Consider the following 55,617-nt stretch of genomic DNA (forward strand, 5'->3'; position numbering starts at 1 on the left):
ACCAGGCCTTCGAGCAGCTCATGGCTGACATAAGGCTCGAGGGTCGGTTTGACCCAGGCGAGGCCCTGCTCCGCTGCGAGAGCGTTGGCGGTTTCGTCCATTTTTGCCGCCGCAAGGCTCTCGAGGAGCGCGACCTCAGCCCAGGCTTCACTTTCTTCATTGTCGAACAGTTCGCGCTCGATCCGCCCGCCAGCGGCGAGATAGGCGTCCCGCCCGACAAGCCGCGCCCGCGGGTCGCTGCCACGCACCGTGCCCGAGAGGACCATGCGCCGCACGCTGTCGGGATTGGGCGCATAGTAGCCCGTCGAAACCTGCTCGAAGACGCGGGCCTGGATCTCTTGATCCGATGTCGCGCCATAGGCTTTAGCCATGTCGAGCGTGATCTCACCTGTGCCAAGCGCAGCGAAAACCAACGGTGCCAGCTGGGCGAGCCGGAGGCGGCCATCGACGAAACGAACGGTCAAGCCAAAGCGGCGCGCAACCTCGTCGCTCGAAGCACCCGCTTCGATCAGTGCAGCAAAGGCCTCCGCTTCGTCGGCGGGGTTCATGGCAAGCCGGTGGAAGTTTTCGGCCAAGCTGGCGGTGCACGAGCTGTCAGCCTTGTCGAGCACCAGGCACGTCACCGGATGGTTGCGGGGCAACGCTTTGTCCTCGGCCAGGCCCAGCATCGCGCGGCGGCGACGTTCGCCCGCCTCGACCTCGAACTTGCCCTTGGCGGCTGGGCGCACCACCAGGTTTTGCAGCAGGCCGCAGGCGGCAATGCTCGCCTTGAGTTCGGCATCAGCGGCCGCATCGGCATGCTTGCGCACATTGCGCGGGCTTGGCACGAGCTTACTCAGGGGAATTGTCTGGAACATGGTTTTACTCCTGAATTGAGCCCGGCACGCCGACCATCGACGCCCGATTGGCTCGAACAGGCCAAAGCCTCCTCCCCTCTCCCGATTCTGAGTGTAACGACCGGCGATGCGGATCGCCGACCTGCACTCGCCGATTACAGTCGTTTAGTGCGCCCAAATTGGGCATGGCGCACTCAGGAGACAAATCCACTGAGGATCACTCCGGCGCGATCGGTCGGCACAAACAGCCGGGTTTGGTAGCGGATTATCTCGGTGAAGCAGCCTTTGGACTTATACCAGTCGAGCCGCGCCGCCGACCAACCCGCAAGTTCAAGACGCTGCGTGCCGTTGACGAGACTGCGCTTCAACCTGAGCTGATCCGGCCCCTTGATCTCCATCGCGCGGCCGGTTGCCAGCACCGACGCAGCGATGTCATGCGGCAGCAGATTGAGCTCATCGGCAAGGCCAAGAGATTGACACAGTTCTGGCACTGCATGGAGCGGGACTTCGCGCCCCAGGAGCGAACGCCCGCCGCCTGCCGCAATGCGGCTGACCCGGACGTAGTCGGAAGGAAGCTTGTCCCAGATGGGTAAAAGGAGTCCGGTGGCGAGATGGAGGCGTTCACGTTTGCGGCTTGATGCGGCTTCAAAAGCCTCGGTGCGCCAGGTTTTTTCGAACGCCGACGGATCGACTGGCTCCCAGGCGCTTTCCGCAAGCTGATCGGAGGTGAGATGGCCTCGTTTCAAAGGCCGCACCAGTTCGAAGCGCGAAACTCGCGTGCCATCGTCGCCAAGGAGGCTGCGTGCCGGAACGAGCAGTCCGACCCGGCCCGAGCGGGAATTGCGCAAGCGCCGATGGATTGGTGCCGCTACTCCGTAGTGTGCCTCAAGGCATTCGAAGCTCAGCGGCTTGAGCGCACGCGCTATTTCGATTTCGAGCAGATGCGTGGTCGCGCCAGAAACTGTATCGGTTCGCAGCAAGGTGTCCGAAATTACCTCGAACGCCTCGACCGCGATAGTCTCGACCCCCAGGTCAAGCGTCCCGGCTTGCCGGGCAGCATCGATCCGCGCCTCAACCAGTCCCGAGAATTCGTCGAAGATCGCGTTCTGCAGGGCTATGGGAAGCGCAAGGATCCGGTTGAGCCAGCGCTGGATCGTCGGCAGGTCTTCGACCAGCGAGCCATCGGAACCTGCGACCCTCAGGCCGGTCAGCTCCTCGAACTTGGCCAGGCTCACGGCGTCGAGCTTGCCCATGAACAGCAGGCCGAACCAGCGATGAAGCGCATCCTTGGCGTATGAACTTTCGAGATTATCGGCGGGATCGAACAGGTTCTGCCCGCCGGTCTGGCGCTGGCCGCGGGTGAGCGCGCCAAGGCTGTCGAGCCGCCGGGCGATGGTCGAGATGAACCGGCGTTCGCCGCGCACATCGGTCGTGACCGGACGGAACAACGGGGCCGAAGCCTGGTTGGTCCGGTTGGTCCGGCCCAAACCCTGGATCGCGGCATCCGCGCGCCAGCCCGGTTCGAGCAGAAAATGGACCCGCCTCGCCTGATTTTTGGCGGCGAGGTCGGCGTGGTATGAGCGACCCGTGCCGCCGGCATCGGAGAAGACCAGGACGCGCTTGGCACCGTCCATGAATGCCTGGGTTTCGGCGACATTGGATCGCGGGCTGCGCGATTGCAGCTTCTGGCGTCCGTCTGCCCCAACGATCAGGCGGCGCGACCGGCCCGTGACCTCGGCAACCTGGTCGACGCCGAACCGCTCGATGATCGCATCGAGCGCAGTTGCGATCGGTGGCAGCGCGCAGAGCTGTTCGATCATCCGGTCGCGCGCGGCGAGCGCGGAGCGGCACAGCACCGGGTGGCCAGCCTCGTCGAGCATCGGCTCGGAGCGGGGATTGCCGTTTTCGTCGGTGAACACCGCCATCAGCCAGACCGGAAAACTCTTGGCGAGATAATCGATCACGTATTCGCGGGGAGACAAGTCGATCTCAAGTGCTTCGCGTTCCTCGTCGCTGAGAATTGCCAAGCGCCGATCGAGCATGGCTTCCGCAGTGGTGACCAGTTGGACGACGACCGCGTTGCCCTCGGCGAGTGCCGTAGCGATCGCAGGGAGCAGGCTCGGGAGTTTGAGCGAGAGCAAAAGCTGCGCAAAGAACCGCTGCTTGGTGCCTTCGAAAATCGAGAGCGCAGCTGCCTTGGCGCCGCTGTTGAGCGTGTCGCCGCTATCGGCATCGACAATCCGTGTCGCCTCGAGCGCTTCGCGCAGATTTGCGTGGATGATCGCCCAGGCGCCGGCATAGGCGTCGTAAACCGCGATCTGGTTTTCGCTCAGGCAATGCTCAAGAATCTCGTATTCGACCCCGGCGAACGACAGCGCGCGGGCCGTGTAAAGCCCGAGTGCCTTCAAGTCGCGCGCGACCAGTTCCATCGCAGCGATACCGCCGTTCCGGATGTCCGCGACAAATGCCTCGCGGTTGGCAAAAGCTGTCTCCGGTCCCCACAGCCCGAGCCGCGTCGCGTAGGCGAGATTGTTGACGTCCGAAGCGCCGGTTGCCGAAGCGTAAATCACGCGGGCGCGCGGGAGCAGGTTTTGCAGGCGCACCCCGGCGACCCCCTGCTCCGATCCCTTGACCTTGCCGCGCGACCCCTCGCCGCCTGCGGCATTGGCCATGGCGTGGGCTTCGTCGAAAACGATCACGCCGCCAAAGTCGTCGCCGGCCCAGGCCAGGAGCTGGTCGAGCCGGGTGGCATCGCTCCGCCCGGATCGCAGGGTTGGATAGGTCACGAACAGGATGCCTTCGCGCATCGCGATGGCGCTGCCGAGCTTCCATTGCCCAAGCGGCTGGATGTCGATCGGCAGACCGCCCAGCGCAGTCCAGTCGCGCCGCGCGTCCTCAAGCAGGGCCTCATTCTTCGAAACCCAGATATGGCGGCGCTCGCCCCTCACCCAGCGATCGAGGATCACGCTCGCGACCTGGCGCCCCTTGCCCGCACCAGTGCCGTCGCCAAGAAAATAGCCTTGACGATAAGCTGTGCCCTCCTCGTGCGGTATCAGCGCGCAGCCTTTGTCTTCAGGCATGAAGCGCCCTGGCACATCGCGGGCATGCGCGCTGGCCGCATAGATCAGCGTCTCGACCTGAGCTTCCGACAGGAGCCCTTTGGAAACAAGGCCCGCTGGCAGCTGCGGGATTTGAGTTGGGATTGGCGCAGTAATCGAGCCCATCGCAACCGATTCCACCAGCGGCGTCGGATGGGCGAGCGCGTCTTCGATTGTGATGCGACTGGGCCGATAGGGCAGGTAGTGGCCCAGCTGCTCGGCGATCGGCGCGGGTGCTGCAAGGGCAGTGTAATTACAAGGCTCGTGTCCAACAGCTGAGGCGGCGCGCAAGGGCGGCGTGGGCAGGACAGGCCGGGTACCGGCAACGAGCCGCAGAGCTAGCGGCTTCGATGACGCGAGGTTCGGTGCGGCGACATGCGTTTCGGCGCGCGGCGGCAGGGCATCGATGAGCGCGCTGAGCTCGGCAAAGGCGTTGGTGCGCGCCAGCACCGGCTCGGCCTCGCTGGCTGCCTTGTCGAGTACGAGCAGCCTCGTCGTGATCGAGGTGCCGTGCCGGACGAAACCCCGCTCGATTCCGGCATTCAGGTGCAGAGATACCGGGCCGGTCAGGCTGGCGAGGAAGCGGCGGGTGTCGAACCATTCGGGCATGATCGCGACCAGGCGCCCGCCCGCAGCAAGCCGCTTCCAAGCCGACCGTAAGTGACGGGCACCGGTCTGGCCATCGTGACCGCGTTCCAGCCCGTGCGAATAGGGCGGATTCATCAATACCAGGCTCGGCACCAGCGCGGGTTCAAGCAGTTCGTCGATCAGTTCACCATCGTGGCCAGAGAGAACAGCGTCGGGGAATAGCGAGGCCAGGCAGTCGCGGCGCAGCGGCGAGATCTCGTTGAGCGCAAGTCGCACAGTGGACCTTGCCCCCCAATGGGCCAGCATGCCAGTGCCGGCCGAGGGCTCGAGCAGGATCTCGTTGGCGGAAATTGCGGCAGCGCGCGCGGCAAGCCAGGCGATCCGGGGCGGCGTCGCAAACTGTTGCAGTTCAATTTGTTCCTCGCTGCGGACGGTCTGGGCCGGCAGCAAGGCGCTGAGCCTGCCGAAATGGCGCTCGGCGATTTTGACGGAAACGGCCGGGGTCAGCTCATCGATTTGGCGTAGCCAAAGGACCTGGGCAAATTCGAGTGCGGCATGCGCGTCGGCAATCCGCCAAAGACCCTGGGCATCGCTGCCGCCACAGATGCGGCCAAGTACGCCGTTGAGGCACGAACGGGTGACCTGCTCGCCGCCTTCGAGGAAAGCGGCGATCTCGCGGGCAGCGCGCAGGACCATGGGTTCGGGGCTCGCTGGAAACGCAAATGCGGGTGAAGACTGAAACATCGGGGAACTCCTGACGAGGCCGCTGGAGCTTCAGGGCCTCGCAAGGCCCAAAGCCCCCTCTCCTCTTGTCTCGTTCAGGCTGTTGCTGATTGTCTCGCGACGAGCACATCGTTCCAGTCTTGCCCGTCGGTCGCTGGTCTGCGGGTCAGTATACGGCGACCCTCGCGGGCATAGCTGTCACGGGCCCGCTCCTCGGCGAGCGCTCCGCCGCGATCGGCGTCGATAAACAGATGCAGCTCGCGCACGCTTTCCGGGATAGTGACAAGGCCAAACCGTTCGTTGCCGAGCGTAGCCCAGCACGGAATACCATACAGCTGCTGCGCCGAGAGCGCGCTTTCGATCCCCTCGGCCAGACCAAGGCGGCCCCCGCGCGGCATCGCAAGCCGGACCGCGCCTGTCGCCAGGCTGCCCAGTGCGCGCTTCGGACGGTCAAAGCCAGCCAGCCTGCCGCTGCGCGCATTGAGAAACGTACGGTGCACTGCGAGGATTTCGGCATCGTTCCGCACGGCCGCGAGCATCGCAGGCAGAAAGCGGACTGTGCCCCTTGGCCCAAGCGGCGTGCGGGCGTGGTAACGCAGGTCAGGCGAATGAAGGCAAATGCCGCGACTGACGAGGTACGTGTCTGCCGGGCTGACCGCGAATGCCGTGGCGCTGCGCCACAGCCGCTGGGCATTGGCATCGGCGGCTTCCTTGCGTTTCATCGACGTGATTGGATCACCCCGGCCATCGAACAGATCCGATGGCTTAACTCCGAACCGGGTGAGGCCCGCGATAACCGCATCATTCGCGCAACCGGCGAAGCAATGCAGCAGAATCGCCCGTTTGCCCAAAGTGACGCTCAGCGAGGGCGTGCGGTCGTCGTGCGCCGGGCAGCAGCACATGCCCTTCGAGCGGGACCAGGTCCCGCCAAGCGCTTCGACGATCTGACGGGCTCGTCTTTCAAGGCGATCCGACACTTGGGCACAATGCATGGGCACATCTCCAGTCCACTATGCCTCCACCGCGCAGCCTCCACTCTGCGCCCCGTCACAAGTCAGTTTCCTACAACGTATGTTCTTTATATGTTCCAATCCGATTCGGCTAGATGAGGAATGACATATGTCACGAAAGTTGATCACAGCCCTTATCTTGAGCGCCAGCCTTGCGCTCGCGTGCCCTGCCTTGGCGCAGGAAGCATTCGCGAATGCGCGCACGGTTCCTGAGCAGCAGCCACCGGGCATCCGCGTTGACGAGGCCAGTGGCGGATTCCAGCTGGTAACGCACGGGGTCTGGGCGCAACCGGCAAATGCTTGGGCTGACGCACCTAAACCAGCAATTCCAGCGCAACCATCTACCTCAGCCCAGCACTGGCAGCGGGAAACCAAGCACAATTCGAATTTCCGCCGCTCCGCCTTCCTTCCGCATGTTCGTGCCGCCGAGGCGCGGTATGGATTGCCGATTGGCCTGCTGGACGCGCTGATCTGGACCGAGTCTCGCTACAATCCGCTCGCCGTGAGCGGTGCGGGAGCAGCTGGGCTTGGTCAACTGATGCCGGGCACAGCACGGGAGCTTGGCGTTGCGAACCGGTTCGATCCCCGTGCTAACCTGTGGGCTGCAGCGAAATACTTACGCCAGATGTTGGACAAGTTTAGGGTCGTGCATCTAGCGGTGGCAGCCTATAACGCTGGACCAGGCGCAGTTGAGCGCGCTGGCGGCATTCCGCTCAACGGTGAAACTCCGTCCTATGTGCGGCACGTCCTTGCTTTCTGGGGAGCCAAATGAGTTTGACCTACGGAAATGGCAGCAGGCAGCGCAAACGGGTGAGCGGAGTGCTCAATCACGGTGGACGTGGGCTGAATATCCTGACTGACGCAGGCGACCTCTGGGTTATCGATCGCGATGATGTCGATCCAAATTTGCTGGGACGCCGTGTGACTGCTGAAGGAACCCAATCTGGTTATGACCGCCTCCAAGTGGAATGGATCGGAGAAATCTAACGCGCGGGGTAGCCCAGCACCTTAATGGGTTCGGGAAAGCTTTCTAAAATCATTCGCCCCCACTCTTCTGCAAGCTCCCGTCGCCGTTCCATGAATGCGGCGCGGTTGTACGCTCCTTCTGATGCAGAGACGCCATCCGGGACGTGCGCAAGCATCAGGTCGATAATGTGTCGATCGCTGGCCGTTCCATTTCTCTCGGCCCATTCATTCATGATGGTCGAAAAGCTTGACCGCCATCCGTGCGGAACATGCCGACCTTGATACCCGCAGCGATTGTAGAAATAGCTGAGAGTGTTTTCGCTCATTGGCCTCCAGCCACTCCGATTGCCCGGAAAGACCAGCGGGCCAAGTCCCGAAATGCTATGAGCGACCCTCAGAACTGCGACTGCTTCCGGACAAAGCGGAACCATGTGCTCAAACTCCTGATCCTGCTTCAGTTCGCTTGCGAGTTTCATGCGTGAAGCCGGAATCCGCCACTGGGCTTGTGGACAGGGGTCATCGGAGTTCCAGTCAATGCTCTCAAGTTCTACCCACGGCATTGCTCGGACTGTGCCTGGTCGCTGCGCAGTGAGCGCAAGAAATCGCGACGCCAATTTCGTCAGTGCCGATCCCTTTTCCCACTCGGTCTTGCGAAGCATTTCGTGGAGTTGATCCAACGTAAGCAGTGCGGGCCGCTTGCGTTTCCGGGGGACGGGCTTGAGTGCCTTTCCGATGCTCGCTGCTGGATCGCGACTTGCAGCGCCTTCCGCAATTGCATGGACAAACACGGCCGAGACTCGCTGTCTCACCCGGTGCGCGGTCTCGATCGCTCCCCGCTTTTCGATCTTGCGAAGAACCATCAGCAACATCGGTTCGTCGATCTCGGAAATGGGCAACTTCCCAAGCCAGGGAAATATCTCGTTCTCTAAACTCTTGATGACATCATTGGAGTGCACCGACGTCCACCGCGTTTCCTGGACGGCGAACCAAGTGCGAGCCAAAGATTCAAAGGTGTTCGCGTTAGCTGCTGCACGCTTGACCGCCTGCTTCTTCGCTTCGACGCCAGGATCGCGTCCTTCCTCGAGCAACCGTCGAGCTTCGCATTTACGTTCCCGCGCCTCCTTGAGGGAAACTGTTGGATAAGAGCCCAAAATGAGACGTCGCTCCTTGCCAGCGAAACGATACTTGAGGCGCCAGCTCCGATGGCCGGACATTGCGACGAACAGGTGAAGACCTTCTGCATCGGAAAGCTTGTAGCCCCGGTCCTTCGGCTTGGCTTGTCGTACTGCAATTTCGCTGAGCATCAGTGCCCCCAGTTTTGGAATTCGATGCCCCCACCAGTGCCCCCAAAACGGAGTGGATGCACATGGAAGCAAGCGAACAAATCAGGAACGCATATTGCCTGAAAATGGCAGAAAATCAAGGAAAAATGGTGGCTTATGGAACTCCGCGGAAGCGGCTCTGGCGGAGAGGGTGGGATTCGAACCCACGGTACGGTTTCCCGTACACTGCATTTCGAGTGCAGCGCATTCGACCTCTCTGCCACCTCTCCGCAGAAGTGATGGGCGGGCCAAGCGGCTTACCCCGGTCGGGAAGCGCGCGGTTAGCCCAAGGCGCTGCGCTTGCCAAGGGGTAAAACCCACACATTCGGGGACATTTCAAAGCTTGGCGTTGTTTCGCAGGCGCAGCACGCCTATATTGCCGGAGCAATGGACCGTGCTTCGTTCTTCTCTCCCCAGGCCGGCCGCTTTGTCGATGCGCCGCTTTCGTCAAAGGCGCGCTTTGCGATCGGCGATGTGGTGCGCCACAAGGTGTTCGATTTCCGCGGCGTGATCTACGATATCGACCCGGTCTTCGCCAACAGCGAGGAATGGTACGATTCGATCCCCGAACACGTCCGCCCCGCGCGCGAACAGCCGTTCTACCACCTGATGGCCGAGAACGGCGACAGCAGCTACACCGCCTATGTCAGCCAGCAAAACCTGCTCGGCGATGGCGATAGCGGCCCGGTCGATCACCCCGGTGTCGATGAACTGTTCGAACCGTTCGCCAAAGGCCGCTACCGGCTGCGGCGCTCAATGAGCCATTAGCAGCGCTCTAGCGCTTGTTCTGCTTGCGCGCGGCATAGCGTGCATCACGCGCCGCCTTCTTCTCGGCCTCGGTCAATTCCACCGGCTGCGCAGCCTGCGCCGCGGCGATCTTTTCGGCCTTGGCCGCAATGATAGCCGCCTTGCGCGCCGCGCTCTTCTCCGCCGCCGCCGCCTCACGCGCGGCCCGCGCTGCAGCGCGCTCGGCCACCAGCGCCGGATCAAGCGCGGGCTTTTCGGCAAGCCGCTTCAGCGCCTTCTCGCGCGCCTGCTGCGCCAGCGCGGCGCGTTCCTGGTGGCTGGGCTCTTTGTATACGGCCATGGTGCTGCTCGTTCTCTCGTTAGTTGCTTGGACTCGGCGCAAGCCTGCGCCGCTGTCCGCCCCTAGCCCAGCCGACACCGCAACGCAGCAAAAATCCATTGTCCTGCTGCGCGGGGTTTGCGCGATGATTCCGGGGCCACCCGCAAAGCGCCCCGCACACGGGGCCGCCGCACCCGCCAATCACAGGACACCCCCATGAGCACCCGCGAACTGCCGTATTTCCTGAAGCACGGCGATCATGCCCTGCAAGCCCCGATGCCCCGCAGCCCGGTCTGCAAGATCGGACGCGGCTTTCCGGAGCTGCGGCCAGCGCCCGAGGGAGGGTGCGGGGATGTGCTGAACTTGCGCGAGGAGGCGGTTTGCGGGTGGCTCAGGGCGGTGGAGATGGGGTTGATTGGGGGGTGTGAAAGGGGGTGAACGGGGACATGCTAGTGCGTGTCCCCGTCCGAATGAACTGCCTCTATTCAAACGCCAGTGCGCCGGGCCTTGTGATTGCAAACCTTGCGGATGCAATCTCGCATGCCATCAAGATTAATACCCGAGTGGCGCATCCGCTTCACGAATTCGTCCGAGAAGTTCTTTTCGTGGACCAGGCAGTTGAGCAACTTACACAACTCTTCACCTTGCTCTGCATGCGGTGGCCTGTATGGCCCGTCGCCTCCGCTCCAAACCGCTGCACTGGCTAGCTCTTCGCGGGTAAACGGTGTCCCACGAATGGTTACGCCCTTGGCCAGAAAGCGGACATGATAAACGCCGCTCCAGTCCGCCCGGTAACCTCCAGCGAATTCGCCAGGCTGGGTTTCGGCGAGCGAAACTGTTTCGACCTGCCCGTTGGGTCTGGTCAGTTCAGCCACCACCACAGCCCGCCGCTCGACTGGCAATCCGTACTCGCTGAGAGAGGTTAGCAGATTCAGGTTCGCGCCCGGTTCAAAGCTTGATTGCTCGACCCGGTTGGCCATTTTCAGATTCGAATAAGTGTGCACAACGACCGAGTATCGCGCGCCATGCGCAGCCATCGATTGGAACTGCACCCGGTCGCGTTCGCGCAACCTTGTCAGCACCTTCTTGAATTTGGTCTTGTCGATTTCAAGTAAGGCGCGCCAAACACCGGCGTGTTGTCCAGTTCCGATGGCGGCTGGCAAGGTGAATCGATAGCTTTGGGTGCGCGATCCTTGTCCATGCTCGATGCCGAGACCAGCTGCGGAGGCGGGTGTAACTATCGAACCATCGGGAGCCTCAAGCGCAAAATTGACAACATCCTCGTCCAGCATCGCCAGCATGGTGCAATCGATATCCGCTTCATTGACGTAGAACGGAATTCTAATCGTCGAGCCTGGCGCAATATATCCGGATGGATCGAGAATTACGTTGTTGTTTGTTACTCCAGCCAAAATTTGCATGAAGTATTTGCTAAGCCGGAAGAAGTCGTCGATCGAACTGCTGAGCAAGCCGGTGAGGAGCAGATAGCCACCAGTGCCATTGGCGAGAGCTCGAAGCGCGGTGGTATTGACTTGGCTCTCACTGCCCAGCCCGATCGCGAACGTGCGATTGTCGATGGAGCCAGCAACGTCCGAAATCCACAGCGGATCGTTTTCAAGCCCGTCAGTCAGTACGATTAAGGCTTTCTGCTGGAAAGCCCCGGCTGGGATGGCATTGAGCAATTGTCGCGCTCGATCGACACCATCGCCCACCGAGGTATAGCCTGCGGGATTGGTGACGTGGCTGTTGACCGCAGCTATCGCGGCGACGCGACCTGGATCAAACACGTTGTTGCTGGCGATGTTCGTCATTGCAAGTCCGGGGAATGTCGCATCGTTCACAGCATAGGAATTGTGATCGAACCTGATCAGACCAACTCCATTTCCTGCCGGAATCAGCTCCATGAACTTGCGTGCCGCATCCTTGAGGACCGCAACGCGTTTGGATCCCGATGATCCGGCGTCCAGGTCCATGCTGCCCGACTGATCGAGCGCCATCATGACTGCCACCGTCGGTCTGGCAATCGCGTTCGCCTTCAGAATGAAGGTGAATTCCTTGCCGTTTTCGGGGCATTCGAAAGTAACGCTGCCATCCGGCACCGCGAATCCGGCTGCCGCCGCAGTGTAGGCAAGCCAAATTCGCGCTTCGGCAAAAGGGCCGACGCCATGATGGACGGTGGTCGATCCTGAAGCAGGAAGAAGCACAGAAAACGGTCCAGCAGGTCCGGTTCCGGCTTTCACCCGGATCGTCGCCTCGCCGCAACCGTAAACGCGGAATACTGCTGCTCTGACCGCGGTCTCACCGGTTGGCACATCATTGAAATTTACGGCGGGCGGCGAGCCGACGTTGGCCACTTCGACGAATGGCACCGCATTGCCGTTGGTATCATAGCAAGGCGGGCTCACAATAGAGGGGTGCTTGTAATTCTTCGGCACGCCCAGGTTTTCGGGGGACGCCCAAGGCCGAATTCCAATTCCTCCTGACCACGGCTCGATATTGCTGTTGATTTCCAAATCACCGCTTTCCGAGCCATAGACCAACGCGGGGTCAAGCCGATCGGGGTGGCCGGGATCAGTCTGCCATTTGGAAAACAAACGGTCGACATTCGAATGCAGCAGGAACACGAAGGGATCGCGGAAAGAGATGTGCCTCCCGCCCATATTCACGAAACCGTGCATCGCATCATGTACGTCTTCTATCGCCGTCCTGAAGTCAGTAAAGTCGGCGTTCAGGAGAATTGCCGTGTCACCAGACGTACTGGCTGGAGAACCGCCGATGCTGCGATTGACTGAGGCAGGGGGATCAGCAGGGTTTCCAGTCGAATCACGATCCAACGCAGCTCCGGGTCCGTAATAGCCGGCGCTGCTCCATGGTTCACCAATCGCCGCGAGACTGCCGCCTCCGTAGCCCATAAAAACGGGCGTGAAGAGGTTCAGGGTGCCGGTTGTCCCACCTCCGAGATTGGCATTTGGAATCGCCCGCGGATCTTGCGTCCAATCCCAATAGTGCAAGGATAACTGTGGGTTGATCAGCCTGAGCATCTGCTCAAACCGGTTCACAATCTCGCGATGCCAGGGGAGGAATTCCGGACCGCGGTGCACGTGGGTCCCCTGGTGGATTTCATCTTGCTTGAACCACCAACTGACCCCACCAGGGTTTGGATCGTTGCGATTTCCTGCAAAATACCGGTGATTCAAAGCGACCAGCGCATCGCGAAGAAGCGCGCGTTCAGATGGCTCGACCGAAGCGATATTGCGGCGGATGCCGTCACCAAGTGCCATTATGACCTCCTAACTGTGTCTCAGTCCAGCGAGATAGTGGCAACCCGGAAATTCTTTTTGGTCGCAGAAGACTACGCTCGGCGAGCAAAATGAATACTCTGCCGATTGGATAGTGCGCAACAGTCTATTTTTGTTCAATACCACGTATCGAGCAAAACCGACTCAGCTTCATGTGATTTGCCAATTTTAGGTTTCATCAGATTTTAGTCAAGGAAGAATTACGCATAGAGCGCGGAATTTAGTAACGATTAATCTAAATTAACTGTCGCTCTTACAAACAGATTTAGTTAATTGCTTGAGAATGCTAGGGGAATGTCCCAGCATCCTTCCGCTTATTCCGACTCAGCGCGGGGTTGCTGGTGGTATACTGGAATTAAGGTGATGGTAGTGCACTCAATCCTCCCACCCCTTGCCCCACATCCGTATATCCCGTATATACATCGCACCATGAACCGCCCGATCCACTCCAAGACCTTCAAATCCGGCAACAGTGTCGCCATGCGGCTGCCGAAGGCGTTGGGCATTCCGGCTGGGGCGGACGTGGAGCTTTTGCGGAACGGGAACCGGGTGACGATACAGCTCTCGGTCGATCCGGCCCAAGCCAAGCGGCGCTGGCTGGCGGCGCTGGATGCGTTGGACCGGCTGCCCAAGCCGGGCGAAATCGAACAGCGCGAGCCGATCGAGCTTCCCGACCGCCCGGGGTTGTGACGCTTGGCGGCGCTGCTCGGCACCGACATCGTGATCCACTTGCGCGATGGCGACGGCTGGTCGCGGTCGCAGGCGCGCACGCTTGATCCGCCGCTGTACCTTTCGGCAATCAGCCGGGTTGAACTGGAAAACGGCGTGTGGCGCGATCCGGCGCTGACGGCGACCCGGCGCGCAGCGCTTGATGCATTGTTGCCGCAATTCGTGGTGCTGGCGTTTGGCCCGGATGAAATCGATGCCTATGCCGCGATCCTGGCCGAGACCGGCTATTCAAGGCGCAAGGTGGCGGACCGGATGACGGCGGCAACCGCACTGATGCAGGATTTGCCGCTGGTGACGCTGAATGGCCGGGACTTTCGAGACATCCCCGCCCTGTCGCTGATTGAATGGGAGCGGCCGGAGTAGCGGGGATCGCAGTAAACCCCTCCGTCAGCGCGTCGCGCTGCCACCTCCCCGAGCAAGCTCAGGGAGGATCAGGTGTAGCTCACTCCTCCCCCATCCGCAGCGCAGCAATAAACGCCTCTTGCGGGATGCTCACGTTGCCGTACTCGCGCATCCGGGCCTTGCCCTTTTTCTGCTTTTCCAGCAGCTTTTTCTTGCGGGTGATATCGCCGCCATAGCACTTGGCCGTCACGTCCTTGCGCATGGCGCTGATGGTTTCGCGGGCGACGACTTTGCCGCCAATCGCGGCCTGGATCGGGATCTTGAACAGGTGGCGGGGGATCAGGTCTTTGAGGCGTTCGCACATGTGGCGGCCGCGGCTTTCGGCGACGCCGCGGTGGACGATCATGCTGAGCGCGTCGACCGCCTCGTTGTTGACGAGGATGCCCATCTTGACCAGATCGCCTTCGCGCAGGCCGATCTGTTCGTAATCGAAGCTGGCATAGCCGCGGCTGATCGATTTGAGCCGATCATAGAAATCGAACACCACTTCGTTGAGCGGCAATTCATAGCTGACCTGGGCGCGGCCGCCCACATAGGTGAGCCCGGTCTGCACCCCGCGGCGATCCTGGCAGAGCTTGAGGATCGAGCCGAGGTATTCGTCGGGCGTGTAGATCACCGCCTTGATCCACGGTTCGTCGATCTGTTCGATCCGGCTGGGATCGGGGTAATCGGCCGGGTTGTGGAGCAGGATCTCGCCGGCCTCCTCGGTTTTGCTTTTGCGCAGCTGGATGCGGTAAACCACGCTGGGGGCGGTGGTGATCAGATCGAGGTCGTACTCGCGGGTCAGGCGCTCCTGGATGATTTCGAGGTGGAGCAGCCCGAGGAACCCGCAGCGGAAGCCGAAGCCGAGCGCCGCGCTCGATTCCATTTCGAAGCTGAAGCTGGCATCGTTAAGCCGCAGCCGGGCGATGCTTTCGCGCAGCTTTTCAAAGTCAGCCGCGTCGACCGGGAACAGCCCGCAGAACACCACCGGCTGGACTTCCTTGAAGCCGGGCAACGCCTTGAGCGCGCCGTTCTTGACCGTGGTGATGGTATCGCCGACCTTGGCCTGGGCGACGTCCTTGATCTGCGCGGTGATGAAGCCGATTTCGCCGGGGGTGAGTTCGGCCAGCTGCTCGATCTTGGGGGTGAAGCAGCCGACCCGGTCGATCAGGTGTTCGGTGCCGCCAGCCATGAATTTGACGTGCACGCCCTTCTTGATCACGCCATCGATCACCCGCACCAGGATCACCACGCCAAGGTAGGGATCGTACCAGCTGTCGATCAGCATCGCCTTGAGCGGCGCGGCCGCGTCGCCCTTGGGCGGGGGAATGCGGTTCACCACGGCTTCGAGCACGTCTTCGATGCCGATGCCCGATTTGGCGCTGGTGAGGACGGCCTGGCTGGCATCAAGCCCGATCACTTCCTCGATCTCGGCCTTGACCTTTTCAGGTTCGGCGGCGGGCAGATCGATCTTGTTGATCACAGGGACGATTTCGTGATCGTGCTCGATCGACTGGTAGACGTTGGCGAGCGTCTGTGCCTCAACCCCTTGCGCGGCATCGACCACCAGCAGCGCACCTTCGCAAGCTGCCAGGCTGCGGCTGACTTCATAGGCGAAATCGACGTGGCCGGGGGTGTCCATCAGGTTGAGTTCGTAGGTCTTGCCGTCCTTGGCAGTGTAGTTCAGGCGGACGGTCTGCGCCTTGATCGTGATCCCGCGCTCTTTCTCGATATCCATGTTGTCGAGCACCTGCTCGCTCATCTCGCGGTCGGACAGCCCGCCGGTGAACTGGATCAGCCGGTCGGCAAGCGTTGACTTGCCATGATCGATATGGGCGATAATGCTGAAATTTCTGATACTTGCAAGTTCAGTCATGGGAATCTCTGTAAGTTTGACCCGCCGTTAGCAGTGTGCGCCCACGCTGTCACCTTTGCTGCGTGGCGAAGCGGCGCAGACCGCGGTTTTCGCGCGACTTTGCGCGGCGTGCGATTTAAGCTGCAGTTAAGGGGATGGAATCCAGATTGCGCGCGGCGGCATCTGGTGCCGAACAGGGGGATGTGACGATGATCAAGCAGGTATGGCTGGCAGGCGCGGCATTGGCCGGGCTGTGCGCGGCGGCCCCGGCGCTGGCCGGAACGGTCACCCCCGCCAACCAGGAAGCCCATCTGGCGACGCTGTTCACCGATGCCGGCAACGATTGCCTCGACATGGACAAGCTGACCAATGACGAGCGCGTGCCGTTCTGCAACACCGCGCTGAGCGAAGTTGCGGCGCGGCGCAAGGCGCTGACCGACCCCAGCAAGACCGAAGTGGCCAATCTCGACTTTTACGAAGCGGTGGTGCTGATCGCACTGGCCAGCGCCTACTCCAGGCTTGATGGCGGGATTTCCGAGCGCACCTGCGAAACCGCCGAGCGCAGCTGGATGCTGAGTTACGGACTGCTGTCGGTGCCCAGGTCTGCGGTCAGCGCTGACTTCTACAGCTCCTACCAAGATGTGCCCCAATCGGTGAATTCGGTGCTTGACGCCTGCCGCAGCAAGTTCGGCACCCCGGCCTATGGCGCACCGCTGCCCGGTGCGAAGGCCACCTAGCCCTAAATATACGGAGACCGACGATGACCAGACCCCGCCACATCTTGTTCGCCTTTGCCGCAATGCTGACGGCAATCGCCGCCCCCGCGCTGGCCAAGCCTTCGCCCAATGCCGCGGCGCTGGACGCGCATTACGCATCGCTTGAAACGAAAGACACGACTGCCTGCTTCGAATTCGACACGCTGGATGCCAAGACCCGGCAGAAGCATTGCGAAAAGGCGCTGAAGCAACTGGACAAGGCACGCAAGGCCAAGCGCAAGGCCAGCATCGGCGAAGTGTCCAACTTCGACTACCGGCAGGTCTCGCTCCAGGCGGGCCTGAGCGCCGCCTATGCCCAGCAGGATCGCCGCATTACCCAGCGCAGCTGCAAACTGGTGGAAAGCAGCGCCGCGATCCGGGTCCGACTGAAGGCGATCCCCGAAAGCGAAGTATCGGAAAGCGCCTACGATGTTTACCAGAATCCGCCTGCCAACTTCGGCAAAGTGATCGAAATGTGCCGCAGCGAATTTGGCACCCCGGCCGATGCAGCGCCGCTGCCCGGCGCATAGGGCAATGCGGTCCGCCTCTACCAGGAGGGACAAAGGCATGCCCCGGATCGCGCTGCTGATCGCGTCGCTGGCCGGGATTGGTGCAGCAATCGCCGGCCCGGCCGCGGCGCAGGCCCCGCTTGCGCAGGCGGCGCAGGATCGGCATTATGAAAGCTTGTGGAACCCCCAGGGCCGGCTGTGCTTCGAACGTCAGCAGCGCGAAACACTCGAGCTCGAAAAAGCCATCACAGTGTGCCTCAAATCGCTCGACGCATTGGCGAAAAAGCGCCGCGCGTTGCGTAGTCCGAAACCGTTCGAACTGGCCGATTTCGATTATAATGAAGCGATGCTGCTTTCCGGGCTTGGCGCGGCCTACGCCCTGCGCGATGGCACTGACACCAGGCGAACCTGTCAGGCGGTCGAGCGCCTCTGGGCTATTGCAGTGCGGCTTCAGGCGGTCAGCAAGGATGCGGTTTCCGCAAAATGGTACGCCAGCTACCAGCGCCTTCCCGGCAGCATGACCGATGTCGTGCTGATGTGCCGCGAACGGGGCGGCACGCCCGATGGTGCGCCGTCTGTGCCGTTGTAACGGGTGACCTGGATGTCGATTGCCCCCTTCCCAACCGCCGCAGCGCTGCTTATAGGCTGCGGCGCTGATGGGGCGTAGCCAAGCGGTAAGGCACTGGTTTTTGGTACCGGCATGCGAAGGTTCGAATCCTTCCGCCCCAGCCAGCCCGGTCAAGACGATCGGGCAACAATCACCCTGCGCCTGCCAGGCACTTCAATGCGGAGCATCGCCCTCGATCAGGGTAACCTTGGCCGGCCGGCGCATCAGCAGCGCGAGCGGAAATGCCAGCACGCTGAGCCACATCATCAGGTAATAATTGTCGACATAGGCGATCATCGCAGCCTGGCGGTTGATCGCGGCATCGATCGCCGAGAGCGCGGCTGTGCCAATCTGCTGAAACCGGTCAATCGTCGAAAAATCGACCATGCCGGTTACCGATGCCGTGACGTGCCCGGCAAGATCGGAATGGCTGATCTGGATATTGCGCGCCAGAAACGCCGTCATCACCGCAATGCCGACCGAAGCGCCGAGCGAGCGCGACAGGTTCAGCAAGCTGGAACCCTCGGTCCTGAGTTGGGGGGGAAGCGTTGCAAAGGCGCTGTTGTTGATCGGAATGAACAACAGCCCGATCCCCAGCCCTTGAACGATGCCCGCGACAATGATGTGCCACTGGTCAACCTGCAGCGACCAGCCCGACATCTGCCAGAACGAGGCCGCTGTCAGCCCGAAACCCAAGACGATCACCAAGCGCGGATCAACCCCGCGGCGCACCAGAACGCCGGACACCTGCATGCTGATCAAAGTGCCCAGCCCGCGCGGCATCATCGCCCAGCCGGTGCCGATCACCGAATAGCCCAGCAGATGCTGGAGCATCGAGGGCATCAGCGCCATCGAGGCAAACATCACCACGCCCATCACGATCATGAAGAACGATGCCGTCACGAAAGTGCGGTTGGCAAACAGCGCCCCGTTGAACAAGGTCGGGTGCGGGGTGGTGATAAAGTGCACTGCGCCCATCCATGCCGCGCAGATCATCACCAGCGCATAGATCCACACTTCGGTGGATTCGAACCAATCGAGATGGTTGCCGCGATCCATCATCAGTTGCAGCGCGGTTATCGCGATCGCAATCATGGCAAATCCGAACAGGTCAAAGCGGCGCCTGACGATCGGCCGCGACGGCAATTCTGCGATCAGGATCGCCAGTGCCACCACGCCCAGCGGCACGTTGACATAGAACACCCAGCGCCAGTTCCAGTTATCGGTCAGCCACCCCCCCAGGATCGGCCCCAGGATCGGACCGATCATCAGCCCCATGCCCCAGATTGCCATCATCTGCGGTTGGCGCGAAGGGCGATTGGTATCGAGCATGGCTGCCTGACTAAGCGGCGAAATGAACGATCCGGAAAGCCCCTGAAGCGTGCGGAACAGGACCATCTGCGTGATATTCTGCGCCATGCCGCACAGCATCGAGGACAGCACGAACCCTGCGGTCGAGAGGATGAACAGGCGGCGCGAACCAAACCGGTCGGACAGCCAGCCGGTCAGCGGGATGCCCACTGCGCTGGCCAGGATATAGCTGGTCAGCACCCAGCTCACTTCATCGGGGGTCGCGCCCAGCGAGGCCTGCATGTGCGGGATCGCAACGTTGGCGATGGTGGTATCGAGGATTTGCAGCAGCGATGCCGTCATCACCCCGACCACCACCAGAAAAGCATTGCGGACCGGCAGCAAAGCCACATCCGCCTGCACCAACGCGGGCGGCGCCGCGCGGGATTTGCGCGCCGTGCCGGCAGCCTTGCTGGCCACGCCGTCCGTTCCTAGCGGCGGCGACCGTCAACAAAGACGGTGATGTGGCTGGAAAGACCGGCGATCAATGGCCGCGGGCTGGCCTGATCGATCGCAATGCGCACCGGCACGCGCTGGGTTACCTTGACCCAGTTGCCCGTAGCGTTCTGCGCCGGCAGCACCGAAAATTCGCTGCCCGTGCCCGCGCCGATCGAGGCGACGTGGCCGTTCAGTTTTACGTCCGGAAAGGCATCGAATTCGATCGTCGCAGGCTGGCCAACCTGCATTCTGGCAAGATCGGTTTCCTTGAAATTCGCCTCGACATAGCTCTGCCCATTGGCAACGATTGTCACAACCGGCAGCCCGGTGACCAGTTCCTGGCCGGGCAGCAGGCGATCGGCCTGGCTGATCCGCCCGGCAATCGGTGCCCTGACGACCGTCCGGGTCAGATTGAGCTCGGCCAGCTGGCGCTGCGCCTGCGCCGCCGCGATCGCTGGCAATACGCCGGGAACCTGCGATCCGGTGGAAAGTTTGGCCCGCGCCTCGGCCTGCTTGGCCTCGGCCAGGCGCAGTTCTTCCTTGGCCTGGGCCAGTTGGTGCTCGGCGGCCTGGAACGCCGCCTTGGTGGTAAAGCCGCGGATCCACAGCGCACGCTGGCGATCGTGGGTGGCCTGCGCAAAGCCGATATCCTCGCGCGCTGCGGCGATATCGGCTCCCGACAAAGCGGGTGCACTTGCCAGTGCCGTGGCGTTGGCCTGGGCGCTGGCTATCGCGGCATCGGCCTGCGCCATCTGGATCCGGTAGGGCTCCTGATCGACGATGAACAGCACATCGCCCGCCTTGACCTGCTGTCCTTCGCGCACCGCGACCGAAACAATTTTCCCGCCGACCTGGGCGCTGACCGAAACCTTGTCCTGCTGGACATAGGCATTGTCGGTCGAGACCTTGCCCTGCAGGCTTTGCCAATAGAACAGCGCGCCGCCGATCACGATCAGCGGCAAAATCGCCATCAGGCCGATCCGCCGCCAGCGACCGGGCGCTTTCGCGGGCACCGGTTGGGATTGCTGCACTTCCGGCGCTTGGGCGGGCGCGGCTTCGCGGGCCACAATTCCCGGATCACTCTCAGCCATGCGACACCGCCGTATCACCCTGACGCCGGGTCATGTTTTCGCGTACCTGTTCAAGCAGCCGCGCAAAGGTTTCGCGATCTTCCGCGTCTACGCCCTCGAATGCCTCTTCGATCATGGCATCGGCAAGCGGGCGCAATTGCACCAGCAAGCCATGCGCGCGCGGGGTCAGGTGCAGACGCCATGAACGGCGATCGGCTGCATCGGCCCGCCGCTCCACCAACCCGGCTTCCTGCAGCCGGTCCACCATGCGGCAGACCGTGATCGGTTCGACATCCAGCTGTTCGGCCAGACCGCCCTGGTTGATCCCTTCGTGACGCCGCAAGGTGATCAGCACCTGCCACTGCGGACGCGTGACGCCAATCGCACGGGCCCGCGTATCAAACGCCCGGCGCATCAAGCGCGACGTATCGGCCAGAATTGATCCGATGTTCTCCATAGGCTGGCTATATATAACTATGCATATAATCGTCAACCTTAACATCGGGACTGTTTATGATCTCTGGGCGCAAGGACGGGTCGCGTGGCTTTCCCACTTGTGCCGGCCCAATGACCGGCTAGGTTGCGTGACGCGCGGATTTCCAGGCGTTTCAATTCCTTCAAGGCTGCATCCCGATGCTGTTGTCCGGTTTTTCGTTCAGGTGTGCAAAAGATCGCGGCCCGGCGCGCCCGTCCGCTACGCTGCAGGGGATCCCGCCATGCGGATGACCCGCCGCGCGGCGCTGGCCGGTGCCATGGCTGCGCCGGCCGCAGCAGCCCTGGCCAAACCGCAAGCGGCACCCAGCAAGCCTTACCGTGCGATGCTGGTGGTCGACGGTCTGGGCGGCTTGAGCGACCCTTATTCTCCCGAGGAGACACTGAAGCTCAGCCCGCGCGCGATTGCGGAAATGAAGGCCAGCGGGGTCAGCGTGATCGATGTCACCGTCGGCACGGTGGGCAATGCGCCGGGCGGCTGGGAAGCCTTGCTCGAAAGCATTGCCGCCTATGACAAGCTGATCGCGGCCAACGCCGATTTCCTGATGCCGGTGCGCAGCCTCGCCGATTTCTCGCTGGCCAAGGCCAGGGGCAGGCTGGGGATTTATTATGGCACCCAGGATACCAGCATGATCGGCACCCAGCTTGAGCGGCTGGCCGAACTGAAGACCAAGGGCGTGCGGCAGGTGCAGCTGACCTACAACCTGCGCAATCTTTCGGGCGATGGCGCGCTGGAACCGGCCAACGCCGGTTTGTCGCGGCTGGGGCTGAAGACGATCGCGGCGATCGAGGCGCAGGCGATGGTGCTCGATCTCAGCCATGGCGGCGCGCGGACCATGGCAGAAGCTGTGGCGGCCGCGAAAAATCCGCCGTTGATCAGCCACACCGGGTGCCGCGCGCTGTTCGATCATCCCCGCAATACCGCCGATGAAACCCTGCGCGCGGTGGCCGACAAGGGCGGCTGCGTGGGGATCTATTTCATGCCGTTCCTGGCCCCCGGCAGCAAGCCGACCGGTGCGCAGCTGATCGATCATATCGTCCATGCAGCCAATGTCTGCGGCGAGGATCATGTTTCGATCGGCACCGATGGCGCGGTGCTGCCGATCGTGATCGACGATGCCGCGCGCGCTGCCGCCAAGGCCGATTGGGATGCGCGCAGCAAGGCCGGCTATGCCGCGCCGGGCGAAGGCCCCGATGTGTTTACAATCGTGGCGGACTACAACAGCATCGACAAGTTCGCGCGGCTGGCAGCGGCGCTGGGCAAGCGCGGCTGGACCATCCGGCAAGTCGAAAAGCTGCTCGGCGGCAACCTGGTGCGGCTGTTCGCGGCAGTTTGGGGCACGGAGCAGTGTAAAGGTACCTAGGACGCGCGAACTGCCTGCCCAACCGCCACGGTCGGTTGGTGCAAAGGCAGGCAACCGTCCGGTTACGCTTGAGAAGGACGCCTATCGCGCTAGTCTGCGCCGCAAAGGAGATTCCCATGCGCGCGACCCAGGCCTATATCGAACAGACCGGCGGCCCCGAAGTGATCCAGTGGCACACGATCGACCTGCCCGCCCCCGGCCCGGGCGAAGTGCTGATCCGGCACGAAGCGGTCGGCCTCAACTACATCGACACCTATTTCCGCACCGGGCTGTACCCTGCTGCCATGCCCAGCGGGCTTGGGATGGAAGCTGCGGGTGTAGTCGAGGCGGTGGGCGAAGGGGTGCAGCACCTCAAGGTCGGCCAGCGCGCGGTGACTTTTGGCGCGCTCGGGGCTTACGCCAGCGCGCGGATTGCACCGGCGACGCAGTATTTCCCGCTGCCTGAAGGCATAAACAGCCAGACCGCCGCCGCGGTGTTCCTCAAAGGCGCAACGGTCGAGGCCCTGGCCGAACGCTGCGCACCGTTGTCGGCGGGCGAATGGGCGCTGGTTCCGGCGGCGGCGGGCGGCGTGGGCCAGTTGCTGGTCCAGTGGCTCAAAGCGCGCGGCGTGCGGGTGATCGGCACCGTCGGCAGCGAAGAAAAAATTGAGCTGGCCACCAAAGCCGGGGCGGAACTGGTGTTCCTCTCGGCCGATCCCGATCTGGCCGGCAAGGTCCGCGCGGCCACCGATGGCGTGGGCGTTGCGGTCAGCTATGACGGGGTTGGCGCGGCAACCTGGGAAGCCTCGCTCAAATCGGTGCGGCGGCGCGGGACGATTGTCAGCTTCGGCAATGCCAGCGGGCCGGTTACAGGCGTGAACCTGGGCGTATTGGCCCAAAACGGGTCGCTGTTCGTCACCCGCATGACGCTGTTCGACTATTACCGCGAACCGGCCGAAGCGCTGACGGGCGCGGCCAAGCTGTGGGCGATGGTCGGCAGCGGCATGCTGAGCGTCAACATCGGCCAGACCTATCCCCTGATGCAAGCCGCGCAGGCCCACCGCGATCTTGAAGCGCGGCTGACCACAGGATCGACGCTGCTGCTGCCCTAATCCGTAACCCGCGCGAACCAGATGACGTGGCGCGGGCCCTTGCCTTTGCCCTCCTTGTCGACCCGGGCGCGCACGACGACTTCTTCGACATCGTAGCCGACCTCTTCCATCCGGCGCCGGAACTTGGGATCGGGGAACGCCGACCACACCGCGAGCAGGCCGCCAGGGCCAAGCGCACGGCGGGCATTGTGCAGGCCGGCCTTGGAATAGAGCCGCTTGTTGTCGTCGCGGACCAGCCCATCAGGGCCGTTATCGACATCGAGCAGGATCGCATCGAGCGGCTCGGGGGCGAGCAGGATCGCTTCGGCGACATCGCCCATCACCAGCTTGACGCGCGGATCGCTGAGGCTGCCGGCTTCGATCTGCGCCATCGGCCCGTTGGCCCATGCGATGATCTCGGGCACCAGTTCGGCCACGGTGACCTGCGCCTTGGGGCCCAGATTGGCGAGCGCCGCGCGCAAAGTGAAGCCCATGCCATAGCCGCCGATCAGCAGCCGCGGCGCGGTGCGACCGGGCAGCCGCTCAAGCGTCATCGTTGCCAGCGCTTCTTCCGAACCGCGCAGCCGCGTGCTCATCAGTTCGTTGTGGCCCATCACGATCATGAAATCGCGGCCGTGGGCGAACAGCTTGAGTTGACCGCCGTCGGGGACTTGCGCGGTGCCGATGAGTTCGCGGGTCAGCACTATGTGAGCCCCTCCCCATTGCGGAGGGGTTGGGGTGAGGGGACCACGCTGGCGTCGAACCCCCACCCCCGGCCCCTCCCCAACGGGGCGGGGAGAAAAGGCAAAGTGTTGAGAATGATCACGCCGCGCGGGCTGCGCGGTCCACAGCCTCGGCGTTGAGCATGTCGGCCAAAAGGAACGCCAGTTCGAGTGATTGCGCCGCGTTCAAGCGCGGATCGCAGTGGGTGTGATAGCGGTCGCCCAGCCCTTCGCTGCTGATCGCGACCGCGCCGCCCATGCATTCGGTCACGTCCTGGCCGGTCATTTCGATATGGATCCCGCCGGCATGGGTGCCTTCGGCGCGGTGCACCGCGAAGAACCCGCGCACTTCGTTCAGGATCCGGTCGAACGGCCGGGTCTTGTAGCCCGAACTGGCCTTGATCACGTTGCCGTGCATCGGATCACAGCTCCACACCACCGGGTGCCCTTCGCGCTTCACCGCGCGGACCAGCGCGGGCAGACCGGCTTCGACCTTGTCATCGCCGAACCGGGTGATCAGCGTGATCCGCCCGGCCTCGCGCCCCGGATTGAGCACATCGAGCTGGCGCAGCAATTCATCCGGGGCCAGCGACGGCCCGCACTTGAAGCCCAGCGGATTGCCGACCCCGCGCAGGAATTCGACATGCGCCGATCCCTCAAACCGGGTCCGGTCGCCGATCCACAGCATGTGCGCCGAGCAATCGTACCAATCGCCGGTCAGCGAATCCTGCCGGGTCATCGCGGTTTCATAGGCCAGGTGCAGCGCTTCGTGGCTGGTATAGAAGCTGGTTCCTTGCAGCTGCGGCACGGTTTGCGGATCGATCCCGCAGGCCGCCATGAAATCGAGCGCCTCACCGATCCGGTTCGACACTTCAGCGAACTTGTCGGCCCACGGGCTGCGGCCCATGAAATCGAGCGTCCACTGGTGCACCTGACGCAAGTTGGCATAGCCGCCGGTTGAAAAGGCGCGCAGCAGGTTGAGCGTCGCGGCGCTTTGCGAATAGCCCTGCAGCAGCCGCTGCGGGTCGGGGATGCGCGCCTCCGGGGTGAACTCGATCCCGTTGATATTGTCGCCCAGATAGCTTGGCAGTTCGACCCCGTCCTGCACCTCGACCGGCGACGAGCGCGGCTTGGAAAACTGCCCGGCCATCCGGCCAACCTTGATCACCGGCTGCTTGCCGGCATAGGTCAGCACCACCGCCATCTGCAGCAGCACGCGGAAGGTATCGCGGATATTGTTGGGGTGAAATTCGGCAAAGCTTTCGGCGCAGTCCCCGCCCTGCAGCAGGAACCCGCGGCCCTGCGCCACTTCGGCCAGGTCCGCTTTCAACGCGCGTGCCTCACCCGCGAAAACCAGCGGCGGAAAGTTGCCGAGCGTACCGGTTACCCGTTCAAGGGCTGCAGTATCGGGATAGCTCGGCAGATGCCGCGCTTCCTTGGCCTGCCAGCTTTCGGGGGTCCAGTTGCTCGCCACGTCACATGCTCCTCAGGCGTGAAAGCGCGCGCCATAGCGCTGCATGGTGCGAAATGCAAAAGCTCACAAAGCCGAACGGCGCAATCGCGAAACTTTATTTCGCGATTGCGCCCGGGTTCACCGACCGCTTACCGCAGATGTCCGCGTGCCCAGCGTTTGCCCCTGCGGGATCACCGCCAGGCGCCAGCTGTTGCCGCGCACCAGATACTTGGCCGCCAGCGCCTGCATCTTTTCAGGCGTGGTCACGGTGTAATCGCTGAGCAGCGAGCGCACCACGCCGTACCGGGCCGGATCCTGCGTCGCGCCTTCGATCAGGTACATGATAAAGCCGTTGCTGCCGGTGACTGCACGGGTCAGCTGTTGCTTGAGCGGTTCGGTCACCCGTTCCAGCTCGTCCGCGCTGACCGGGTTGGCGATCAGGTCTGCCGCAATTTCATCGGCCACTTCGAAGAACACCGGCACCAATTCAGGCTTCATCTGCGCCAGCACCATGATCTTGCCGCCGCCGTCAAGATCGACCGGCCAGTCACTCACCGCCTGGGGCGAATAGGACTGGCCCATCCGTTCGCGGACCTTGTCGAGCACGCGGTTCGACATGATCTGGGTCAGGATTTCAAGCTGGCGGCTTTCGTGGATGCCGGCGATCCCGCCGCCGGTTGGCCAGGCGATGATCGCTGCGGCCTGATCCTTGTCGCCGCGGTGATAGAGCACCACCGGATCGAGCGAGGCCGGCAGCGTCCGCGCCTTGGCCGGGGCGGTGCCCGGCGGCAGTTCGCCGCGCGCCGGCAAGGCACCGAACGTCTTCGAGATCGCGGCCAGCGCTTCGTCGCGCTTGAAATCGCCGAACAGCTGAATCTCGATCGGGCCCTGCTTGAGGATCGGTTCCCACACGGCACGGAATCCATCGGCCGAAGTGGCCGCGATATCCTGCGGCGTCGGCGTGCGCAGCGCCGGATCCTTGCCGCGGGCGTAGTAGTTGAGGTCACGTTCCAGCACACCGTTGGGGCTGGTCGCGTAGTTGTCATAGCTCAGTTTGGAAGCGGCCTGCGCGCGCAGCACCGGATTGGCATCCCAGCGCGGATTGATGAACTTGTTGGCGAACAGATAGAGCTGATCCTGCAGATCGCTGCTGCGGGTATCGGCCCCGAAGCTGAAATAGCCGTCCGCGATCTCGAAATCCCAGCCCATCTTGCGCCCGGTCATCGCCTTGTCGATCGATTCCTGATCAAGCGTGCCGACGCCCGAGCTGACCAGCGCAAGGTTGCCCAGCGTGGCGTATGGCGCGCTTTGCGCGTTGAACGCGCGGTAGCCCGCACCGAACCGCACTTTCAGCGTCACCCGGCCCGGTTCGTTGGTGGTGGGCCATAGCAGCACCTTGACGCCATTGGCGTAATCGACCTGCTCGATTTCGAGCACGCCGGTTTCGCGCGCGGCAACCGGTTGCTGCGCCGCGCCGATGGGCGGCAGGCTGGCAAAGTCGATCGGTTTGGCATCAACCCGTGCATTGCCGTTGGCGGTTACTGGCGCTGACAGCGCCAGCTTCAGCGCCGGTGCGGTCGCCTCGCTGGCCGCCGGGGTGATATAGACCCCGCGGGTCACCGTGCCGCGGAACATCGTCTTGGTCCGGCCCAGAATGTTGGCCGGGGTGAAGGTAGGGATCGCGCCGAGGAAGATCTTCTGGATCACTTCGGGCGAAGCCACCGTTTCGCGGATATCGAGCGCGGCGACCATATCATCGGCCAGCCGCGCACCCGATTGCAGGCGGCGCTGTTCGACCGAGCTTTCATAGGCAACCGCGAATTCCTTTACCTCGCGGTCAATTTCCTCCTGGGTCGGCGCTTTGAACATCGCATCGGCGATCACCGCACGGGTATCGGCCAGCGCCGATTTCCAGTCGCTGCCCAAGGGCGTGATCGCAATTATCGTCATATCCGCCGAACGCTGCACCTTCTCGCGCCCGACCTGGGCAACCAGGAAGCTGCCCCCGGCGCGCGCGCGCGCTTCCAGGCGGCGGTTGATGATCGCAGCGGCCAGCGCATCGAGCATGTTGCCCTGGTTGTAGGCCATCGTATCTTGCACCGGACGCCACGGCCGCATGATCGCATAGGTGATCGAGCGCGGCAGATCGGGTTCAACGATCACCCGGGTCTGGCCAACCGGGGCCAGCCCTTTGGCACCCTTGGGGGCAAGCGGATTGCCAAACGGCGGTTCGGGCGTGCGCGGGCCATCAACCTTCCACTCGCCGAAATACTTCTTGATCGCGGCTTCCATCACCGCCGGCGAAATATCACCCGCAACAATGATCACCGCATTTTCAGGCCGGTACCAGCGGCGATGGAACGCGCGGACCGATTCCGAAGTGGCGCCCAGCAGCGTCTTTTCGGTGCCGATCACCGGGCGCGAGCCAAACTTCTGCCCGGCAAACAGCACTCCCTGGGTCTGATCGAACACGCGTTCCGCGGTACCCCCGCCTTCGCGCTTTTCCGCCAGCACGATCGGCACGTCCTTGGCGACATTGTCAGCCGACAGCGTCGGCGCGATCATCATGCCTGACAGCAGCTTGATGCTGGTATCGACCGAACTGGAGGTCGCATTTGGCAGATCGAGCTTGAAGGTGGTGCTGAGCGGTCCGGTCTGCGCGTTGGTATCGGTGCCAAAGGCTGCGCCCAAGCGCTGCCAGGTGGGGATCGCCTCGCCATCGCCGAGATACTTCGACTGGCGGAAGACCATATGTTCCAGCAAGTGCGAAAAGCCCATTTCGCTCGGCAATTCATACATCGAGCCGACATCCATGCGAATCCGGATCGAAACCTGATCGGGCGGCACGCCGTTGCGGCGCACGGCATAGCGCACCCCGTTGCTCAGTTCGCCAAAGGACCATTCGCTGTCGGGCGGGATATCGCTGCCGCGGTAGAGCCAGGGGGTGTTGGGATCGACCTTGGGCGCCGGAGCGCTGACCGGCACAGGCGCGCGCTTCCTGGCCGGTGCGGTCGCAGCGTCCAGCGCCGGACCAGCAAGAACGGCAAGTGAGGTGAGAGCAAGGGCGAAAAGGCGCGCAGGCCGGGTTTTGGGCAGCATAGGGGGCGGACTATAGGCAGCGAAAGTGTGTATCGCTAGTGAATATCGGGCAATTCGGGGCACGCTATCTGCGGGCCACCGGCCTTGACCCTGCCCGCACTGCGCCTACATTGAAGTCACCATGTTCATTGAAACCGAAACGACGCCAAATCCTGCCACCTTGAAGTTCCTGCCGGGGCAGCAGGTGATGCCCGCCGGGACCCGCGATTTCCGCGACGAAATTGATGCCGCTGCGTCCCCGCTGGCGGGCGCACTGTTTGATCTTGGCGATGTGACCGGCGTGTTCTTCGGCCGCGATTTCGTCTCGGTCAGCGCTGCGCAGGGCACCGATTGGTCAGCGCTGAAGCCGCAAGTGGTGGCGATCCTGCTCGATCATTTTGTCAGCCAGGCCCCGTTGTTCAACGCGCCCGATGCCAGCGGCATCGCGGTCCCCGCCGAAGACGAAGACTTTGGCGATGATCCCGCCCACGCGGATATCATCGTCCAGATCAAGGAACTGATCGAAACCCGCGTGCGTCCCGCCGTGGCCGGCGATGGCGGCGATATCATCTATCGCGGTTTTCGCGAGGGCGTGGTCTACCTGACCATGCAGGGGGCCTGCGCCGGCTGCCCCAGCTCCACCGCCACGCTCAAGAACGGGATCGAGTCGCTGCTCAAGCATTACGTGCCCGAAGTGAGCGAAGTGCGCGCGGCTTGACCGCGCCTTACCCGCTTCCAAAATCCGGAGTCCGTGATGTCCCAGCCGCTTGACGATGCCGCGCTCGATCAGTTGTTCCGCACGGCCCGCACTTACAACGGTTACCGCGACAAGCCGGTAACCACCGAACAGCTCACCGCGATCTGGGATCTGATGAAGATGGGGCCGACATCGGCCAACATGCTGCCCGCGCGGCTGGTCTGGTGCACCAGCCAGGATGCCAAGCAGCGGCTGGCCGCCTGCTGCCTGCCGGCCAACGCCGAAAAGGTGCTGACGGCGCCGGTCACCGTGATTATCGGGATGGACATCGATTACCACGAACAGCTGCCGTGGCTGTTCCCGCATGCCGATGCCAAGGCCTGGTTCGATGGCAACGTGCCGCTGCGCGAAGTATCCGCGATGCGCAATTCGAGCCTGCAGGGTGCCTATTTCATCCTTGCCGCCCGGGCGCTGGGGCTGGATACCGGGGCGATGTCGGGGTTCAACAACGCTGCTGTCGATGCCGCGTTCTTTGCCGGCCAGCCTGCGGTGAAAAGCAATTTCATCTGCACACTGGGCTATGGCGATCCGGCGTCGATCTTCGCGCGCAGCCCGCGCCCCGATTTCGGCACTTTCAACTCCATCGCATAGGGATGTAAGAAGGGCGCTATGCGCACGCTGGCAATCGAATGCGCGACCGCGGCCTGTTCGGTCGCCCTGTTCGAAGGCTGTTCCCTGCTGGCCGGGGAAGGCCGGCGGATGGGCCGCGGCCATGCCGAAGCCCTGGTACCGATGATCGCGGCGCTGCCCGGCAAAGGCAGGGCAGAGCGCATTCTCGTCTCGCTTGGGCCCGGCAGCTTCACCGGAATCCGCGTCGGCCTTGCCGCGGCGCGCGCACTGGCGCTGGCCTGGAAAGCCGAATGTCTTGGCTTCCCGACCCTTGCGCTTGTTGCTGCCACCAACGATCACTGGGGCGCGGTGGTCGATGGCCGGATCGAGGACGGCGCTGCCGACGTGCTGGTCTGCATGGAAGGCGGGCATGGCGAATGGTTCCTGCAGCCGTTCAATGCCGCGCGGGAACCGGCCGGGCCCTGCCGCACCATGTCGCCCGATGCGGCGGTTTCGCACTTTGATCAGGACATCGTCGTCGGATCGCGCGCAGCAGAATTTGTCGAACGGCGCGGATCGGGCAAGGCGTTTGATGTTATGCCCGATGCGGCGCGCGCCTGGCAGATTCCTGGCGGACTGCTGACCAGCAAGCTGATCCCGCTTTATGGCCGCGCACCCGATGCGCAGCTGCCGGCCGCGAACCGATGATCCCGCCCGGTGACGATGTCGATCGGATCATTACGGTCATGGAAACCGCGTTCGATCCGGCTTTTGGTGAGGCCTGGTCCCGCCGCCAGGTCGAAGAAGCGCTGCTGGTCGGCAGTTGCCACTATGGCCTGGCCATGGCCGGCGATGCCTGCACCGGGTTCTATCTTGCCCGCAATGGCTTTGGCGACGTTGAACTGTTGCTGCTGGCGGTTGCGCCGCAGCACCGCCGCCGCGGCCATGGCCTGCGCCTGCTGGATCAGTTCGAAGCCGCCGCGCGCGCGCTTGGCGCGCAGCGGCTGTTGCTGGAAATGCGCGATACCAACCCCGCTGAAGAACTCTACCGGCACTACGGCTTCACGCCGGTTGGCGCGCGAAAAGACTATTACAAGTTGGCTGGCGGCCTGCGCAGTGATGCCATTACCTTTGCCAAGGTGCTCGACTGACGACGCCTTGAAGTATCTCGGCGATCATTACTGCCTGATAATTGACCTGAATATTCTGCCAGAAAGGTGGTAAATTGCCACCTTACCCTTGCTCCTCGAAGCGAATCGGCCTAGCGAATGGGTGCCCGTACGCAAGACGGGCGAAACAACAACAAGAACAGTGGGTCGCCGTTCAACTAAAGAAAGGATATGGTCATGGATGCAACCCAGGACGATACCAATGAAATGCTTATCACCCTCACCTCGGACATTGTCGCTGCGCATGTCAGCAACAATTCGGTCTCGGTTGAGGACGTTTCCACACTGATCAGCAACGTCTTTGGCGCGCTTGCCGGGCTTGGCCGCGCGGTTGTGGTCGAAGAAAAGCTGCCCGAACCGGCGGTTTCGATCCGTTCCTCGGTCAAGACGGAATACATCGTCTGCCTTGAAGACGGCAAGAAGCTCAAGATGCTCAAGCGCCACCTGATGACGCATTACAACCTTACCCCGGATCAGTACCGTGCGCGCTGGAGCCTGCCCGCCGACTATCCGATGGTTGCCCCCGCCTATGCCGAAAAGCGCCGCGAACTGGCCAAGAAGATCGGCCTTGGTCGCAAGCCCGGGGTGAAGCGCGGCCGCAAGCCCAAGGTTGCGTAAGCGCTGACAGGAAAGGCGCTGCGGCCCTTCCCTGCAAGAACAATTGAAGAATCGCCCTGCCGCTCTATGATCGGCGGGGCGTTTCTCTTTAAGGTGGTTTGTCAGCGTGCATCAGCCAATCGATCTGGAAGCACTATGTGCCGAGCGCGGCTTGCGCATCACCGAGCAACGCCGGATCATTGCCCGCGTGCTGTCCGAAGCCGATGACCATCCCGATGTCGAAGCGGTCCACGCCCGCGCCGCCGCAATCGACCCAAAAATCTCGATCGCCACGGTCTATCGCACCGTGCGCCTGTTCGAAGAGGCCGGGATCCTCGATCGTCATGATTTCGGCGATGGCCGCTCGCGCTATGAAGCCGCACCAGAGGCGCACCACGATCACCTGATCGATGTCGAAACCGGCAAAGTGATCGAATTCGTCGATCCCGAACTGGAAGCCTTGCAACGCGAAATTGCCGAACGGCTGGGCTACCGCCTGGTCGATCACCGCATGGAGCTTTTCGGTGTGCGGCTGGGCCGCAAGGATTAGGGCAGGCCCGTGCCATCCGCGCTGACCATGCCGCGCACCCTTTCGGCAAGGGCGTGGCTGAAGATTGCGCTGCAGATTGCCGCCATGGCGCTGTTGCTGCTGATCTGCATACCGTTTCATTACATCTACCGCCTGTTCGGCACGGCCAATCACTGGCCGCGGGTGTTCCTGGGCGGCGTTGCCCTGATTTCCGGGGTCGAAATCACCGCCGAAGGGCAGCGCCCGGCCGGGCCGGTGTTCCTGATCGCCAACCATGTCAGCTGGATCGATATTCCGGCGATCAGCTGGATCACCGGCAGCGCCTTCGTCGGCCACGATGGGCTGGCAGCGATGCCGCTGCTGAAATGGCTGTGCAAGATGAACGACACCGTGTTCGTCGCCCGCTACGACCGCACCAGCGTGGCCGAACAGGCCCGCCAGGTCCGCCATGCGATGGACGATACCCACGCGCTGACGATCTTTCCCGAAGCCACCACCAGCGATGGCACCGCGCTGCTTCCGTTCAAAAGCTCGCTGCTTGCGGCGTTTGAACCCTTGCCGCCGGGTGTTGCGATCCAGCCGGTGCTGATCGATTACGGCGTCGAAGCCGCCGCCCTCGCCTGGGTTGGCGAGGAACACGGGCTCGACAATTTCCTGCGCATCTTGGCGCGGCGCAGGCCGATTGCGGTCCGGGTAAAGTTCCTGCCGCCGCTGACTGGCGCCGCGCTCGAAAACCGCAAGACCATCGCCCAGGCCGCGCGCGCGGCGATCCAGCGCGAAATGGCCGGCGTCTGATGCCCGCCAGCGCGAACACCCCCCGCTTCGACAGCCTCGCAGCAATCCCGATCCATGCCGCCGGCACGCCGTTGCCGTTGGGGCTGGCGGGGACCTTGCGGATCTGGGGCCGTTCGGCGCTGCTGGCGCTCGCCATGCTGGTGATCGTGCCGCTGCATTACCTGTTCCGGCTGATCAAATACGGCTCGCCCTTTCCGATGTATTTCCTGCGCTGGGCGGCCTGGGTGATCGGGGCGCGGGTGCAAGTGCATGGCACCCCGCTGAAGCGCGACGTGTTCTTCATGCCCAACCACGTGTCATGGTTCGATATTCCGGTGCTGGGCGGGATCACCGGATCGGCCTTTGTCAGCCGGGCCGAGATTGCCGACATGTTCATGCTCGGCTGGATGGCGCGGCTCAACCGCACGGTCTTTACGCGCCGCGGCGCCAAGATGGATATCGCAGAAACGATCAACGCCCTGCGCGAGGCGGTGGCCGATACCTGGTCGGTGATAATCTTCCCCGAAGGCACGGTTACCGATGGCCATTCGCTGCTGCCGTTCAAGACCAGCATGATCTCGGTGCTCGAACCGCCGCCGCCGGGCATGCTGGTGCAGCCGATCGTGATCGATTACGGGGCCGTGGCCGAATGGATCGGCTGGATGGACCAGGAAACCGGGATCGCCAATGCGCGGCGGATCTTTGCCCGGCCCGGGACGTTCACGGTTCACGTCCATTTCCTCGATCCGTTTGATCCGCACGACTTCCCCGGACGCAAGCGGATCGCGGCGCGCGCGCGTGAGGTGATCGAGGCGCGGCTGATCCAATCGCTGGGCAAGCCGCTGCGTCCGTTCCGTTATGACCTGCCGATGGTCGGCTATGTGGCGCCACAGCAGGAAGTTTGAACAAACCGGCGCGCGCCGCTATAGGCCCCAACCCATGCCCGCGTCCCCACCTCCCCGCACCTACCGCGTCAAAAGCTTCGGCTGCCAGATGAACGTCTATGACGGCGAACGGATGGCCGAATTGCTGACCGCGCAGGGCATTGCCCCCGCTCCGGCCGGCGAAGAGGCCGATCTGGTGGTGCTCAACACCTGCCACATCCGCGAAAAGGCGGCCGAGAAGGTCTATTCCGACATCGGCCGGATCGTCAAGGACTGGCGCCGCAAGGATGGCACCGCGCCCTTGATCGCGGTGGCCGGCTGCGTCGCCCAGGCTGAGGGTGAGGAGATCATGGCGCGCGCCCCGGCGGTCGGAATTGTGGTCGGCCCGCAGGCCTATCACCGCTTGCCAGCGCTGATCGCCGATGCGGTTCAGGGCAAGCGCGCGGTCGATACCGACATGCCGGCCGAGATGAAGTTTGGCGCCCTGCCGGCGCGGCGCAAGGTTGGCCCCAGCGCCTTCCTGACGGTGCAGGAAGGCTGCGACAAGTTCTGCACCTATTGCGTCGTGCCCTATACCCGCGGCGCAGAAGTTTCTCGCCCGTTCAGCGATTTGGTGGATGAAGCGCAGAGGTTGGTCGATGCCGGTGCGCGCGAGATCACGCTGCTTGGTCAGAACGTCAACGCCTGGCGCGACGGCGCTGGGCGGGGGCTGGAGCGGCTGATCGAGGCTTTGGCCCAGCTGCCGGGGCTGGCGCGGATCCGCTATACCACCAGCCACCCGAACGACATGACCGAGGGGCTGATCGAAGCGCACCGCGACGTCGGCAAGCTGATGCCATTCCTGCACCTGCCGGTGCAGTCCGGCAGCGACCGGGTGCTGAGGGCGATGAACCGCAGCCACAGCGTGGCAAGCTATCTCGCGGTGCTCGAAAGGGTCCGCGCGGTGCGGCCCGATATCGCGCTATCGGGCGATTTCATCGTCGGCTTTCCGGGTGAGACCGAGGCCGAGTTCGCGGATACCGTCAGGCTGGTCGAAGCGGTCGGCTATGCCCAGTGCTTCAGTTTCAAGTATTCTCCCCGCCCCGGCACTCCCGCCGCGACGATGCCCGATCAGATTGCCCCGGCGGTGATGGATGAGCGTTTGCAGCGCCTGCAAGCCGCGCTCAATGTCGGTCAGCTGGCCTTCAACCAGGCCTCGCTGGGTAAACGCTGCGCGGTGCTGGTCGAACGCAAGGGCAAGCTGCCGGGCCAGTGGCTGGGCAAATCGCCGTGGCTGCAATCGGTACACTTCACTGCCGATGTCGGCATCGGCGATCTGGTCGAAGTCGAACTGATCGAAGCCGGCGCCAATTCGCTGGCCGGGCGGCTGCTTTAGTCGGCGTTGGCCTTTTCGCTGAGCGCAGTGGCCGTCCCGTCAAGCATCGCCTTTTCGGTCGCATCGTGCACCGCCGCAGCCTTGGCACCGCGGTCGAGCCGGTAAAGCGCCGAGAGATAGGCCCAGTCAAATTCGGTCAGCCCATCGGGCCGGTCGCTGTCCACGGCAAACAGCGTCAGGATCGAAGCGACAGTACCGGGTTCGACCTTGGCGATATCCTGCACCGGCGCGAGGATCCGCATGGTTGCATAGTCAGCCAGTTGCTGCAGGGTCAGACCATTGGCCCGGGCAAGGTCGAAAATCACCAGCGAACCGTTGATATCGGTGCGCACGGGCGAGACCAGGCGGCCGGCCTGGTACTGCGGGTTCATCTTCACCGCACGGCCATTGATCGTCATGTACGCGATCGGCTTGCCATCGAGGCTGCGCTGTTCGGTCGAATTCCACACTTGTGCCGCGCCGCTGCCGCCAAAGATCCGGTCAATCTCGAACTGTTTCAGCCCGGCGAACATTTCGGGGCTGGTCCGGCGCAATTTCGCCACTTCGGCTTTGCTGTTCTGGACAAAGCCGATCCACACGTTGGGCGAACACTTGGGCCCACCCACCGCCAGCCCCAGCAACCGGGCGTTGTCGGTCACGCGCTGGGCCAGCACTTCGCCGTAATTGGGATCGATCCCGAAGGTGACCACGCACAGCGGCGCATAGTGGCGCGGCAGCGGCACATCGCCCGACGGCTTCGGGGTGATTGCCTTGGCCTGGTTTGCTGCCGCTTCGGCCCGCTTTTCGCGATTGCCGGTCACGGTGATCGTGGCTGGCTCGTCGGACGCCGAAAGCTGGGCATCGGCCTGCGCCAGTGCGGCGCTTTCGCCCATCAGCACCAGCGGCAGCGCCGCTAACGAAATCCGCACCAGCAAAGCATTCATTTTCATGCGATTACATCCATCCAACTGGCTGGTCGAAGTATTTCGGACCCGCCAGAGGGTCAATCCGCCATCGACGAGCGTCCAAATGGATCGGCCCACTGTTTTTCCCAAGCCGCTTTCACCAACTGCCTTGCGCCGCGCCGTGCCATGCTTAAGCTTACGACTCGACGGCCAGTCCGGCCCGACGAAAGGAGCGCATTCCCAGCCCCCATGGCTCGCAAACCAGCCCGCGCCTATCATGAGGCGCCCACTCGCCCCGCCCCGCAACGCGCCCGGGCCGAACTCGAGTTCGAAGAAGCGACCGTGCTGGGTGCGCTGTTCGGACAGTTCGATGCCAATCTGGTGCTGATCGAGAACCGGCTGGGGGTGTTCATCTCGGCGCGCGGCAACCGGGTCCAGATCGAAGGCGGCGAAGACGGCGTGGCCCGCGCCCGCGATGTGCTCAAAGCGATGCACCAGCGGCTGCTGCAAGGGCAGGATCTTGATTCCGGCGCGGTCGAAGCAATCATCATGATGTCAGCCGAACCTACCCTCGAAGGGATCGTCTCGGGCGACGATGGTTCGCCGCCGATCATGATCCGCACCCGCAAGAAAACCATCGTCCCGCGCAGCGCCATGCAGATCGAATACATGCGTGCGCTGGCATCGCAGGACATGATCTTCGCGCTCGGTCCGGCCGGCACCGGCAAGACCTATGTCGCGGTGGCGCAGGCGGTCTCGCAACTGATCACCGGCTCGGTCCAGCGCCTGATCCTCAGCCGCCCGGCGGTCGAGGCGGGTGAACGGCTGGGGTTCCTGCCCGGCGACATGAAGGAAAAGGTCGATCCCTACCTGCGCCCGCTCTACGATGCGCTGTATGATTGCATGCCGCCCGAACAGGTCGAGCGGCGGCTGGCCAGCGGCGAGATCGAGATCGCGCCGATCGCCTTCATGCGCGGACGCACCCTGGCCGACAGCTTCATCATCCTCGATGAAGCGCAGAACACCTCGCGCGAGCAGATGAAGATGTTCCTCACCCGGTTTGGCCAGAACAGCCGGATGGTGGTCTGCGGCGATCCCAAGCAGGTCGATATTCCCGGCGGCCCGGCGATGAGCGGGCTCAACGATGCCGTCGCCCGGCTCGACGGCGTGGAGGGAATTGCGATCACCCGCTTCACCGTGGCAGACGTGGTGCGCCACCCGATCGTGGGGCGGATTGTTGAGGCCTACGAGGGGAATGAACCATGAAGAACCGTTACTGGCTGGCGCTTGCCGGGATTGCTGCACTCTCCCTGCCCGCCGCCGCCGGGGCTGACTGGCGCTTTACCAAATGGGGCATGCCGGTTGCGGATGTCGTGCAGCTGGGCCGCACATCCGGTGTGCAGCAGATCGCCGATGTCCGCGATGACCGGGTTGGTCCGTTGCAGCGCCTGGCGATTGGCAAGAGCACCGAAGCGGGAATCCCGGTGCGGGTCGAATTCTATTTCGATCCCGCTGGCGATGGCCTGCAGATGGTCCGTTTCGCCCCGCTGAAAAAGATGTCGTGCTTTGAGATTGAGGAAGCGTTGATTGCCGAAAATGGCAAAGGCCGCGCCGATTCGAGCGCGCAAAATATCGACGATGGCCGCGGCGGCACCCTTACCTTCACCATGGCCAAGCGCGAATGGGGCGGCAAGGGCAAGGATGTGATCGGCTTCCAGCACGCGATGAAGGACGATGAATCGCTCGACGTCTGCCCCTGGTACATCGAACCGGCCAGCTGAGCGGCCGCCGCCAGCCATGCCCAGCCTTGATATCGAACTTGATCCGGCCTGGCCGGCTACCACCGATTGGGCGGCGCTGGCCGATCGTGCGGCGCTGGCCGCTGCCAGCGTAACGCCCGAACTGGCCAATCCGCGCCTCTCTGCCAGCCTGTTGTTTGCCAGTGATGCCGATGTCCACGCGCTCAACCGTGAATGGCGCGACAAGGACAAGCCGACCAATGTGCTGTCGTTCCCGATGCTGGAACGCGCGGAACTGCTGGCGCTGGGGGGGGTGGGGCAAGAAAGCGCCCCGCCCGAACTGCTCGGCGATCTGGCGCTCGCTTTCGAGACCTGCGCGCGCGAGGCGGCGCAGAAAGGTATCAGTCTGGAGCACCACACGGCGCACCTGATCCTGCACGGCTTGCTCCACCTGGCCGGTTACGACCACGAAACCGGCCCCGCCGAAGCCCGTGAGATGGAATTGCTCGAAATAAAGGCGCTTGCACAACTGGGCATTGCCGACCCATATGACGATCACGACGAGGCTTAGGGATTTTAGCGGCGCAATGGCCGAGGCACCTTCCGGAGACGGAGACAGTAGAAGCTGGCTGGCCAGCATGGTTCGCCGCCTGAAAAGCCTGGCCGAGCCGGACCAGTCGCTGCGCGCGCAGCTGGAAGAAGCGATCGACGACCACGAGGAAGATGGCGCGGCGCAAAGCGATGGCGACCTTTCCCCGCTTGAGCGCCAGATGCTGCGCAACCTGCTGCATTTCAGCGAACACGACGCCGATGACGTGGCGATCCCGCGCGGCGAGATCATCGCCATTCCGCGCACCGCGAGCTGGGACGAAGTGGTTTCCGCTTTTGCGCAGCACGGCCATTCGCGGCTGCCGGTCTATACCGACACGCTTGATGAAATCATCGGGATGGTCTTGATCAAGGACGTCTTTCCACTGCTCGCCGCGGGCAAGCCGCCCAAGGACTGGACCACCCTGCTGCGCCAGCCGCTGTTCGTGCCGCAGGCGCGCGGCGCGCTTGATGTGCTCAATGACATGCGCGCATCGCGCGTCCATCTGGCGGTGGTGGTCGATGAATATTCGGGCACCGACGGGATCATTACTTTCGAAGACCTGGTCGAGGAAATCACCGGCGAGATCGAAGACGAGCACGACGACGAACCCGAAGCCATGCTGGTGCCGCTGGAAGGCGGGATGTGGCAAGCCGATGCCCGCGCCGAACTGGACGATGTCGGCGCGGCGATCGATTCGCGGCTGGGCGCGGTCGAGGAAGATGTCGATACGCTGGGTGGCCTCGCCTTCGTCCTGGCCGGTCACGTCCCCGGGGTCGGCGCGATGCTGGCCCATGACAGCGGCTGGATGCTCGAAGTGGTGGCCGGCGATGAAAAGCGCGTCACCCGCCTGCGCCTACACCCGCCGGCGCCCCTGCAAGTCCGCGAGGAATAGCGCGCCGTGGCAATCCGCCGCCTGCCGCCGCTGCGCGCGATCGAGGCCTTCGTGCGGATCGTCCGGCTGGGCAGCGCCCGCGCCGCGGCGGACGAGCTGGGGCTGTCACCCTCGGCTCTGTCGCGCCGGGTGGCCGCGCTGGAAGAATTCATCGGCAAGCGGCTGTTTACCCGCCAGCACCAGGCGATGCGGCTGACCGACGAGGGCCAGGCCTTCTACGATGCCGTCAGCCCCCGGTTTGATGAACTGGCCGCGGCGGTCGAAGGTCAGGTCGAAGACAGCAAGGTGCTGCGCCTGCATCTGGGCGTGCTGCCGCTGTTCGGGACCCAGCGCTTGTTCCCGCGGCTGCCCGAACTGCGCAAAATGCACCCGCGGCTGCACATCGATCTCGATACCAGCCCGCACCTCGATCACCGCGTGGGTGATACGCTGGATGCGGCGATCGTGCTGGCCAAGCAGCCCGATCCGTTCTTCCACGCGGTGCGGCTCGATCACAACCGGCTGTTCGCCTTCACCTCGGCCGCGCTGGCTGAAGAGATTGGCACCAATCCGGACGAGGCCGCGCTCTCGAAGCAGACCTTCATTATCCACACCGAACTGCCTGACAGTTTCCCGGCGTGGAAAAAGGCGATCGGCTTGCCGAATCTTGAGCCGGCCGCGATCGATCATTACGATTCGGGTCAGCTGATCCTCGAAGCCGCCGCCAATGGGCTGGGCATCGCGGTGATGCACGACGATCACTTCCGCCGCAGCCATGACAAGCGCCTCGCCAAACTGTTCGATGTCGAGGTGGAAAGCCCCTATTCCTACTGGTTCATCTGCCGCCCGCACGCGCTCGAAATGCGCAGTGTGCGGATCTTCCACGACTGGATATCGAAGGCGGGGCTTTAGGCCGCCAGCGCCCAGCGCCTAGATCAAGGTGCTGTGGGTCCGGCGGGCGCTGATGCCTTGATTCGCACGAAGGCAACGCTGGCATCGCCGGTGCGGAGTTCCCGCCAGGTGCCCGAAGCACGGCGCAGTTGAGCGATCAAGGCAGAGCTATATCTGGGATCAAGCAGAACCGCAGAGGGAGCCCAGCTCCGCTCGATCTGGTCCAGACCTGTTGGCGATGTGCCGACAGTACGGGCCAGTGAAAGTTCGGCATCGGAGTAGACATAGTACCGGCCGTCCAGCGCGACCCGCCAATCGGGATGACCGCGATCGATCAGCGGCCCTCCCCATGGCAATTCTCCAAACACTGTGCCGTGAACCGCCGCCGCCTTGAGCGTCGCGACCCCCCGCAGCGGCAGCCATTGGTCAAATCGCGGCTGGTAAAGGGCAAGTGCCAGTGATGCCGCCACGCCAAAGCCAATTAATGCCAAAGCGCAATCACGATCAGCAGTCCGATCTCCTTCGGCTTGTGGAGTCAACATTGGCGCAAGCACTGGGATCGTCGATATTGCCCAGAACAGGTTGAATCGAATCACGAAAGCGCTCGCGATCAGCAGAACGAGGCTCGGGAACAGCCAGGTCCAGTCAAGATTTGTCCGGTGCAAGAGCAAGACCACCAAGAACACTATCGGGACGAGGACAAGATACGGCCAGAGCGCCCCATTGACCGGACTCCACACCGAATGCCATTCGGTCACATCCATCGCCGAGCTGGCGGCAGCGTTGCTGGCCGAGATGGCAATGAACCCGGTTCCCATCGGCGTCAGAAAAATTGCCAACCCCCCGAACAATGCCAGCGCCGTGGTCTGCCAAGGTGCCTGATCGCTCCGGCCTGTCAGCTTCTCAATCCACGCCCATCCAGCCATAGCGGCCAAATAGAGCACCCCCACAGCAACAGACGGGTGGAGATTTTGCCATAGCACCAGCAGCACTGCGCCCGACAGCAGTCTGACTTCCCAGCGTCGCTGCGACGTCTGCAAAGCAATCAGCAGGCCAAAGCACAGCACGGCAAAGCTTTGCGGACGCAGGCTGGAGAACGGTAGCGCAGAAGCGAATGCCAACATGAGTGCCGCGACGACTCCCGCTGGTGCAGCAAGTTTGCGTCTGACGGCGATGGCAGCGGCTAGAAAGCCGCCGAGCCAGATCAAAAGATCGAACACTTGCAGCATTGACCAGCCGCCCAGGCGGCGCACGGCCGCCATTGCAATCTGGCCAAGCCAGGCCAGCGGCGCGAGCGGCTCGCCCAGATGATGCGCGGCAAACGGCTCGGTCGCTACGATTTTACCGTGATCGAGCGCCAGCTCACCTAGCCTGAGCTGCCAAAAGATATCGACGTCATGTATCGGCCGCAGCAGCAACCCACCCAGCAACACGGCCGGAAGCACAATGAAGAGCCTGCGGGCTATACGCTCGGCCCGTTCAGCTCTCCATTGCTGGTCAGCTTTGGTTGTCAGCTCACAACTGCCTTTTCGATCACGCCGGGCTCGCGCGGCGGCTCGCCCTTGGGCAGGGCGTCGACGTGTTCCATGCCGTCTTCGACCACGCCCCACACGGTGTACTGCCGGTCAAGGAAATTGGCATCGTCGAGGCAGATGAAGAACTGGCTGTTGGCCGAATTCGGCGCGCTGGTGCGCGCCATCGAGCAGACCCCGCGGACGTGCGGCTCATCGTTGAATTCGGCTTTCAGATCGGGCTTGGGCGATCCACCCATGCCGGTCCCGTCGGGGCAGCCGCCCTGCGCCATGAAGCCGGGGATGACGCGGTGGAACTTCACCCCGTCGTAGAACCCTTCGCTGGCCAGTTCGGCGATCCGTTCGACATGGCCGGGGGCCAGATCGGGACGCAGCTTGATTTTCACGTCGCCGCCTGAGCTGAGTGAAAGGGTAAGGTATTCGGCCATTGCAGTTGTCTCCTGAGAATTTCGGCACCGATATAGGGTGCTTGCGGACAAAGTCACGCCTGTCCGGACTGCCCTGTTGCTTTTGACATTTACCGGCCTAGACCGGCCCCCATGAATCCCGAGGAACTCCTTGAAGCGCAGGCAGACACGGCAGGCGATGCCGCCGTCGCCGCGCGGCAGGAGGACAGCCTCGATGAAGAGAACACCCTGAAGAAGGACTTCGTCCGCAAGGTTCGCGGCGCGCTGGAAGCGGGCGATAACGAGCGCGTTTACGAACTGGTCGAACCGCTCCACCCGGCCGACGTCGCCGATCTGTTCGAACTGGTCGAAGCGGACGAGCGCCCGGCGCTGGCCAAGGCGATCAACGACCTGATGGGCAGCGCGGTGTTCGCCGAGCTCAACGACCACGTCCGCGAATTGCTGGTCGAATCGCTCAGCCATGGCGAAGTGGCCGATATCGCCGAACAGCTCGACACCGATGATGCGGTGGCGATGCTTGAAGACCTCGACGAGCATGACCAGCAGGCGGTGCTCGCCGAAATGGAGCCCGAGGACCGCGCCGCGATCGAATCGGCGCTGTCCTATCCCGAAGAAACCGCCGGGCGCCTGATGAGCCGTGATTTCGTGGCGGTGCCCGAACATATGACGGTGGGCGATCTGATCGATTTCCTGCGCGACGGGCGCGATCTGGCGAACGAATTCTGGGAAGTGTTCATCGTCGATGCGCGCCACCACCCGGTCGGCAGCTGCGCGCTCAGCTGGATCCTGCGGACCCCGCGTTCGATCGCGCTGACCGATGTGATGACCCGCGAACAGACCCTGATCCCGGTCGGCATGGATCAGGAAGAAGTAGCGCTAAGGTTCCAGAAATACGCCCTGATTTCGGCTGCAGTGATTGATGCAGACGGGCGGCTGGTTGGCCAGATCACGGTCGATGATGTGGTCCACATCATCCAGGAAGAAGCCGGCGAAGACGTGCTGCTGCTGTCGGGCGCGGGTGATGGCGATATCAACGAACCGATCCGCGAAAGCTATGTCAGCCGGGTCCGCTGGCTGATCGCGAACCTCGTCACCGCGCTGGTCGGCACCACGATCATTGCCAGCTTCGGCGGGGCGATCGAAAAGCTGGTGGCGCTGGCCGCGCTTTCGCCGATGGTCGCCTCGATCGGCGGCAATGCCGGAACCCAGACCATGGCGGTGACGGTGCGTGCGCTGGCCACCAACCAGCTGACCCGTGCCAACACCGGGCGGATCATCTGGCGCGAAGTGCGCGTCGCGGTGCTCAACGGGGTGACCGTGGCGGCGCTGATCGGGATCGCCACGGCGTTCTTCTTCGCCAGCCCGAAGCTTGGCGTGGTGATTGCCAGCGCGGTGGTGATCAACATAATCACCGCCGGGCTGGCCGGCGTCATCGTCCCCGTCACGCTCGACCGGCTGGATCAGGATCCGGCGGTGGCCAGTTCGGTGTTCGTGACGATGATTACCGATTCGATGGGCTTCTTCGCCTTCCTTGGCCTCGCGGTGGCCAGCGGGCTGGTCGGCTGAGCCGATGGCGCTGCACCTGACCAAAGTGGCCTATGGTGCGCAGTCGCTGGATGAGCTGCGCAGCTGGTTCGCCACGCGCGGCACCGAAGCGCGGCTGACCACCCGCTATCTGCCCAAACGCCACACCGAAATCACCCCGTCGGGCGATGAGCCCGGTGGCTCGCTGTTCTGGATCTTCAAACACCAGCTGGTGATGCGCAGCCCGATCCTGCGCTTCGAGGAGGCCGAAGGCGGCAAGACCGATATCGTTATTTCAACCACACTGATCGCGCTTCACCCCCGCCCCAAGCGCGCCCACCAGGGCTGGCGCTATCTGGCAGACGTTGACGCCCCGATCGATCTGGGCGCGGGCGAGGAGGCTGGTGATGTCATGCCGGGCAATCTCGCTGCCGATCTGGCGCGGCTCGGGCTGGTCTAGGCCGCTTACCAGCTGATCAGGCGGGGGATCGCCAAGCGGCCAATAAACCCGGCGAGCACCACCGTCAGACCGTGCCACGTCCCGATATGCACCAGATCGTTGTGCGGGCAGTACAGCGAAACTGCGAAAATTCCTGCTGCGCCCGCCGCGACGCCGACCAACAACCCCGCCCGTTGAGGCAGGCTTGGCGCACCGCGCCGCAGCCACAGCACCAATGCGGCAGCGGTCAGCAGGCCCCAGCCTAGCCCCAGCCGCAGGCAATCTGCGCCATCCAGCGCAAGGCCGCTCGATACACCCCGCAGCCACGCCGCAAGGATCAGCACCAGCGCGGCGGCGGGCAGCACCCCCGCCATCACGGCGGTCCAGCCCCAGCCCTCGCGGCGGATCCCGACATAGGGCCGCGCCATATCGACAACCGCCCAGCTTGAGGCCAGCGCCAGCACCAGAAACAATCCGGCACTAAGCAGCGCCACGGCATCGGGACGACCTGCGAGCAGGTCTGCGCGCAGTCCGGAAAGGGCGGCTATGCCAATCGCTCCGCTGACCAGCGCCAACAACGCCAGTTGCATGCCGCGAGCCTGGCGCAGCGGCTGAACCGGCTTGAGATCGGCGACCAGCCCGGCGATCAGGTCATCAGAATTCTGGGCCATGCATCAGCCCCTTTCGATCAATGCGGAGAGCCGTTTCAGGCCTCGGTGGATGTTGACCTTGACCAGACTTTCGCTCTGGCCGGTGCTTAACGATGCCTCGGCAATCGAGAGGCCTTCGATCTTGACCAGCTCGATCGCGCGTTGCTGCGCATCGGGTAGCTGTTCAAACAGGCGCTCCAGACTGATCCGGGCGGTGATTTCGGGCTCGTCAGAATGGCTATCGGCATGGTCCGCGCTCAGTTCGTCCTCGGCACGGCGATAGGCCAGCCGCAAGTGGTCGACAAAGCGGAAGCGGGCAATCGCCGCCAGCCACGGGGTAAACGGCCGCGCGGGATCAAAGCTCGCCAGTTTGCGGTGCACCGACAGCAGCGTGTCCTGAACCAGATCGTCCATCTGGCAGGGCGTGGTACGGCGCCGGAAATAGCGCTGCAGCCAGGCCCGCGCAGCGCCCAGCAAGGCCGCGTAGGCCTGCCGGTCGCCGCGCTGGGCAAGACCCGCGAGCCGGGTCAAAGTGGCTTCATCAGCGATCAAGCACGCCTCCGCGCAAGCAGCGCGTCAAGGCTTAGCAGTCCGCCGCCCTGCAGCACCAGCACCAATGCCAGTGCCGCCCACAGGGCATGTTGCGCCCACCATTCTTCGGGATAGACGAAGATCTGGATCACCAGCGTCATTCCCAGCAGGCCAAGCGCGGAAAGCCGGGTGAACAATCCGGCCAGCAGCAATGCCGGCAGAATGTGCTCGGCGGCATTGGCCATCACCGCAGCGATATCAGGCGGCAACGGAACCCCGGCATATTCGCTGCGGAACAGTTCGCGGGTGCTTTCGGTTATCTCAAACCAGGTTCCGTCGGCAACCTTGGTCTGGCCCGAGCGCCAGAAGATTCCGCCCAACACCACGCGCACAAAGACCAGCAGCAGGCTGGCCAGCAGCGCGCCGGAAAGGCGCTGCACGCTGGTATCGTATAGCTTCAGCGGTGCAGCCAGAAGGCTCACGCCTGCGGTTCCAGCGTGCCGTGGCCCTTGGGGGTCCTGGTGGTCAGGCAGGTGCCCTTGGCAACCAGCTTCCACGCATTGCCCTGATAATCGCGGGTCGAGGACCCGGCGCAGCTGGTGCCGGGGCCGGCCTTGCAATCGTTCTGGCCGGCCTTGGCCACGCCGAAGCATTTTTCCATTTGCGGGGCAGGCGCATTGCCCGCGCTGGCGGCCGCGCTGGCCAGCGCGGCCAGGGCGATTGCGGCGATCGCAGCGGCGGTCGTGGCAGGTTTCATGGGAACTCCTCAGCAATTGGTTAGGCCCGCTGCGGTTGCGGCAGGTACGGGTCAATTCGCCATCAGTTGAGCTCCGGTTACAGCTTCAAGCCGGAAATTTTTTCGGGCGTCTGCTGTAACCGCCGCACCACCAGCGGCGAATTCACCAATGCCAACCCGGCACCACTGAATTTCGGAGAGCATAGTATGAGCACCCTCAAAACTGGAACCACGCTGGCCGCCACCGCCGCCGCTTTCGCTTTGGCCGCATTGGCCAGCGCCGCCACCCCGCCGGCCGGCAGCAGCGGCGGTGCCGTCAGCAGCAGCGACACCATCCACTGCTACGGCGTCAACACCTGCAAGGGCTCCGCCGATTGCAAGACCACCGCGCATGAATGCAAGGGCATGAACGAATGCAAGGGCCACGGCTTCAAGGCGATGACCGCCGAGACCTGCCTGAAGCGCGGCGGAACCATCGGCGATATCGGCTGATCGTTTCCCCACGGGCCCGGCCGGATTACCTCCCCTCTGCCGGCCGGGCCATCCTTTCCAGCTCGAGTAACCGTATGACCGAGACGATTACCCCCTTCACCGGCTTTGGCCTTGGCCTGCGCAAAGAGCACCACGCCGATTTTCTTGGCGCAGAGCAACCGGTCGATTTTGTCGAGGTCATCTCGGAAAACTTCATGGCTTGCGGTGGGCGCCCGCTGCGGACGCTGGATGCGGTGCGCGAGCGCCATCCGATGATCTTGCACGGCGTCTCGATGTCGCTGGGATCGCCGCTCGGGCTTGACCGGTCCTATCTGGACGAACTCAAGATACTGGCCGACCAGACCCGTCCGCTGTGGGTCTCTGACCACCTGTGCTGGACCGGAATCCCCGGCCACGGCGCGCACGATCTGTTGCCGCTGCCCTATACGCAAGAGGCGCTGGCGACCTGCATCGCCAATCTCAAGCTGGCGCAGAACGTGCTGGAACGGCCGATGCTGGTCGAAAATCCATCGAGCTATCTGACCTTCCCCGAAAGCACCATGAGCGAGTGGCAGTTCCTCAAGCTGCTGGCCGAAGAGAGCGGTTGCTACCTGTTGCTTGATGTCAACAACGTATTCGTTTCGAGCGTGAACCACGGCTTCGATCCGCTTGAATTTCTTGATGCAATTCCGCGTAGCAAAGTGCGTCAGATTCACCTTGCGGGGCACAGCCAGGGGCCCGAGGGAATGCTGATCGATACCCACGACGCCCCGGTTTGCGCCGCGGTGTGGGCGCTTTATGCGCAAGCAATCGAACGCTTTGGCCCGTGTGCGACGATGATCGAACGCGATGATGCCATCCCCGCGCTGGACGAACTTATGGCCGAACTTGCGCTGGCGCGTGAAACCGCAAGCATTGCGGCATGAGCCTGATCGAGGCCCAGCGCGCGTTCATCGCAGAGATCGCGGCGGACGATGAAACGGGCAGCTCCAGTCTGGGCATGAAAATCTATCGCGGCGCTTACCGCGAAAGACTGGCAGCAGCCCTGGCGGTCAGCTTTGAGCGAACCCGGCGTTGGATCGGCGCTGCGATGTTCGATCTTGCCGCAGCGCATTACATCCTTTCCAACCCGCCGCAGAGCTGGACGCTCGACGCCTATGGCGCGGATTTTCCAGCCGCGCTCGAAACACTGTTTGCCCAGGACCCCGAGGTGGCCGAACTGGCATGGCTCGAATGGCACATGCCGCAGGCCTTTGCCGCGCGCGACCTGCCCGAATTGACCCCGGCGGATCTGGCTGCGGCCGAACTTTGCGAGACCGACTGGGAACGGCTGCGCTTCACCATGGCGGCAGGCTTTGCCGCGCGCGAAGTGCACCACGATTGCACCGCGCTGTGGCACGCGCTGCGCGAAGTGGCGGCGGATGGCTTTGCAGTGGCGGCGACCAAACCGGCCACACTGATCGTCTGGCGGCGCGGACTTTCCCCGCATTTCCGCGTGCTCGATTGCGACGAATTTGCCGCGCTGGGCCGGTTGGCTGCAGGCCAGACATTTGGCGAAACCGCCGCCTTGGCGGGCGAACAAGACATCGCCCGGTTTGGCGGATGGTTCGCGCAGTGGCTAAGCGAGGGACTGTTCAGCGCGGTCAGGCTTTAGCAGCCTCGCGCGCCGCCACCCGCCGCAGCGCCTGCGCGTAAACTTCGGGCTCCTGCGCGCCGGGGATCAGGTATTTGCCCTGGATCAGCATCGCCGGCACGCCCGAGATGTTCATGTCCCACGCCCCCGCTTCTTCGGCCCGGACGATTTCGCCGAGCACTGCATCATCGATTGCGGCGCGCGCGGCGGCGCGGTCAAGCCCCAGTTCGGCGGCCACATCGGCCAGAACCTCGGGATCGGCAACAGCGCGGCGCTGCTGGAAATGGGCATCGAACAGCGCCAGCTTGAGCCGGTTCTGCACCGCCGCGCCGTGTTCGATCAGCGTCCATTTGAGCAACTTGTGCGCGGCAAAGGTGTTCCACAGCATCGCCGGCGGTTCGGGCGCTGCGCCGGAGTAGGCAAAGCTGTACCCGGCGCGCGCGCCCACGCTGCGCATCTGTTCGCGCCCGGCCTTGGCCTGTTCGGGGGTGCGGCCATATTTGCGGGCGATATGCGCCAGGCTTTCCTCGCCTTCGGGGGGCATGTCGGGATTGAGTTCGAACGGCAGCCAGCGCACTTCGGTCTCGATCTCGCCTTGCAGCGTTTCCAGCCCCTTTTGCAGCTGGTTGTAGCCGATGATGCACCATGGGCACATCACGTCGGAATAGATGTCGATCGTCAGCTTTGCGGTCATTTTGCCAGCCACCATTTGAGCAAGTGATGCGCGATTGCCTGGCTGGGCGGGGTCAGCAAGCGCCCGCTTTCGTCGCCCGCCATCGCCGCGGCGATTTCCGCGCGGCTGAACCAGTCGGCCTCTTCCAGTTCGGTGCGATCGACCGTCAGGTCCGCGTTGTCGGTATAGGAATGGCAGCCGATCATCAGGCTGGAAGGAAACGGCCACGGCTGGCTGGCGACATAGCTGACATCGCGCACCACCACGCCGGCTTCCTCCAGCACTTCGCGCGCCACTGCCTCCTCGATACTTTCGCCCGGCTCGAGAAATCCGGCCAGCGCCGAATAGCGCCGCGGCGGAAAGCGGGGCTGGCGGCCGAGCAGCAGCATGCCCTGATGCTCGACCAGCATAATTGTGACCGGATCGACCCGCGGGAAATGTTCGCCCTTGCACACAGCGTTGGTGCACGATCGCTGCCAGCCGCCCTTGGCCAGCGTGGTCGGACAGCCGCAGCGCGCGCAATAGCGGTGCCGCGCATGCCAATCGACCAGCGCGCGGGCGGTGCCATAGGTTGCCAGCTCCGCGCTATCCAGCGCCGACATCGCCGCCCACAGCCGCGGATTGGCAGGCGCGACACTGCCCAGCAGGCTGGCAGCAACTTCGGCAAAGCAGGCCTTGCCTTGCGCCAGGCCGAGGAACACCAACTCGCTTGTCGGCGCAGCGTCCGCCAACGTACCCCAGCTGAGGTTGCCGTCGGGATCGATCTGCGGATCGAGCCCATCGAGCCGCAGCAGCCGCGCGCGCCAGTCCATCAGCGCGGCCAGTGCATCGGGATCCGAGCGGATGTGGTCCGCCCGGTCGAGCCCGGCCCCGGCAAACGCGATATGCGCAGCGCTCACCCGTGGTGGCCTCGGCCATGGTGAGCGGCATCAACCGCCACCGCAGCGGCGAATTCATCGAAGATCGGGTAAGTGTCGGACGGCATGTATTGCACGTAAAGCCCGCTGCGCAGCCCGGTCCTGACGTTGCAATAACCGATCGTTCCGGCCGCACCCGACCAGCCATAAGTACCCTCTTCGGCGCCGATCCCGACCGAACCGCCCGCGCCGAATTGTCGTCCCGCGATCCAGGTGCCCGAAAGATCGGCGCCGGCCGGAAGCAGGTTCGAAGTGCCCAGCCGCACCGCCGCCGCGCTCATCACACGCTTGCCGCGGTGCTGGCCGGCGTTGACGATCATCGCCATGAACCGGTCATAATCGGCCGGCGAGGTGACCAGGCCCGAGCCGCCGAAGGCAAACGGCGTCGGCTTGAGGTAGATCGAGGTTTTGGCCCCGTCGATCGCGAACGGCTTGGCTTTCGCGCTGACCCCGTAATTGGTGGTCAGGTGCGGCACCTCGTTCGCGGGCACCTGGAAGAAACTGTCCTCCATCCCCAGCGGGCCAAGCAGCCGGTCGTGCACGAACTGGCCAAAGCTTTTCGCCCCTGCGGCGCGCTGGATGATCAGGCCGAGCACATCGAGGCTCATCGAATAGCGCCACGCTGCGCCCGGTTCGAAGCACAGCGGCACCGAAGCTGTGCGGCGCAGGAATTCGTCGGGACCCGGCGTGGCCGGCCCGCCGCCCAGCCCCGGGATCGGCAGATCGGTAACGATCGCCGGACGCAGCCCGAGCCGGTCAAGTTCCCTGGTTATGGCCTTGTTCTTGCCAATTCCGGCATAGCCCAGCCCCGACGTGTGGGTCAGCAGGTGGCGCACCGTGATCAGGGTCTTGGCAGGGCGCGCATCAAGGCTTTTGTCAGGATCGATCGCCACCTTCATGTTCGCGAATTCAGGCGCGAAATCGGCAATCGGCTGGTCCAGCTTGAGCTTGCCTTCGCTGACCAGGATCATCGCCGCCATGCCGGTAACCGGCTTGGTCTGCGAATAGGCGCGGAACAGGCTGGCGGGGCCGGCCGCATCTGGATCGTCAAAGCCTTCGCGGCCGGCCCCGACAAACGCGGGCGCGCCGGTGCCAAAGCCCAGCGCCGCGATCATCCCGGGAACCTTGCCGTCCTTGACATAGCGCTGGATCATTGCGTTCACGGTGGGCCAGACGGAATCGGGTGATAGCGCACGGCGCCCGAGCAGCGGCGCGAACGGCAGCTGCGAAAGGGCCGCAGTACCGCCGGCAAAGGCACCAGCGCGAAGCAGCGCTCGCCGCGAAAAAAGCTCATCGTTCAACGTTGTTCTCCCAATTCTTCATCCGCTGCGGCAAGTCGCGCAGCTTTGGCAAATACGCTCGGCAAGCCGGCTTGTTCAAGCCGGTCAAGCGGCCACCATTCGCCTGCTTCGCCAGCCAGACTAGCCCAACCACTTCCCGAATAAAGCATCAATTGCAAATCGAGATCGAAATGCGTGAAGCTGTGCTTCACTTGCCCGGCGGCGCGCCACGGCCCTTCCAGCGGCGGGGCTTGCGATCCATCGCTGCGCGCGCTCCAGCTATCATCGGGCAGCGCCCGCATCGCGCCCAGCAACCCTTTATCCGCCCGCCGCACCAGCCACACCGCGCCGCCGCGCTCAATCCAGAACGCCCGCCCCCGCCGCTGCGGCTTGACCGCCTTGGGGGGTTTGACCGGATAGGCTTCCGGGCCAAGCGCGCGCGCCGCACAAGCGCCTGCCACCGGGCACAGCAGGCAGCGTGGTGCGCGTGACGTGCAGATGCCCGCGCCCAGATCCATCATCGCCTGCGCGAAATCGCCGGGACGGTCGGCCGGGGTAATGGCATCAACCGCCGCGCGGATTTGCGCGCGCGCGGCGGGTAGCGGAGTGCCGATTGCATAGAGCCGCGTGACCACCCGTTCGACATTGGCATCGACCACCGCCGCGCGCTGGCCAAAGGCGATCGCCGCCACGGCTGCCGCTGTATAAGCCCCCAGCCCGGGCAGCGCGCGCAATTCGGCCTCGGTTTCGGGAAAGTCACCGCCGCGCGCCGCTACCGCCCGCGCGCAGGCGATCAGGTTGCGTGCGCGGGCATAGTAACCGAGGCCAGCCCAGGCGGCGAGCACATCGGCCTCGGGCGCGGCGGCCAGCGCCTCGACCGTTGGCCAACGCGCGGTAAAGGCCGCGAAATAGGGGATCACCGCCGCTACAGTGGTCTGCTGCAGCATCACTTCAGACAGCCACACGCGGTAAGGATCGGGCGGCGGCGCGCCCGGCGGGCTGCGCCACGGCAGGCTGCGATGGCTGGCATCGTACCAGCGCAGCAGACGCGCGGCGATCGGTTTGGCACTGGCTTCCATGGTCCGCCTATGGCATTGGCAAGCGCACAATGGAACGGGACGAAAAGGGCACTCCTGCAAAGGGCGCCGGGGCAAAGGGCACCGGGGCTAAGCCGCGCCGCTATGAGCGGCCTCGCGGCATGGGCGCGCGTCCAATCGCCGAATTGATGCCCGAAGTGGGCCGCACCGCCTTTCGCCGGTTTGGCTTCGTTCAATCGAGCGTGGTCACCCGCTGGCCCGAAATCGTCGGCCCCCGCCACGCCCGCGTCTGCATGCCCGAAGCGATCCGCTTTCCCCCCGGAGAGCGCAGCGACGGGATCCTGCAGCTGGTGGTGCTGCCCGCCCACGCCCCGATCATCAGCCAGGTGACGCCCGAGATCATCGAGCGGGTCAACCGCTTCTTCGGCTACAAGGCGGTGTCGCGGGTCAAGCTGCGGCAAGGCGCGGTGAAGCCGCCCGATGCCGGCGCCCGGCCCGCCGCACCGCCTTCGCTGAAGCCGATTCCGTTCGAACTGGGTGACAGTCTGCGTGATATCGGCGATCCCGAACTGCGCGCGGTGCTCGAATCGCTGGCCCGCAATCTTGGCAATGCGACCGAGACCGACTGAGGTGCAGCGGCCGCGCCTTTCGCTGGTGGTGCTGGCCGGTGCAGCCCTGCTGCTGTGCGGCGGGGTGACGCGCACGGTCGGCTGGAACAGCGCCCTGTCCAGCGGCCCGCAAGGCAGCCATGTGATCGGCAATCCGCAGGCCAGGCTGCGCATTACCATCTGGTCCAGCTACACCAGCGCTGAAAGCGCACGCTTTGCGGTGGAAAGCGAAGGCCCGCTGCGGTTGGGCATGATCTCTTCAGGCAAAGTGGCGATCGAGGTGCGGCATCTGGTGCGCAGCCCGGTCGATCTGACTGTAGCCATGCTGGCCGAATGCGGGGCCGATGCCGGGTTTTTCTTGCGCCACACCGGGTTTCTGCGCCGCCAGCCGCGCTGGATCGTGCCGCTGGCCCATGCCTCTGGCGCGCAGCAGCAGCGCTGGCGCTATGGCACGCTGGCCCAGCGCAACCGCGCCATCGCCCGCGATTTTCGCCTTTACGATCTGATGGAAGGCATGGGCGTGGACCGCGCGGTAACCGATCGCTGCCTGACCGACCCGCGCGCCGCGCAGCGGATCACCGCCCAGTCCGATGCCGCACTTGCCGCGGGGCTGGACAAGCCCCCGGCTTTTGCCCTTAACGGCGCCGTTCAGGAAGGCGTAAGCACCTGGCCGCAATTGAACGCACTGATCGACAAGAGCCTAGAAAAACCATGACCAAACCGCTGTTCGCCGTCCTTGCCCTGGCGCTCGCAATCGCCGCGCCCGCCGCGCTGCTTGATGCCAAACCCGCCGCCGCTGCGCGCGACTGGCGCACCACAATCGCCGTTACGGCAGATGGCAACGCGGTGATGGGCGACCCTGCCGCACCGCTCAAACTGGTCGAATACGTCTCCTTTGCCTGCTCGCACTGCGCTGATTTCGCCGCGCAATCGCGCGCGCGGCTGGAAGGCGATTGGGTGAAGAACGGGCTGGTGTCGGTCGAACGGCGCCCAACCGTGCTGGAAAACCAGCCATTCGCGCTGGTCGCCGCGCTGGTGGTGCAATGCGGCGCGCCGGAGCGCTGGTTTGCCAATGGCGATGCAATGCTCGCCGCGCAGCCCGGTTGGCTGCCCAAGGTTCTGGATCCGGCGCTGCAGCAGAAATGGAACGCGCAACCGGCCAACCGCTTTGCCGTGACCATGGCGCACGATCTGGGTTTTTATGAACTGATGCAGAGCCGCGGGCTTTCGGAAGCGCAGATCGACGGCTGCCTGACCGATCAGGCGCGGATCCAGTCGATCCTTAAGACCACCAATTATGGTTTCGCGACGATCGGGATTTCGGGCACGCCCAGTTTGCTGATCAACGATTCGCTGCTGTCGTTCTTCGATTGGCCCAATCTTGAAGGCTTGATCGAGGCGATGCTTCCGCAATAACCGGGGGAAAGCCCGATTCACCTGTGGAGAAGCGCCGCGGCGCAATCCGCCGAACTTCATCGCCTGCCCGTTCCGGGTTAGTTTCCACGATCCGCAATGCAAGGAAGTCCCACGTGATGCGCTCAAGTTCCAACCGCCGCCTGCTTCTCGCTCTTGCCGCTGCGCCGCTGACGCTGGCGCTGGCCGCTTGCGGTGGCGGCGATGCCGGCCCCGCCGCCGGCGATCCGCTTGCCAAGGTTGCCGCTCCTGCCGGGCAAAAGTGGGAAGAAGTGGTCAACGAAGGTCAGGACGGCGGCATGATCCTGGGCAACCCGCAGGCGCCGATCAAGCTGGTCGAATACGGCTCGCTGTCATGCCCGCACTGCGCGCGCTTCGCGCAGGAAGCGATGCAGCCCTTGATGACCGATTTCGTCGCCTCGGGCCGGGTCAGCTACGAATACCGCAGCTTCGCGATCCACCCGCAGGACATTCCGCTGACGCTGCTGGTCAAATGTGCGCCCAAGGATGCCTATTTCGCGATGGTCGAGCAGGTCTATACCAATTTTGAGGCGATGAACGCCCCGCTGGGTGATCCTGCGGTGCAGCAGCGCGCCGAAGCCGCTTCAAAGGCCCCGCCCGCGACGCGCTTTGTCGCGATTTCGGATGCGCTAGGTTTCACGTCGTTCTTCGCGGCGCGCGGGATTGCCGCCGATCAGGCCAACGTCTGCCTCAGCAACCTCGACAATGCCAAGGCGGTTGCCGAAAATGCCAAGAAGTATGGCGCGGCCGGAATCAGCTCCACACCGACGTTCGAAATCAACGGCAACCGCATCGAGGGCGATAATTCGACCTGGCCCAAGGTGTCCGAAGCGCTGCGCCGCGCCGGCGCCCGGTAAGCCCGGATAACGGGGGGCCGGGACAGATCAGATGCGCATCAAGCGGCTCAAGCTCAGCGGTTTCAAGAGCTTTGTCGAGCCGGCTGAATTGCGCATCGAGCCGGGCCTGACCGGGGTCGTCGGCCCCAACGGCTGCGGCAAATCAAACCTGCTCGAAGCGATCCGCTGGGTGATGGGCGAATCGAGCGCCAAATCACTGCGCGGCGGGGGCATGGAAGACGTGATCTTCGCCGGCACCGCGCAGCGCCCGGCGCGCGACTTTGCCGAAGTGGTGCTGCATGTCGATGCCGGCGACAACGACAGCGACATGGAAGTGGTGCGGCGGATCGAACGCGGTGCCGGCAGCGCCTACCGCGTCAATGGCCGCGATGTGCGGGCCAAGGACGTCTCGTTGATCTTTGCCGATGCCGCCACCGGGGCGCACTCCCCTGCCCTTGTCAGCCAGGGCAAGATCGCCGCGGTGATCGCTGCCAAACCGGCCGAACGCCGGATG

At 63.6% G+C, this 55,617-nt stretch carries 58 protein-coding genes and 2 tRNA genes (1 of these 60 only partly in view); 35 read left to right on the forward strand and 25 right to left on the reverse strand.

All coding sequences use genetic code 11. The annotated features are described in order from the left end of the window. From RMN99_RS02955 to RMN99_RS02965, 3 genes are all read right to left on the reverse strand, one after another. Positions 1-857 (reverse strand): ParB/RepB/Spo0J family partition protein (locus RMN99_RS02955; RefSeq protein WP_309621800.1); only part of this gene is annotated, 857 nt, incomplete at its 3' end. 173 nt (positions 858-1,030) lie between these two features. After that, positions 1,031-5,266, reverse strand: coding sequence for a strawberry notch family protein (locus RMN99_RS02960; RefSeq protein WP_309621801.1), 4,236 nt, complete (start codon positions 5,264-5,266; stop codon positions 1,031-1,033). A 74-nt stretch (positions 5,267-5,340) separates the two neighbouring features. Beyond that, entirely contained in the window at positions 5,341-6,237 is an 897-nt protein-coding gene (locus RMN99_RS02965) for a toprim domain-containing protein (protein ID WP_309621802.1), read from the reverse strand. A gap of 157 nt (positions 6,238-6,394) precedes the next feature. Here RMN99_RS02965 and RMN99_RS02970 point away from each other — a divergent pair, with 157 nt between their 5' ends. Both RMN99_RS02970 and RMN99_RS02975 read left to right on the forward strand, forming a co-directional pair. Continuing rightward, a complete protein-coding gene (locus RMN99_RS02970; protein ID WP_309621803.1) occupies positions 6,395-7,027 on the forward strand; it encodes a lytic transglycosylase domain-containing protein in 633 nt (210 codons plus the stop codon). Then, a complete protein-coding gene (locus RMN99_RS02975; protein WP_309621804.1) occupies positions 7,024-7,242 on the forward strand; it encodes a DUF5818 domain-containing protein in 219 nt (72 codons plus the stop codon). Before RMN99_RS02970 ends, RMN99_RS02975 begins: the two co-directional genes overlap by 4 nt. On the opposite strand, the gene RMN99_RS02980 is transcribed toward RMN99_RS02975, so the two are convergent. Together RMN99_RS02980 and RMN99_RS02985 are read right to left on the reverse strand one after the other, a co-directional pair. Further along, positions 7,239-8,525: a phage integrase central domain-containing protein gene (locus tag RMN99_RS02980; RefSeq protein WP_309621805.1), complete on the reverse strand. Its 1,287-nt coding sequence runs from the start codon at positions 8,523-8,525 to the stop codon at positions 7,239-7,241. The genes RMN99_RS02975 and RMN99_RS02980 overlap by 4 nt on opposite strands. 158 nt (positions 8,526-8,683) lie before the next feature. Further along, a tRNA-Ser gene (locus RMN99_RS02985) sits at positions 8,684-8,773 on the reverse strand. A gap of 157 nt (positions 8,774-8,930) precedes the next feature. Here RMN99_RS02985 and hspQ point away from each other — a divergent pair. Continuing rightward, positions 8,931-9,311, forward strand: a complete 381-nt coding sequence (hspQ, locus tag RMN99_RS02990) for a heat shock protein HspQ (RefSeq protein WP_309621959.1) — start codon at positions 8,931-8,933, stop codon at positions 9,309-9,311. A gap of 7 nt (positions 9,312-9,318) precedes the next feature. Here the strand turns inward: hspQ and RMN99_RS02995 are convergent, their stop codons facing one another. Continuing rightward, on the reverse strand, positions 9,319-9,630 hold the full coding sequence (locus RMN99_RS02995; RefSeq protein WP_309621806.1) for a DUF6481 family protein: 312 nt from the start codon (positions 9,628-9,630) through the stop codon (positions 9,319-9,321). A 464-nt stretch (positions 9,631-10,094) separates the two neighbouring features. Continuing rightward, positions 10,095-12,890, reverse strand: coding sequence for a tyrosinase family protein (locus RMN99_RS03000; protein WP_309621807.1), 2,796 nt, complete (start codon positions 12,888-12,890; stop codon positions 10,095-10,097). Positions 12,891-13,337: 447 nt separating this feature from the next. On the opposite strand from RMN99_RS03000, the gene RMN99_RS03005 reads away from it, so the two are divergent. Then, positions 13,338-13,598: an AbrB/MazE/SpoVT family DNA-binding domain-containing protein gene (locus RMN99_RS03005; protein WP_309621808.1), complete on the forward strand. Its 261-nt coding sequence runs from the start codon at positions 13,338-13,340 to the stop codon at positions 13,596-13,598. 3 nt (positions 13,599-13,601) lie between these two features. Continuing rightward, the gene (locus RMN99_RS03010; RefSeq protein ID WP_309621809.1) at positions 13,602-14,000 is read left to right on the forward strand and encodes a PIN domain-containing protein; all 399 of its coding nucleotides are present in this window, start codon (positions 13,602-13,604) and stop codon (positions 13,998-14,000) included. A 79-nt stretch (positions 14,001-14,079) separates the two neighbouring features. Here RMN99_RS03010 and lepA read toward each other — a convergent pair whose 3' ends face one another. After that, on the reverse strand, positions 14,080-15,897 hold the full coding sequence (gene lepA / locus RMN99_RS03015) for a translation elongation factor 4 (RefSeq protein ID WP_309621810.1): 1,818 nt from the start codon (positions 15,895-15,897) through the stop codon (positions 14,080-14,082). Between the two features lie 134 nt (positions 15,898-16,031). Between lepA and RMN99_RS03020 the strand changes: the two genes are divergently transcribed. From RMN99_RS03020 to RMN99_RS03035, 4 genes are all read left to right on the forward strand, one after another. Beyond that, positions 16,032-16,613 (forward strand): hypothetical protein, encoded by a 582-nt coding sequence (locus RMN99_RS03020; RefSeq protein WP_309621811.1) that lies wholly within the window; start codon positions 16,032-16,034, stop codon positions 16,611-16,613. 23 nt (positions 16,614-16,636) lie between these two features. Beyond that, complete coding sequence (locus RMN99_RS03025) at positions 16,637-17,161, forward strand: hypothetical protein (RefSeq protein ID WP_309621812.1); 525 nt, start codon at positions 16,637-16,639, stop codon at positions 17,159-17,161. A gap of 37 nt (positions 17,162-17,198) precedes the next feature. Continuing rightward, positions 17,199-17,729, forward strand: a complete 531-nt coding sequence (locus tag RMN99_RS03030) for a hypothetical protein (RefSeq protein ID WP_309621813.1) — start codon at positions 17,199-17,201, stop codon at positions 17,727-17,729. Positions 17,730-17,797: 68 nt separating this feature from the next. Beyond that, a tRNA-Gln gene (locus tag RMN99_RS03035) sits at positions 17,798-17,872 on the forward strand. Between the two features lie 49 nt (positions 17,873-17,921). On the opposite strand, the gene RMN99_RS03040 is transcribed toward RMN99_RS03035, so the two are convergent. Genes RMN99_RS03040 through RMN99_RS03050 form a run of 3 tightly spaced genes read right to left on the reverse strand, consistent with a single transcriptional unit; the run spans position 17,922 to position 21,062 of the window. Then, a complete protein-coding gene (locus RMN99_RS03040; RefSeq protein ID WP_309621814.1) occupies positions 17,922-19,517 on the reverse strand; it encodes a DHA2 family efflux MFS transporter permease subunit in 1,596 nt (531 codons plus the stop codon). An 11-nt stretch (positions 19,518-19,528) separates the two neighbouring features. Then, positions 19,529-20,626 (reverse strand): HlyD family secretion protein, encoded by a 1,098-nt coding sequence (locus RMN99_RS03045; protein WP_309621815.1) that lies wholly within the window; start codon positions 20,624-20,626, stop codon positions 19,529-19,531. Continuing rightward, the gene (locus tag RMN99_RS03050; protein WP_309621816.1) at positions 20,619-21,062 is read right to left on the reverse strand and encodes a MarR family transcriptional regulator; all 444 of its coding nucleotides are present in this window, start codon (positions 21,060-21,062) and stop codon (positions 20,619-20,621) included. The genes RMN99_RS03045 and RMN99_RS03050 overlap by 8 nt, the downstream gene beginning before the upstream one ends. Positions 21,063-21,321: 259 nt before the next feature. Here RMN99_RS03050 and RMN99_RS03055 point away from each other — a divergent pair, with 259 nt between their 5' ends. Further along, positions 21,322-22,461: a membrane dipeptidase gene (locus RMN99_RS03055; protein ID WP_309621817.1), complete on the forward strand. Its 1,140-nt coding sequence runs from the start codon at positions 21,322-21,324 to the stop codon at positions 22,459-22,461. A 116-nt stretch (positions 22,462-22,577) separates the two neighbouring features. After that, complete coding sequence (locus RMN99_RS03060) at positions 22,578-23,552, forward strand: quinone oxidoreductase (protein WP_309621818.1); 975 nt, start codon at positions 22,578-22,580, stop codon at positions 23,550-23,552. Here RMN99_RS03060 and RMN99_RS03065 read toward each other — a convergent pair. From RMN99_RS03065 to RMN99_RS03075, 3 genes are all read right to left on the reverse strand, one after another. Continuing rightward, a complete protein-coding gene (locus RMN99_RS03065) occupies positions 23,549-24,235 on the reverse strand; it encodes a spermidine synthase (protein WP_309621819.1) in 687 nt (228 codons plus the stop codon). The two genes, RMN99_RS03060 and RMN99_RS03065, sit on opposite strands and share 4 nt — an antisense overlap. 118 nt (positions 24,236-24,353) lie before the next feature. Next, positions 24,354-25,727 (reverse strand): class II 3-deoxy-7-phosphoheptulonate synthase, encoded by a 1,374-nt coding sequence (locus tag RMN99_RS03070; protein WP_309621820.1) that lies wholly within the window; start codon positions 25,725-25,727, stop codon positions 24,354-24,356. A 117-nt stretch (positions 25,728-25,844) separates the two neighbouring features. Then, positions 25,845-28,691: an insulinase family protein gene (locus RMN99_RS03075; RefSeq protein ID WP_309621821.1), complete on the reverse strand. Its 2,847-nt coding sequence runs from the start codon at positions 28,689-28,691 to the stop codon at positions 25,845-25,847. A 235-nt stretch (positions 28,692-28,926) separates the two neighbouring features. On the opposite strand from RMN99_RS03075, the gene RMN99_RS03080 reads away from it, so the two are divergent. From RMN99_RS03080 to miaB, 9 genes are all read left to right on the forward strand, one after another. Further along, entirely contained in the window at positions 28,927-29,502 is a 576-nt protein-coding gene (locus tag RMN99_RS03080; protein ID WP_309621822.1) for a NifU family protein, read from the forward strand. A 36-nt stretch (positions 29,503-29,538) separates the two neighbouring features. Then, on the forward strand, positions 29,539-30,132 hold the full coding sequence (locus RMN99_RS03085) for a malonic semialdehyde reductase (protein WP_309621823.1): 594 nt from the start codon (positions 29,539-29,541) through the stop codon (positions 30,130-30,132). An 18-nt stretch (positions 30,133-30,150) separates the two neighbouring features. Further along, on the forward strand, positions 30,151-30,798 hold the full coding sequence (gene tsaB / locus RMN99_RS03090; RefSeq protein ID WP_309621824.1) for a tRNA (adenosine(37)-N6)-threonylcarbamoyltransferase complex dimerization subunit type 1 TsaB: 648 nt from the start codon (positions 30,151-30,153) through the stop codon (positions 30,796-30,798). Next, entirely contained in the window at positions 30,795-31,241 is a 447-nt protein-coding gene (locus RMN99_RS03095) for a GNAT family N-acetyltransferase (RefSeq protein WP_309621825.1), read from the forward strand. The genes tsaB and RMN99_RS03095 overlap by 4 nt, the downstream gene beginning before the upstream one ends. Positions 31,242-31,436: 195 nt before the next feature. Then, positions 31,437-31,877: a MucR family transcriptional regulator gene (locus tag RMN99_RS03100; protein WP_309621826.1), complete on the forward strand. Its 441-nt coding sequence runs from the start codon at positions 31,437-31,439 to the stop codon at positions 31,875-31,877. 106 nt (positions 31,878-31,983) lie between these two features. Next, entirely contained in the window at positions 31,984-32,406 is a 423-nt protein-coding gene (locus RMN99_RS03105) for a Fur family transcriptional regulator (RefSeq protein WP_309621827.1), read from the forward strand. 9 nt (positions 32,407-32,415) lie between these two features. Next, positions 32,416-33,180 (forward strand): lysophospholipid acyltransferase family protein, encoded by a 765-nt coding sequence (locus RMN99_RS03110; RefSeq protein WP_309621828.1) that lies wholly within the window; start codon positions 32,416-32,418, stop codon positions 33,178-33,180. Further along, positions 33,180-34,064, forward strand: a complete 885-nt coding sequence (locus RMN99_RS03115) for a lysophospholipid acyltransferase family protein (RefSeq protein WP_309621829.1) — start codon at positions 33,180-33,182, stop codon at positions 34,062-34,064. Before RMN99_RS03110 ends, RMN99_RS03115 begins: the two co-directional genes overlap by 1 nt. 34 nt (positions 34,065-34,098) lie before the next feature. Further along, a complete protein-coding gene (gene miaB / locus RMN99_RS03120) occupies positions 34,099-35,418 on the forward strand; it encodes a tRNA (N6-isopentenyl adenosine(37)-C2)-methylthiotransferase MiaB (RefSeq protein ID WP_309621830.1) in 1,320 nt (439 codons plus the stop codon). Here miaB and RMN99_RS03125 read toward each other — a convergent pair. Further along, entirely contained in the window at positions 35,415-36,347 is a 933-nt protein-coding gene (locus RMN99_RS03125) for a hypothetical protein (protein WP_309621831.1), read from the reverse strand. The genes miaB and RMN99_RS03125 overlap by 4 nt on opposite strands. A 204-nt stretch (positions 36,348-36,551) precedes the next feature. Here RMN99_RS03125 and RMN99_RS03130 point away from each other — a divergent pair, with 204 nt between their 5' ends. From RMN99_RS03130 to RMN99_RS03150, 5 genes are read left to right on the forward strand one after another with little or no spacing between them, the layout of a single operon-like run. Next, on the forward strand, positions 36,552-37,568 hold the full coding sequence (locus RMN99_RS03130; RefSeq protein ID WP_309621832.1) for a PhoH family protein: 1,017 nt from the start codon (positions 36,552-36,554) through the stop codon (positions 37,566-37,568). After that, positions 37,565-38,083, forward strand: coding sequence for a hypothetical protein (locus tag RMN99_RS03135; RefSeq protein ID WP_309621833.1), 519 nt, complete (start codon positions 37,565-37,567; stop codon positions 38,081-38,083). Before RMN99_RS03130 ends, RMN99_RS03135 begins: the two co-directional genes overlap by 4 nt. Positions 38,084-38,099: 16 nt before the next feature. Next, a complete protein-coding gene (ybeY, locus tag RMN99_RS03140) occupies positions 38,100-38,612 on the forward strand; it encodes an rRNA maturation RNase YbeY (RefSeq protein WP_309621834.1) in 513 nt (170 codons plus the stop codon). A 16-nt stretch (positions 38,613-38,628) separates the two neighbouring features. Next, complete coding sequence (locus RMN99_RS03145) at positions 38,629-39,525, forward strand: hemolysin family protein (RefSeq protein ID WP_309621835.1); 897 nt, start codon at positions 38,629-38,631, stop codon at positions 39,523-39,525. 6 nt (positions 39,526-39,531) lie between these two features. Beyond that, entirely contained in the window at positions 39,532-40,416 is an 885-nt protein-coding gene (locus tag RMN99_RS03150; RefSeq protein WP_309621836.1) for a LysR substrate-binding domain-containing protein, read from the forward strand. A gap of 23 nt (positions 40,417-40,439) precedes the next feature. Here the strand turns inward: RMN99_RS03150 and RMN99_RS03155 are convergent, their stop codons facing one another. Beyond that, positions 40,440-41,840, reverse strand: coding sequence for a hypothetical protein (locus RMN99_RS03155; RefSeq protein ID WP_309621837.1), 1,401 nt, complete (start codon positions 41,838-41,840; stop codon positions 40,440-40,442). A gap of 65 nt (positions 41,841-41,905) precedes the next feature. Beyond that, entirely contained in the window at positions 41,906-42,355 is a 450-nt protein-coding gene (locus RMN99_RS03160) for a peptidylprolyl isomerase (protein ID WP_309621838.1), read from the reverse strand. A gap of 111 nt (positions 42,356-42,466) precedes the next feature. Here RMN99_RS03160 and mgtE point away from each other — a divergent pair, with 111 nt between their 5' ends. Together mgtE and RMN99_RS03170 are read left to right on the forward strand one after the other, a co-directional pair. Then, on the forward strand, positions 42,467-43,900 hold the full coding sequence (gene mgtE, locus RMN99_RS03165) for a magnesium transporter (protein WP_309621839.1): 1,434 nt from the start codon (positions 42,467-42,469) through the stop codon (positions 43,898-43,900). Between the two features lie 4 nt (positions 43,901-43,904). Further along, positions 43,905-44,318 carry a DUF1489 domain-containing protein gene (locus RMN99_RS03170; RefSeq protein ID WP_309621840.1) on the forward strand — a complete coding sequence of 138 codons (414 nt, stop codon included), beginning with the start codon at positions 43,905-43,907 and terminating at the stop codon, positions 44,316-44,318. A gap of 5 nt (positions 44,319-44,323) precedes the next feature. On the opposite strand, the gene RMN99_RS03175 is transcribed toward RMN99_RS03170, so the two are convergent. The 4 genes from RMN99_RS03175 to RMN99_RS03190 are packed head-to-tail and all read right to left on the reverse strand — an operon-like array spanning position 44,324 to position 46,235. Next, positions 44,324-44,968, reverse strand: a complete 645-nt coding sequence (locus RMN99_RS03175; RefSeq protein ID WP_309621841.1) for a DUF1109 domain-containing protein — start codon at positions 44,966-44,968, stop codon at positions 44,324-44,326. A gap of 3 nt (positions 44,969-44,971) precedes the next feature. Then, complete coding sequence (locus tag RMN99_RS03180; RefSeq protein WP_309621842.1) at positions 44,972-45,499, reverse strand: sigma-70 family RNA polymerase sigma factor; 528 nt, start codon at positions 45,497-45,499, stop codon at positions 44,972-44,974. Beyond that, positions 45,496-45,960, reverse strand: a complete 465-nt coding sequence (locus RMN99_RS03185) for a DoxX family protein (RefSeq protein WP_309621843.1) — start codon at positions 45,958-45,960, stop codon at positions 45,496-45,498. Before RMN99_RS03185 ends, RMN99_RS03180 begins: the two co-directional genes overlap by 4 nt. Continuing rightward, positions 45,957-46,235: a DUF2282 domain-containing protein gene (locus tag RMN99_RS03190; RefSeq protein ID WP_309621844.1), complete on the reverse strand. Its 279-nt coding sequence runs from the start codon at positions 46,233-46,235 to the stop codon at positions 45,957-45,959. The genes RMN99_RS03185 and RMN99_RS03190 overlap by 4 nt, the downstream gene beginning before the upstream one ends. 186 nt (positions 46,236-46,421) lie before the next feature. On the opposite strand from RMN99_RS03190, the gene RMN99_RS03195 reads away from it, so the two are divergent. The 3 genes from RMN99_RS03195 to RMN99_RS03205 all read left to right on the forward strand — a co-directional run bounded on the left by RMN99_RS03195 (position 46,422) and on the right by RMN99_RS03205 (position 48,339). Continuing rightward, complete coding sequence (locus RMN99_RS03195) at positions 46,422-46,706, forward strand: hypothetical protein (RefSeq protein ID WP_309621845.1); 285 nt, start codon at positions 46,422-46,424, stop codon at positions 46,704-46,706. A gap of 74 nt (positions 46,707-46,780) precedes the next feature. Continuing rightward, the gene (locus RMN99_RS03200; RefSeq protein WP_309621846.1) at positions 46,781-47,611 is read left to right on the forward strand and encodes a DUF692 domain-containing protein; all 831 of its coding nucleotides are present in this window, start codon (positions 46,781-46,783) and stop codon (positions 47,609-47,611) included. Then, entirely contained in the window at positions 47,608-48,339 is a 732-nt protein-coding gene (locus tag RMN99_RS03205) for a DNA-binding domain-containing protein (RefSeq protein WP_309621847.1), read from the forward strand. Before RMN99_RS03200 ends, RMN99_RS03205 begins: the two co-directional genes overlap by 4 nt. Here RMN99_RS03205 and RMN99_RS03210 read toward each other — a convergent pair. The 4 genes from RMN99_RS03210 to RMN99_RS03225 are packed head-to-tail and all read right to left on the reverse strand — an operon-like array spanning position 48,329 to position 52,267. Next, positions 48,329-49,012, reverse strand: a complete 684-nt coding sequence (locus tag RMN99_RS03210) for a DsbA family oxidoreductase (RefSeq protein WP_309621848.1) — start codon at positions 49,010-49,012, stop codon at positions 48,329-48,331. The two genes, RMN99_RS03205 and RMN99_RS03210, sit on opposite strands and share 11 nt — an antisense overlap. Next, complete coding sequence (nudC, locus tag RMN99_RS03215; RefSeq protein ID WP_309621849.1) at positions 49,009-49,890, reverse strand: NAD(+) diphosphatase; 882 nt, start codon at positions 49,888-49,890, stop codon at positions 49,009-49,011. The genes RMN99_RS03210 and nudC overlap by 4 nt, the downstream gene beginning before the upstream one ends. Next, complete coding sequence (locus RMN99_RS03220) at positions 49,887-51,209, reverse strand: serine hydrolase domain-containing protein (protein ID WP_309621850.1); 1,323 nt, start codon at positions 51,207-51,209, stop codon at positions 49,887-49,889. Before RMN99_RS03220 ends, nudC begins: the two co-directional genes overlap by 4 nt. Further along, positions 51,206-52,267, reverse strand: coding sequence for an A/G-specific adenine glycosylase (locus tag RMN99_RS03225; protein ID WP_309621851.1), 1,062 nt, complete (start codon positions 52,265-52,267; stop codon positions 51,206-51,208). The genes RMN99_RS03220 and RMN99_RS03225 overlap by 4 nt, the downstream gene beginning before the upstream one ends. Positions 52,268-52,296: 29 nt before the next feature. On the opposite strand from RMN99_RS03225, the gene RMN99_RS03230 reads away from it, so the two are divergent. The 5 genes from RMN99_RS03230 to smc all read left to right on the forward strand — a co-directional run. After that, on the forward strand, positions 52,297-52,854 hold the full coding sequence (locus RMN99_RS03230; RefSeq protein WP_309621852.1) for a DciA family protein: 558 nt from the start codon (positions 52,297-52,299) through the stop codon (positions 52,852-52,854). Position 52,855: 1 nt separating this feature from the next. Continuing rightward, complete coding sequence (locus RMN99_RS03235; protein WP_309621853.1) at positions 52,856-53,548, forward strand: thioredoxin domain-containing protein; 693 nt, start codon at positions 52,856-52,858, stop codon at positions 53,546-53,548. Beyond that, on the forward strand, positions 53,545-54,249 hold the full coding sequence (locus tag RMN99_RS03240) for a thioredoxin domain-containing protein (RefSeq protein ID WP_309621854.1): 705 nt from the start codon (positions 53,545-53,547) through the stop codon (positions 54,247-54,249). The genes RMN99_RS03235 and RMN99_RS03240 overlap by 4 nt, the downstream gene beginning before the upstream one ends. 116 nt (positions 54,250-54,365) lie before the next feature. Beyond that, positions 54,366-55,124 carry a thioredoxin domain-containing protein gene (locus RMN99_RS03245; protein ID WP_309621855.1) on the forward strand — a complete coding sequence of 253 codons (759 nt, stop codon included), beginning with the start codon at positions 54,366-54,368 and terminating at the stop codon, positions 55,122-55,124. A gap of 31 nt (positions 55,125-55,155) precedes the next feature. Beyond that, positions 55,156-55,617, forward strand: partial view of a chromosome segregation protein SMC gene (gene smc / locus RMN99_RS03250; protein WP_309621856.1) — the beginning only. Its footprint extends 2,964 nt past the window's final position; only the first 462 of its 3,426 coding nucleotides appear in the window; its start codon is at positions 55,156-55,158; its stop codon lies beyond the right edge, outside the window.

The sequence above is a fragment of the Novosphingobium sp. genome, assembly GCF_031417815.1.
Lineage (GTDB): Bacteria > Pseudomonadota > Alphaproteobacteria > Sphingomonadales > Sphingomonadaceae > Novosphingobium.

Bases quoted from the DNA above. Each gene is read 5' to 3' on its own strand.
- RMN99_RS03095 (WP_309621825.1), top strand. From the start codon at position 30,795: ATGATCCCGCCCGGTGACGATGTCGATCGGATCATTACGGTCATGGAA.
- RMN99_RS03160 (WP_309621838.1), bottom strand. From the start codon at position 42,355: ATGGCCGAATACCTTACCCTTTCACTCAGCTCAGGCGGCGACGTGAAA.
- RMN99_RS03130 (WP_309621832.1), top strand. From the start codon at position 36,552: ATGGCTCGCAAACCAGCCCGCGCCTATCATGAGGCGCCCACTCGCCCC.
- RMN99_RS03085 (WP_309621823.1), top strand. From the start codon at position 29,539: ATGTCCCAGCCGCTTGACGATGCCGCGCTCGATCAGTTGTTCCGCACG.
- hspQ (WP_309621959.1), top strand. From the start codon at position 8,931: ATGGACCGTGCTTCGTTCTTCTCTCCCCAGGCCGGCCGCTTTGTCGAT.
- RMN99_RS03190 (WP_309621844.1), bottom strand. From the start codon at position 46,235: ATGAAACCTGCCACGACCGCCGCTGCGATCGCCGCAATCGCCCTGGCC.
- RMN99_RS03045 (WP_309621815.1), bottom strand. From the start codon at position 20,626: ATGGCTGAGAGTGATCCGGGAATTGTGGCCCGCGAAGCCGCGCCCGCC.
- RMN99_RS03055 (WP_309621817.1), top strand. From the start codon at position 21,322: ATGCGGATGACCCGCCGCGCGGCGCTGGCCGGTGCCATGGCTGCGCCG.
- RMN99_RS03030 (WP_309621813.1), top strand. From the start codon at position 17,199: ATGCCCCGGATCGCGCTGCTGATCGCGTCGCTGGCCGGGATTGGTGCA.
- RMN99_RS03000 (WP_309621807.1), bottom strand. From the start codon at position 12,890: ATGGCACTTGGTGACGGCATCCGCCGCAATATCGCTTCGGTCGAGCCA.
- RMN99_RS02995 (WP_309621806.1), bottom strand. From the start codon at position 9,630: ATGGCCGTATACAAAGAGCCCAGCCACCAGGAACGCGCCGCGCTGGCG.
- RMN99_RS02975 (WP_309621804.1), top strand. From the start codon at position 7,024: ATGAGTTTGACCTACGGAAATGGCAGCAGGCAGCGCAAACGGGTGAGC.
- RMN99_RS03145 (WP_309621835.1), top strand. From the start codon at position 38,629: ATGGCCGAGGCACCTTCCGGAGACGGAGACAGTAGAAGCTGGCTGGCC.
- RMN99_RS03115 (WP_309621829.1), top strand. From the start codon at position 33,180: ATGCCCGCCAGCGCGAACACCCCCCGCTTCGACAGCCTCGCAGCAATC.
- RMN99_RS03170 (WP_309621840.1), top strand. From the start codon at position 43,905: ATGGCGCTGCACCTGACCAAAGTGGCCTATGGTGCGCAGTCGCTGGAT.
- tsaB (WP_309621824.1), top strand. From the start codon at position 30,151: ATGCGCACGCTGGCAATCGAATGCGCGACCGCGGCCTGTTCGGTCGCC.
- RMN99_RS03175 (WP_309621841.1), bottom strand. From the start codon at position 44,968: ATGGCCCAGAATTCTGATGACCTGATCGCCGGGCTGGTCGCCGATCTC.
- RMN99_RS02960 (WP_309621801.1), bottom strand. From the start codon at position 5,266: ATGTTTCAGTCTTCACCCGCATTTGCGTTTCCAGCGAGCCCCGAACCC.
- ybeY (WP_309621834.1), top strand. From the start codon at position 38,100: ATGCCCAGCCTTGATATCGAACTTGATCCGGCCTGGCCGGCTACCACC.
- miaB (WP_309621830.1), top strand. From the start codon at position 34,099: ATGCCCGCGTCCCCACCTCCCCGCACCTACCGCGTCAAAAGCTTCGGC.
- RMN99_RS03050 (WP_309621816.1), bottom strand. From the start codon at position 21,062: ATGGAGAACATCGGATCAATTCTGGCCGATACGTCGCGCTTGATGCGC.
- RMN99_RS03210 (WP_309621848.1), bottom strand. From the start codon at position 49,012: ATGACCGCAAAGCTGACGATCGACATCTATTCCGACGTGATGTGCCCA.
- RMN99_RS03200 (WP_309621846.1), top strand. From the start codon at position 46,781: ATGACCGAGACGATTACCCCCTTCACCGGCTTTGGCCTTGGCCTGCGC.
- RMN99_RS03060 (WP_309621818.1), top strand. From the start codon at position 22,578: ATGCGCGCGACCCAGGCCTATATCGAACAGACCGGCGGCCCCGAAGTG.
- RMN99_RS03080 (WP_309621822.1), top strand. From the start codon at position 28,927: ATGTTCATTGAAACCGAAACGACGCCAAATCCTGCCACCTTGAAGTTC.
- RMN99_RS02980 (WP_309621805.1), bottom strand. From the start codon at position 8,525: ATGCTCAGCGAAATTGCAGTACGACAAGCCAAGCCGAAGGACCGGGGC.
- RMN99_RS03125 (WP_309621831.1), bottom strand. From the start codon at position 36,347: ATGAAAATGAATGCTTTGCTGGTGCGGATTTCGTTAGCGGCGCTGCCG.
- RMN99_RS03135 (WP_309621833.1), top strand. From the start codon at position 37,565: ATGAAGAACCGTTACTGGCTGGCGCTTGCCGGGATTGCTGCACTCTCC.
- RMN99_RS03240 (WP_309621854.1), top strand. From the start codon at position 53,545: ATGACCAAACCGCTGTTCGCCGTCCTTGCCCTGGCGCTCGCAATCGCC.
- RMN99_RS03100 (WP_309621826.1), top strand. From the start codon at position 31,437: ATGGATGCAACCCAGGACGATACCAATGAAATGCTTATCACCCTCACC.
- RMN99_RS03225 (WP_309621851.1), bottom strand. From the start codon at position 52,267: ATGGAAGCCAGTGCCAAACCGATCGCCGCGCGTCTGCTGCGCTGGTAC.
- RMN99_RS03230 (WP_309621852.1), top strand. From the start codon at position 52,297: ATGGAACGGGACGAAAAGGGCACTCCTGCAAAGGGCGCCGGGGCAAAG.
- RMN99_RS02965 (WP_309621802.1), bottom strand. From the start codon at position 6,237: ATGCATTGTGCCCAAGTGTCGGATCGCCTTGAAAGACGAGCCCGTCAG.
- RMN99_RS03020 (WP_309621811.1), top strand. From the start codon at position 16,032: ATGGAATCCAGATTGCGCGCGGCGGCATCTGGTGCCGAACAGGGGGAT.
- RMN99_RS03005 (WP_309621808.1), top strand. From the start codon at position 13,338: ATGAACCGCCCGATCCACTCCAAGACCTTCAAATCCGGCAACAGTGTC.
- RMN99_RS03205 (WP_309621847.1), top strand. From the start codon at position 47,608: ATGAGCCTGATCGAGGCCCAGCGCGCGTTCATCGCAGAGATCGCGGCG.
- RMN99_RS03245 (WP_309621855.1), top strand. From the start codon at position 54,366: ATGCGCTCAAGTTCCAACCGCCGCCTGCTTCTCGCTCTTGCCGCTGCG.
- RMN99_RS03025 (WP_309621812.1), top strand. From the start codon at position 16,637: ATGACCAGACCCCGCCACATCTTGTTCGCCTTTGCCGCAATGCTGACG.
- lepA (WP_309621810.1), bottom strand. From the start codon at position 15,897: ATGACTGAACTTGCAAGTATCAGAAATTTCAGCATTATCGCCCATATC.
- mgtE (WP_309621839.1), top strand. From the start codon at position 42,467: ATGAATCCCGAGGAACTCCTTGAAGCGCAGGCAGACACGGCAGGCGAT.
- RMN99_RS03195 (WP_309621845.1), top strand. From the start codon at position 46,422: ATGAGCACCCTCAAAACTGGAACCACGCTGGCCGCCACCGCCGCCGCT.